This window comes from Paraburkholderia rhynchosiae, from assembly GCF_002879865.1.
Lineage (GTDB): Bacteria > Pseudomonadota > Gammaproteobacteria > Burkholderiales > Burkholderiaceae > Paraburkholderia > Paraburkholderia rhynchosiae.
Map to the genome: position 1 here is coordinate 1 of NZ_PNXY01000021.1, position 56,600 is coordinate 56,600.

Here is a 56,600-nt window from a genome sequence, read left to right on the forward strand (position 1 = left end):
CTGCCGAGCCACGCCCACAGCCAACGCCACCTCGGCGCAGCCCTTGCCCGCCAGCAGCAGCCGACCCGCCTTCAATCGCTTCTTTGCTGCTTCGCTCAATCGCCTTTGCGCCATGCCAACTTGTCTCCGAGATCGCCCTGGAGACATAACGCTTGAGACGCTCAACGGTTGTCATGATTTACGGAAATATCAATATAAGCCGTCCGTGGCGCTCTCCGAGCTCGTGCGCCTGGGGAAACTGTGATGTCCGGCGCCGCGCCGTTCGGTCCTGACAACGTCGTCCGCGATGGCGGTCGGCCGGTGTCGATGGTGACCCTGACCAAACAGGCCGCGAAAGAAATCCGCGTGGCGGCGCCAGAGCTGATTCGCCTGGCGATAGCCAAGGCACTGGCCGGTGATTCTGCGGCGCTCGTCGCACTGCTCGGCTTAATGCACAACCAAGCGCCGCAGGTCGCAAAGCGCAAAACGCCGGCGCCACTCATCGGCTCGAAAGATTGACTCCGTGCCGCGCTGACTCGCGCGGCTTTAAACCCTCGGCGCCCGTCGTCGAGGGTCTTTTTCGAGAAGGACATGACTTCAAAAGACGTACGTAAAGCGCGCCAATCGCACGGCCGCAATGCCCTGAATCCAGCGCTGCCGATGAGCGCGGCGCTCCAGGCGCTGGGCAGTCACCTGCGCGACGCGCGGCGCGCACCCAGCTCGAGGCGCCCGCAAAACCGCGCGGCGCAGGCAATCACCAAAGGTAAATGAATCATGGCTGAAAATTTTTCGAAGTTGCTCGACGAGCTGGACGCTATGCCCCATCCGATCACGGGCGAGTACTCGCCGCTCAGGGGCCGTCGCGTCGACAAGACGTCGCCGGCCGGTAAGGCAGTCCGCGTGCGTCCGGCCACGCTCGGCAAGTCCCGCATCGTCGACTGGAATACTGCGCTGCTGAAGGCTCAGGCCGATGGCTCGTTGAAGACAGTCGCGGTGAAGCTTGGCAAGAAGAAAGTCGTCAAGCCCGCGAAGACTGCGCCGGTCGATCGCCCCGAGCCCCGCGAGCACACCGCGCTGCGCGTCGCGCGATTGATCGGAGAGATGAAGCAGCACGCGCAGGGGCGTGACTTGAACGGACCGGTGACTCCTGACCAGCTCGCAGCCTGCCAAGCCCTGGCGCGCGCGGGTGAGATGACGCCAGACGAGGTCGCCGACGTCGAAAAGGCACTTTCCGATCAGCGTGCCCTGCCGCTGTACCTTATCAAGAAACTCGGCTCGGGCAACACGTGATGAGCGGCCGGCGTGTCATCTTTCGCAGCAAGAGCGCCGCGCCGGCGGCGGCACCTGCGGCCCTGGCTTCGATGCGCATGGCGACGGCGTCGGTGCTGTTCGTGAAGGCGATCACGCCTGCGCCGGCGCTCGAGCCCGACGAATTTAACATCAGTCACCCGGCCACGTCGCACATGTTCGACTTGGTCGTTAAAGCGTTGCACGACGGACGCGTCACGGCGCGCGATGCTTCCCGCGCCTCGGATGCGTACATGTGCGGCCGGCCGCTACCCCCTGACCTGATCGCGTGCGTGGTTTCGGCGGCGTCGGAGGAGGGGTGAGCGACGATCGTGCGGGCTACTTGCGAGCTATCTTCGATTAGCCTTTGCCGCACCTACTCGAGCAGCATGCGTCTGGCGAGAAGCCGTGCCAGTGGTCCGAGATCGATCGGGTGATCACCGCGTTTATGCGTGGGCAAATATCATGCGATGACGTCCTGCGTGCGACGGTGGCTTACCGGCGCGGCCGAGCTCTTCATCCGGATCTGCTCGAAGCGGTGCGCTCGGCTGGGTAGGATTTTCTGGTGGTGCCTGCTGCCGGGCCTGAAGGCGTGCGCCGATTAGATTGCATCCAACGTAAAGCGCTTTGCGCAGGGGTTTTCATGGCTAATCCTGTCATCCGCACGCGCATTCTCGAGATGCTCCGGAGCGCCGACTTCACTGTGGTGGCACTCGCCGATCGTCTCGCCGTGTCGTACAACTCCGCCGCTAAAGCGATCGCCCGCGCGCGCGAGGAGGGTGAAGTGCACGTGTGCGGATACGGGGCGTACACGGCGGCGATCTACAGGCTGGGTGCGGGCGACGACGTAACACGCCCGGCGCCGGATCCGGTTGCGCCCGACGATGAGCAATACGATGCGGCCAACACGCGCGACGCCACTGTGCACCGTGTGGATCTGCCGTTGTACTTCGAGCTCGACGGCGGATTATTGCCAGGTGTTCGCCACTTCGCGTGCGATCGCTTGAGGGCGACGATGTCGGTATCCTCGTGCGGCGCCCGTTGGGAGAAGGCGAATAGTACAGATGTCGACGCCGATCGCTTTCATACGTGCCGCCGTTGTTCTAGCGGCGCGGCGCACGCTGGTCGGGTAGATCATAATCCCTCGCAACTCCAGGGGATGACGATCTGTGGGCGCTGCCATACGGGCGTACCGCGTCTGATCGGCAAGCATCTGTGCATCAGCTGCTACAACCGTGCTCGAGAGCTCCGGATCGGCAAGAATTCTAAGGGCACAGCACCGCGTAAGTTGGCACGCCTCGATCAGCGCGCCATCACATATCGGGCCGGCGGCGTCGTCAAGACTCGCGCACTCTCTGAAACCGTCGATACGGTTGAGTTGATCGTGGCTGTGCTGCGAGATGAGGAGCGCACACCTCAATTCGGCTGGCACGCGCCGGCGGCGATGGACTGGCTACTCGACGATGATTTGTATGACCGGGCGATCGGCAACACGGTCGAAGTGGCGGATATTGCTGCCGTCGCCGACAGCGTGCAGGAACACACCGTCGTGCCGATCGTGGCGAGTCCTGCGGCGGATATGGTCGTGCCAGTGCCGGCGGCGATCGATGCTGTCCAGGGGCATCCGGCGGCAGATGTCGACCCGTTACAGGTACTACGCGATGCAGTCGCCCAGCTTGAGCACGACGCACAGGTGTGTGCGCCGACGACGTCGCGGCGTGCTCCGAAGGGCCAATGGCAACAGCAGCGTCGAGAGGTCCGCGTGGGTAGAGTCACTGCTGGGCTATTACGCGCGGTCGGTGCTCTGCCGCCGACTGCCGTTGTATCGGTTCCCATGACAACGCCTTTCTACATGGCTGACCTGTTCGCGGACTAGACGGCGTTGACTCATGATTCGGACTCTGCAGGCGTTAAGCCAAGATGGGCGCCGTCGACGGCAGTGTGCAAACCGATATAGCGGCGAAGGGCCGACTTCGCCAGCTCGAGGCGCTCAAAGGAAATCGCAATCGGTTATTCGTCGCGAGAGGTGGACGGTCGGTGCGACGGCGCACTCGTGTGGCATCATCCCAAGCTGCTCTGTAGCGTGATGAAAAAAATGGAAACGTTGCCTGCGACCGAACACCCTTACCAATCATGCCCCTTGCTTGGTTTCTCGATCTATTCGGTCATGCAAGTACGGTTGCTCCGAAAATTGGGAGACCAGTTTGTACAGTCGGCCAATCAGCTTATGTCGAAGGAACCCGAGCGTCTTTTCGACGGCGAGGATCACTTAGATACGTACGGCCAGTTTTGGCTATGGGTTTTAGGGACCTATGAGGTCACCCGCACAATGAAGGAGGCTAGGTCTTGCTTCTCTAGCGGAGTCTCGGCTCGCATCGCGGCATTCAATCAGCGGCTATCAAAAGTACGAATGCCATTCGCAAAACAGCAGCATCGTGGAAAAAAATCTATGGTGGGTGGTGAACCGGCTGTGAACACGTTTGACTTCAACAGACGAGATCTCGTATTCAGGATCGAAAATGCCGATTTCTATGCCAAGGATCTTGTACGGGAGTTCGATGAGTTGATCGACGGCATCGAGGCCGAGGATGTGATTCGACCCATCCATGCAGCTTTCCCTTAGCGTGTTTCGGGCGACGTATACTCACCGCTAGCAGTCGGCCGCACTGCTGTCTTGCGACCCCCGACCATCTCGATCCCGATAGCTTCGCGACTCGATAGCTCGATCAGCGGGGCGAGAAATAAACTCGAAAGAACGTTTGCGTCTTCGTCTCGAGCATACCGAAATCACGGTTTTCGAAATGCCACTTCAATGTCGGCCTCGCCGGCTGTAGCAAAGGTTGGCCGCCAGCCCCCTTGTTGTCGCTGTAGAGGCGCTCGACGAAGGCGCGATCGTCGAGGCGAGAGTCGGTTTGCATCATCGTTTCGTTGCAGTGATCGGCGTACACAACCAATTCCAATGATGACCCGATGAGACGGTCGGAAAAGCCATGTACGCCGCTCCAGCCGGTAGCTGACTTTGGATGTACCGGTTGCTGATTCTGAATAACCGTGTCCATTCGGCTGATCCAATGCTGAAAGCGGCATGGCCAGAGATCGCGATGATTTTGAACTCGTCATCGCTAACATCGGCGAACACAAGTCGTCCGCTGCGGCCCCGTGGGTTGGCGCCTGTTTCTGCCCCGACATGAAAGTGATGCAAGCCCGTCTTAGTCAGTACATGGTCTTTTTCGCGGCGACGTTTCTCAGCCGATACCTCGGGCATCGCGAAGCCCAAGGTGTTGACGAGGCCGGATAGGTGCGGCGTCAAGTCCTGACCGCGTTCGACCTTGCCGACGAGAGGCCGGACCTGTGATCTGATTGCCGCGAAATGATGGGAATCAACTCCGCCGGACCAAACCACCACTTTGCGGGGCTTGGCGGGCACGAAGCGCATCCTCCACGCGAGGTAGATCAACATCAGGTGATTCGTGGCTAAGGTGCCCATGTGCGCCGCCGTTGCCTTAGTGTTGGGCACCTTAGGAATCGATTTGATCAGTTCAGTGCGGAGCGCAACGACGCGGGGTGGATAGTTTGGTGGCATGGGCATCGATGTGTCGTAGGTTTCATCCTTGTCCAGCAAGGGCGTCCGTGGCGCTCCAGAGGGTTGCATGTACCCGGGATGCGCGTCGCGCGGGAAGGGGAGATTCAACTCCGCTCCAGTAAGATCAGGTCTTCGCGGCGTCGCGCAGGAATGCAGCCAGGCTGTTCTCGGCATAGACGGGCAGCGGCTCATTGCGAAGCGCACCGTTCTTTTCGCGCGTCTGACGCACGAATGCCTCCAGTGCGTCGCGCCAAAGCACAGGGCCGATCGAGACGCCGCGTATGACGGTCCAGTACTGGCGGCCGAAGACGCGCGGATAGCTAAGGATCGTGCCGATCTGCGCCTCGAGGTCATCGTCGTCGGACTCTACCGCACTAAATGCACGACGCGCCTCGAGCGCGGTCACCTGTTTCCGCCTGCGCCTGCGCACAATGATCATCTTGGCCGCGATCGCGGTGCGCTCCGGGCTGTGAAGGATGCCTTCCTTGGCGTAGACGGTGCTCACGCGGACGTCCTGCAGAACAGATACTTAGCGGCGATCGAGGCGATGAAAAGACAGGCCGAAAACTCGACGATACCTGCGGCGGTCACGCCGGATTGATAGATGGTTGACGACTGCATAACGTAAAGCGCGTCGATGAAAGTGGCGATGGCGGCTGCAAAAATCAGTTTCGGGATGTGCTTCATGGTCTGGTCTCCGTGGTGTGGTTCTGGTTCCGTCGGCGCGGTGCGTTACCTGGATGCCTTGCTGATCGTCGTGTGCGACACGCCGTATTCCTTCGCCAATCCGCGCGATGTTCCGCCGGCGGCTATCTTCGCCCGGATCTCGGCGCGCAGCTCGTCGAGCGTGACCCTGCGCTTCTTGGCGATCCCCTCGAGCACGTCCTTACGTCCACCTACCCGGCCTTCTGCGCGAGCGCGCGCGAGGCCTGCATACGTGCGCTCGCGCAGAACGTCGCGCTCGAACTGTGCGACGGCCGCCAGAATCGTGAGATGAAGCTTGCCAGCTGAGCTGGCGAGATCGACACCTTCAAGCGCCAGGCAATGCAGTTTCGCGCCGATCGCGGCAATGCGCTTGATGGTCTCGAGCACGTCGGCTGTGTCGCGACCCAATCTATCCAGCTTAGTCACAACGAGCTCGGCGTCGTCGTCGAGCTTGTCGAGCAACTTCGAGAACAGAGGGCGATCGGCGGCCGGCGTGGATCCGGAGATAGTCTCCTCGATCACGCGCTTAGGGTGGATATCGAAACCGGCTTTCTTGATCTCGAGCACCTGGTTCGCGGTGGCCTGCTCGGCGGTCGAGACGCGGCAGTATGCGAATACACGGGGCATCTCTGCGCTTCCTCTGTAAATCTAACGTGGACATGAATCTATCTGTAAATGATTCGGCCCGCAACGGTTTATTTACACAGTTTCTGGACTGTTTTCGCTGGAGGCGTAACGCTCGTTTGTTGGCCGGCGAGCGTCGCCGCTGCACAACGCCGTGCGCCGGCGTTTTAGTCGTGATCGCAAAGTGGGTCTGTGCCATTACCAAGGGCTAGACCCATGAGCAGCACCTTGTTGCGCCTTCGCGGCCTCCTTTCCCAAGACTTCGTCAACGCTGCCGACACCGGCGTATATCTCGACGGCGCCGGCCTGTGGCTGGTCATCACCGAACGCGGCCGGCGCTATGAATTGCGTGACGGCGCCGATCCCCAATACGTCGGCGAAGCGGGAACGATGACGCTCGATCACGCGCGACGCACGGCGCTCGAGATGCGCGAAGCCCGCGAGCTCGGCGCGAATCGCATGCCGTATCGCAACGCGCTGCGGCCAGTGGACCTGCATCGCTTCGTCAATGAGTGGACTCGGAACTCTCTCGCGGCGGCGGCTGAATGAGGGCCGGTATGCTGACGCTAGCTCTGGTCGATATCGCTAGCCCTAGCGAGTACTGCGATGGCGACGCGCCTCACTGATCGTAAGCGCTGCGGCAAGCGTCGCCGGCATCGCCTGCGTTCGTGCCCGCCCGGGGCCGCATGTCGGGGAGCGGGCAGGCACCCCGAGCATGTACAGCCTGAAGATGGCGCGCGCCAACGCGGCGAGGATGATGGCCGAACGGTGTTCCGGCGAGAATCCGGAAGCGATCGCGCACAAACGCGCTCAGGCGACGGCGGCCGGCGCCGCGTTCTCTGCTGACGAAGTGCACACAGCAACACCACTTCGGAAACTGGTGATCGTCGCGAACCGACCCAAAACCGACGGTGAGCATCGGGTGTTCGTACGGCCGCTACCGGATGTGCGGGTACAGCTGAGTGTACCTTGGATATGCCGTAGCAGTGAGCTGCAACCGGAAGTCCGCGGGTTTGATGTCGCTACCGTTCGATGATGCTGATCGCAGCGATTTCACAACCGAGCTTGATCAGCCTAGACTCGAAAAATTCGCTTTCGTCAGCGCTCGATCTAGGAGCTTACGGTGAAAAAGCACATCGGTGATCCGAAGCGGACTGTGTTTGTAAACGATGGCGAGCTATGCGAGCCAGGTCCGGAAGACATAGCGGCCCGAACGGTAATATTTAATGCCTATCGCACCGAAATCGATAAACGCCATCTTTCAAACGCTGAGAGCTTCGATAAGGCGATCCTGACGTACGCAAACGCGGGCTTGGGTCTTTCGATCACCATTTTTAAAGAAGCGCTTACTCGCACCGACTTCACAGGACGGCTACTGCTTCAGAGTTCGTGGGGAGGTTTTACTCTGTCGATCTTGTTAGTGATCGCGTCATTCTTGCTCTCACAGCGAGCTCTATTCGACCAGATAGCTCTCGCCGAAAGGTACCTCCTTCGCTTTGATGAGAAGTGCAATCGACCGAGCGGTTGGCAGCGGCTTTCCGACGGAGTGACGCTTTGCGCTGCGGCGGCCTTTTGCCTTGGCGTCATAGGAACCGTCTCGTTCGCATTGTTCGCAGCGCGAACTCACTGATCGACGCAGGAGGGCCCGACGGCCAGCAACTCAGATCGGTACCACAATGATGACGGCGCTATTTTTTGGGGCAGCACTTAGGTACACCCGTGATCGGCATCCCTGTCACTTGCGGGCCTTCCTTTCCCCAAAGTGCGCCCAAGTCCCGTTCCGTACCGGGTATGACGCTATCGATGGCTCTCGCGACGTCGCCGTCGACGGGATTTCCCATCTGTGAATTCGCCTTATCTACCTCGTCCGCGACTGTGCGATCCTGTTTTACAATGTCTGCCAAAAAACCTGCTCCGAACGAAGAGCCGGAATACGCGAAGCAGATGCACATGGCCACCAAGATCTTTGCCATAACCCCTCCCACTCTTCTTCTCTCAGTTAAGCATGGGAAAGCAGCTAATGAAAGAACGGCTGAACGGCTGCTATCAAATCGCTTGATCGCAGGCGGAACGGCCTTAGTCGACGAGCCTTTAGCGATCTGCGGATATCGGCAAACCTCCGAGAGACCGTATATGGCCGATTTGCGACGGCGCCGCCAACATGGGCCACGCCGCAGTTCATCGATCTAGCGAAATGCCCTTGACGGGGGTAAACCCCGTACGCTACAGTGCGATCACGGTGCTGAACACACCAATCCGCAAGCGGCCATCCACGTCCGATATCCGTGGTTTTTTTACGTCCATAGGTTTCTCGTCTATGGCCGGGTAGCGCGCAGCGATACAAGACCCTTCGGGGGAAAGTTGCGGGCGGTCTTGCGGCCGTGTTCAAGTACCTGGCCGCCCCTCTGAACAAGGGGCGAATTGAACGAACCGCAAGGAGGGCAACATGCCCGCTCAACGTCTCGCCGTCGTCATCCCATTTCCCTCTATCAATCGACCGTATGTGCTACGTTTTCGCGCGCAGGACGGTACCCGCGCAGTCGTCCCATTCGCTGATTGCGATGAACGTGATGAGCGCGGCGCGCAACTTCTGCCTTTTGGGTCCACCGTAACGCTGGCGACTGTGCAGGGTGCCGCATGAGCTCAACCCTCTATGTCTCCTCTGCGATCGTGCACAACTCGGTCGCCACGATCATCCGCGCGAAAACGATCATCCTGCGCCAAAGAAAACGTCTCGCGATTACCGCTGACCATGCCCGCGCCGCGTGGACGGCGTTCGAATCGGACGACAGCGACATGGAGGCCCAGATCGGGACGGTCCTTTCCTACCCGGTAGTGTTTAACGGCGAGTATTGGAATGTGATCGACGGCTGCGTTGTCGGCGGTGACAAGCTGTGGAAAACGGCGTTGATCGAGTTCGTCGAGGAGGTTCGTGACGAGTTCGGGATGCTGCATGGCGAGCCGTGGCCTCCTGTCGAACCGAACGGCTTGGCCTTCTTCCTGCGGCGGCAGGCCTGCTGATGAAGGCACGCACACTATTCGCCGTCGCGCGCGCCGACTGGAGCCCCCACAAGGGGCGCGCGTTCGCACAGATCGGCCCACACCATGTGCTGTGCTGCGAGCCGGGCGCCGACATCTCGAGCGATGCAAAGGACGCCGCCGAGCTCGCGCGACGCTGGAATGCATTCCCGATACTCGTGGCCGCGCTCGAGCGCATCGCGGCCACGCGCGACGCGCGCCATGCAGTTGACGCCCTGTCCAAAACCAGCAAAGTAGCAGCGTGAACTCTCCGGTCGTCAGGGCGGCTCGCTTTCCGCTTTACTCCACTGGCTTCACAACAAGATGCATCCCGAGATGCCGCAGCGCCTCCATGAATTGCCGCAGGCCGTGATTTCCGAAAGGCGCTAGGTCAGGGTAGGGAAACACGTCGTCGGCCAGAGGATCATGAATGGTCTTGGGGACTTGGCAGTCCTTGGCTTGATCGAAGACGACGGCGGCCGCCATTACTGAATCGCCAGCCGACAATGCGAGATTGATCTGCGCCGCTTTTCCGTCGACGGTATCCGGGGTGTGGCCGAAGGCGTTCATGACCGCAGTCAGGATGTCGGCATCGGTAGGTTCGTTTGTCATTGCTGGGTTATCGGCTTGATTCGTAAAATCTTGACACGGGTTGCTGGGCTGGCCGTCCCGATCTTGGCGTTTTGCATGCTCAATCTGTCCATGATCATGCCCGCGTTCTTGATCCGCGCGAAAGCGATCCCAAGGAACACGGCCAACGATGATCCACGTCCGGTGATTCATGGGATGGGCTCGGTGTCATCCGCGGTCATCGCGTTCATTGCCGATCTCACCGCCGAGGAGCATCGCACGAAGGCCATGGCGATGGTCGGTGGCAGCATCGGCATTTCGTTCGCGGTGGCGATTGTGGGCGCACCGATCGTGTTCCATTGGGTGGGCATGAGCGGCCTGTTCACGCTGGTGGGCATCTTCTCGATCGTGGCTGTCGGCGTCGTGCTGTGGGTGGTGCCCGATGCACCGAAGCCCGTGCATGTGCGTGCGCCGTTTGCCGAAGTGCTGCACAACGTCGAGCTGCTGCGCCTGAACTTCGGCGTGCTCGTGCTGCACGCTACTCAGACCGCGTTGTTCCTCGTCGTGCCGCGCATTCTGGAAGCCGGCGGTCTGCCGGTCGCGTCGCACTGGAAGGTGTATTTGCCGGTCATGGGGCTGTCGTTCGTGATGATGGTGCCCGCGATCATCGCCGCCGAAAAGCGCGGAAAAATGAAAATCGTGCTGCTCTCCGCCATTGCTCTTATCCTGATCGGACAGTTGTTATTGGGCGTCGCTCCGCATACGATTCTGAGTGTGGCGGCGATCCTGTTTGTCTACTTTCTCGGCTTCAATATTCTGGAGGCGTCGCAGCGTTCGCTGTTGTCGAAACTGGCGCCGGGCACCCGCAAGGGCGCGGCCGCCGGCGTCTACAACACCACGCAGTCCATCGGTCTTGCGCTGGGCGGCATGATCGGCGGCTGGCTGCTGAAGTGGATGGCCAGAGCGCGGTCTTTTTCACTTGCTCGGGGCTCGTCTTATGCTGGCTTATAATCGCCGCAAAGATGAAACAGCCGCCGCGCAAAGCGTATGGGAACAATAGTTCAAACGGGCGTGCTGCTGCGCTACTTGCAATAGAGTGAAGAGAAACTCATGGTATCCGTGAACAAGGTCATTCTCGTCGGCAATCTCGGAGCCGATCTGGAAGTCCGTTATCTTCCGAGCGGCGACGCAGTGGCGAATATCCGCCTTGCAACGACGGACCGGTACAAGGACAAAGCGTCCGGTGAAATGAAGGAAGCCACCGAATGGCACCGCGTGTCGTTCTTCGGCCGCCTCGCGGAGATCGTGTCCGAATATCTGAAGAAGGCCTCGTCGGTGCATACCGTGGGTCGCGATCTTAGCGAACTTGTGACTGAAAGTGGAGTTGCCGTCAGCATCTTATGATCCGGTCTGCGTGCGTCAGCAGCCGGATTGCGGCTGACGTGCGCTGCCACTTTCAAAATGAGGGTTGAAAACAGGTAAGCTGGCTATTGAGCATGGTTGGAGCTCAAAAGGAAACGGCGCCGTCGTTAGCGCCGTTTCGAATGGGGAAGGGACTTCGCCCACGTCCGTGGAAAGATTCGGGCGGGCCCCTTCGAATCACGTACCCACTTTTTATGGAGGGCACATGACTGCTGCAAACTTATACTGGCTTCTCGCAGGCCACTATTTGTGCATCGGCTCACTGTACGTCTTCGTGGCAATGAGTCACTGAAGCATTCAGTATCGGTCCGTCGTCAGACCGATTGACTACTATTAGCTGTAGGTTAGCATATCCTGTCCAGCGACATAAAGCTGGGCCGGGACAGATGGCCCCTCGCCGGGGCCATCTGTCGTTTCTGGACCGAAAGTGCGCTCGTTATCGCATTGACCGCTCCTTGACACCGTTGAGTGACAGGTCGGCCGTGCGGCGCTCGATGAAACTGACCCGTACCTCGGATTCCGTGCGTTGACGGCTGGGGCGAAATAGAGGTCTCAGACGCCGATCGAGGTGTTTGGAAGTGGTATGTCGCCGGATAAGTCCAAATCCTCGGCCGCATTCCATGCGCCTGTGCGGCGGTCAATCCGCAGCATGCGCGTATTGCCGTGCTTGGCTATCAAAAGCAGGTCGATCGTGTCGTCGGGGTTGTTGGTTAGGTCGAAACCCTTTCGGAAAACGACGATCTTGCTGAACGTGTCGGCGACGAGTTGTCTGGCCTGAGTGCGCGCCTCGTAGTCGAGTTCTTCTACACCTTGCACGAGGTCCGCCCAAGCCTCCGCTGCGGCCGGCGTGGTGTTATTAGCGCTCGCTGCCAGCTCGTGCTCAAGCGCCTCAATCTCCTTCTGCTTGGCGGCGAGCAGCGCCTCAAGCTCTCTTGCCTTCTTCGCGAACGCTACGGGGGGAGCGTCGCTGTCTGCCAACATGGCGTCCGTGATGCGTGTAATCTGCGCCTCGAGATCTTTGACGCTCTGTCGGCCTTGCGCCAAGCGGCCGGCCAACGCGGTCGACCCGTCGTCGCCCTCGAGCAGGCGGGTCAGATTCATCTGATCGGCACAGAAGTTCATAACTGCACGCTCGACCGGAACCACGCTGCAGCTTCCGCCGACCTTGCATCCCTGATTGTGGCTGTAGCCTACGCAGATCAGGCGCCGATGGCCGTCTTGGGGGTGTCCGTTCTCCTTTCGCTTCCGGGTCATCAGGTTCTGGCCGATGACGGCCGTGCCGCAGTAGCCACAGTATGTAATGCCCAGGCCGGTGACGATACCCGGGATCTCGCCCTTACCCTTGCGGCGGCCGCGCTGTTCGGCCAAGTGCTGCAGTTCGGCGAATTCGTTCTCGCTGAGAAGCGGCGGATAGTAGCCTTCGAGCCGGTAGGCTTCGCCGTCCACCTCGAGCGTTTTCTCACCCAGAAGCGCGCGGTTCCGGATGATCTTGTAGATGTGCTGGGACTGGTTCCCGCCGTTTGTGATGGAGAGATTGCGATTCGTCAGTTCCCGGATGGTCTGGACCGCTCCGTGCCCTTGTTTGAACATGTCGATCATCGTGCGGACGGCGACGGCGCGCTCCGGCACGAGTTCGAACCGGTTATTCTCGGCGAGACGCGTCCAATGTGGATCCTTGCCATTTCGGACGGCGCCGCGCCATGTGCCGGCGATCCAGCCTTGGCACTGTCGCCGGATGGCGGCCTTCACCCGTTTGCTTTTAGTGTCGGACTCCTCGTGCGCGCGGATCATGACGAGCAGGCTGTAGACTAGGTCCATCGGCTGAGCCTTCAGCCGTTCCCGGTTGTACTCCCGTCCGTCGCTGGCGGTCACAACCGTGATGCCGGCGTTGACGATCTGCGCGAGCTGGGCCTGCGCCTGGATCGGTTCGGCGCGGCTCAGTCGGTCCAGACCCTCGACGACCAGTACTGAGCCCGGCAGAATTCGGCCCTCGTCGACCGCGAGCAAGAATACGCCTAAGGCCCCTTGCTTTACGTGCTTCTGGTGGTAGGCTGACAGCCCCTCGTCGCGGAGAGAGAGGGTCTCGTCGAGTTGCATCCCGCGCTCAGCCGCCCAGCGGTTCGCATACTCCATTTGGCGGTCCGCGCTGCTCCCGGCCGCTTGTTTTGGGTCCGAAAAGCGTAAATAGCTGTAAACTCTCGGCTTTGTTGTCATTCCAAGAAGCCCCACATGTCAAAGTTGCAAGCCGTTAGTAAGCCGGATTCGCCGCGTATAGGTATAGTATCCCTCGGGTGCCCAAAAGCCCTGGTCGACTCCGAGCAGATCATTACCCAACTGCGCGCCGAAGGCTACGAGATTTCCGGCACGTATGACGGTGCGGACCTCGTGGTCGTCAACACCTGCGGCTTCATCGATGAAGCGGTGCAGGAAAGCCTCGACGCAATCGGCGAGGCGCTCAACGAAAACGGCAAGGTGATCGTCACCGGCTGCCTCGGCGCGAAGAAGAGCGCGAGCGGTTCCGGCCTCATCGAAGAAGTGCATCCCAAAGTGCTGGCTGTCACCGGTCCTCACGCATTGGGCGAAGTGATGCAGCACGTGCACACGCATCTGCCGAAGCCGCACGATCCGTTCGTCGACCTCGTGCCGGCCGCGGGCGTGAAGCTCACGCCGCGTCACTACGCGTACCTGAAAATTTCAGAAGGTTGCAATCACCGCTGCACGTTTTGCATCATCCCGTCCATGCGCGGCGATCTCGTGTCGCGTCCGGTCGCGGAAGTCATGCTCGAAGCGGAAAATCTCTTCAAGTCCGGCGTCAAGGAACTGCTCGTCATTTCGCAGGACACGAGCGCCTACGGCGTCGACGTCAAATACCGCACGGGCTTCTGGAACGGCAAGCCGATCAAGACACGCATGACCGATCTGGTCGGCGCGCTCGGCGAACTGGCCGCGCAATATGGCGCATGGGTGCGTCTGCATTACGTGTATCCGTACCCGAGCGTCGACGAAGTCATCCCGATGATGGCCGCCGGTCCCTACAAAGGCCACGTGCTCCCGTATCTCGATGTGCCGTTCCAGCACGCGCATCCCGAAGTGTTGAAGCGCATGAAGCGCCCAGCCAACGCGGAGAAAGTGTTGGAGCGCGTGAAGGCCTGGCGCGAGATGTGCCCCGACCTGACGATCCGCAGCACATTTATCGCGGGCTTCCCCGGTGAGACCGAGGAACAGTTCCAGACGTTGCTCGACTTCATCCGCGAGGCCGAGCTGGACCGCGTCGGCTGCTTTGCGTACTCGCCGGTCGAAGGCGCAACGGCGAACGAGCTCGACGGCGCGTTGCCCGACGAAGTGCGCGAAGAACGTCGCGCGCGCTTCATGGAAGTCGCCGAGGAAGTGTCGGCGAAACGGATCGCGAAGAAGGTCGGCAAGACGCTGAAGGTGCTGGTCGACGAGATCAACGCGGATGGCGGCATTGGCCGCACGGCCGCGGATGCGCCCGAGATCGACGGCGTCGTGTATGTCGCGCCCGCCGCGAAGGCGTCGAAGCGTTACAAGGTCGGCGATTTCGTGTCGGTGAAGATCACCGGCGCGGACGGTCACGACCTGTGGGGCGAGGTCTGAACGATGACGGAAAGCAGATCCGCTGATCCGGAAATCCTCGCGCTTGGCGAGGCGATGATCGAGTTCAACCAGTCGGCGAAGGACCAGCCGAACTATTTGCAGGGCTTCGGCGGCGACACGTCGAACTTCTGCATCGCGGCGGCGCGGCAAGGCGCGCGGACTGGCTTCGTGTCAGCCGTCGGCGCCGATCATTTCGGGCGGCTCCTGATCGACCTGTGGGAACGCGAGCAAGTGGATACGGCGCTGGTGCGCATCGATCCGCAGGCGTCCACGGGCGTGTATTTCGTGTCGCACGGTCCGGACGGTCATGCGTTCGACTATCTGCGCGCCGGTTCCGCCGCGAGCCGGTACGCGCCGCACGACCTGCCGCTCGATGCGATCGCCGCCGCCAAGGTCGTGCATCTGTCCGGTATCAGCCTGGCGATCAGTCTCTGCGCGTGCGACGCGGCGCTCGAAGCCATCGCGTATGCCCGCGCCAATGGTGTGCGCGTGAGCTTCGACACCAATCTGCGTCTGAAGCTGTGGCCGTTGAACCGGGCGCGCGCAGTGATGCTGGAAGCCATCCGTCAGACTGACATCTGCTTGCCGAGCTGGGATGATGTCACCGAACTCACCGGTTTGACGGGCCGCGACGAGATCGTCGATTTTCTGCTGTCCCACGGCCCGCGCGTCGTCGCGCTGAAGCTGGGCAAGGAAGGCTCATATATCGCGACGCCTGACGAACGGCGCGTCGTGCCGGGCCACGCGGTCAATGCGCTCGATGCAACGGGCGCGGGCGACTGCTTCGGCGGCGCGTTTATCGCGCGCATGGTTGCGGGCGACGATCCATTCGAAGCGGCGCGTTATGCGAACGTCGCCGCGGCGCTGTCCACGCAAGGCTACGGCGCGGTCGCGCCGATTCCTTCACGGGCGATGGTCGAACAGATTCTGGCGGGCTGAGCGCCGCGCATTTCGCGCGCTGCGAGACACGGTCTAGCCGAAACCAATCATCTTGACAGACAGAAGAGGAGCGAGCGATGCAACGAGACGTAGTGGTGGTCAGCGGTGTGCGCACGGCAATCGGCGGTTTTGGCGGCAGTCTGAAGGATCTTCCGCCGACCGAACTCGGCGCACGCGTCGTGCGTGAAGCGCTCGCGCGCGCCAATGTGTCCGGCGACGAAGTCGGCCACGTGGTGTTGGGCAACGTCGTGCACACCGAACCGAAAGACATGTATCTCGCGCGCGTGGCCGCGATCAACGGCGGGGTCGCGCAGCACACGCCCGCGTTGACCGTGAACCGCCTGTGCGGCTCGGGTTTGCAGGCGATTATCTCCGCCGCGCAAAGCGTGCTCCTCGGCGACGCGGACATCGCGATCGGCGGCGGCGCGGAAAACATGAGCCGCGCGCCTTACTCGATGCCCGCCGCGCGCTTCGGTCAGCGCATGGGCGACGCACGCCTCGTCGACATGATGGTCGGCGCGCTGAACGATCCGTTCCAGTCGATCCACATGGGCGTGACCGCCGAGAACGTCGCGCGCCAATACGACATCTCGCGTGAAGCGCAAGACGCGCTCGCGCTCGAATCGCATCGTCGCGCGGCCAACGCAATCACGAGCGGCTATTTCAAGGAACAGATTCTGCCGATCACGATCGCGTCGAAGAAGGGCGACGTCGTGTTCGACACCGACGAGCACGCGCGCATGAACGCATCGGCGGAAGATTTCTCCAAGCTCAAGCCCGTATTCGCGAAGGAAAACGGCACGGTCACGGCGGGCAACGCCTCGGGCATCAACGACGCGGCCGCGGCGGTCGTGCTGATGGAGCGCGGCATCGCCGAGCAGCGCGGCATCAAGCCGTTGGCGCGGCTCGTGTCATACGCGCATGCAGGCGTCGATCCGGCCTACATGGGCATCGGCCCCGTGCCGGCCAGCCGCAAGGCGCTGGAGCGCGCCGGTCTGACGGTCGCGGACCTCGACGTGATCGAGGCCAACGAAGCGTTCGCCGCGCAGGCCTGCGCGGTCAGCAAGGAACTGGGCTTCGATCCGGCCAAGGTCAATCCGAACGGCTCGGGCATTTCGCTCGGCCACCCGATCGGCGCGACCGGCGCGCTGATCACCGTGAAGGCGCTGTACGAATTGGAGCGCATCGGCGGGCGTTATGCGCTGGTCACGATGTGCATTGGCGGCGGGCAGGGCATCGCGGCGATCTTCGAACGGATTTGAATGGCCTGAAGGGCGCGGCAAGCGGTATCCAGCAATGAGGAAGGAACGGATGCGGGAATCGAAATCGGTGAAGGGCGCAGTGCGTGGGCGCAGCGTAAAAGTGGTGAGCGTTGCCGCGTTGCTGTGTGTGAGCGCGGCGGCTTCGCTACCCGTGCAGGCGTGGGCGCAAAGCGATGCCGTCAAGGAACTGGCGGCGCCGCCGCCGATTCAGCTGCCGCTCAAGCCAAGCCGCGAATTCGCAAAATTCCCGCGCTACAGCGGCAAACTCGGCTCGCGTCAGATCGTGCTGCGGCTCGGCCCGAAGACGGACGATTCGTCCGGCGTTCATGGCGAGTATCAGTTCACGGACACTGGCGAAGTGATCCTGATCGCCGGCGACCGTGACGGCGATACGCTGGAAGTCGAGGAATCGAACGACGGCACGCACATCACCGGGAACTGGGTCGGCAAATTCGCGGCCGATGGTTCGGTAGCCGGCGACCGGATGAACGTCGACGATTCCGACCCGCAGCCGTTCGATCTCAAGCCCCTGGCCGCGGGGCAAGCGGTGCCGGCGGCGGGCGCACCGGCGGCAGCGGCCGGGAAGGCTGGCAAAACCGCTGCTGACGGCGCGGCCCAGGCGACTGCACCTGCCGCGATCTCAGCCGCACCCGCACCCGTAGCCGCCGCAGCCGCAAAGCGCGGAGGCCAGCCCGTCGGCGGCGTCAGCAATCTGCAAACCGGCGAGTGAGCCTGCGCGCGGCGCGAGCCTCACGGTTCTTGCGCGCCGCCAGGCGAAATTTCGCGGACTCGTCTACTCTTGGCTGACCGGCGCCGCCTTTCGCGCGCGCCGCTCCGTCCGCTTTTCATCGAATTCATCATGACGCAATCCAAACTCAAACGCGCTCTGCAAACACGAATCGTGCACGCGGAGGACAAGCTCACGCCGGGCTTCGAGTCTTTTTCGATGCCGGTCACGCGCGCGTCGACGGTCGTGTTCCCCGACCTCGCGACGATGCGCGCGCTCGACTGGAAAAACGACGCGCAGTGGCGCTACGGCCTGCATGCCACGCCGACGGCGCTTGCGTTAGCGCAGCGCCTCGCCGCCATCGAGGGCGGCAATCATGCGCTGTTGCAGCCGTCGGGCCTGTCGTCGATCTCGAACGTGTATTTCGGGCTCGTCAAGGCAGGCGACGACGTGCTGATTCCCGACAACGTCTACTCGCCGAACCGCGATCACGGCGACTGGCTGGCGCGCGATTTCGGCGTGACGGCGCGTTACTACGATCCGATGATCGGCGCGGGCATCGCCGATCTGATCCGGCCGAACACGCGCCTCATCTGGCTCGAAGCGCCCGGCTCGGTGACGATGGAAGTCGCCGACGTGCCCGCGATCACCGCAGCCGCCAGGGCGCGCAACGTGGCGACGGCGATCGATAACACGTGGTCCGCCGGCCTCGGTTTCCGGCCGTTCGATCACGGCGTCGACATCTCGGTTCAGGCGCTGACCAAGTATCAGTCAGGCGGCGCAGACGTGCTGATGGGCGCGACCATCACCGTCGATCGCGAACTGCATCTGAAGTTGAAATCGGCGCGCATGCGCATGGGCATCGGCGTGTCGTCGGATGACTGTTCGCTGATCTTGCGCAGCCTGCCGACCATGCAGGTGCGCTTCCAGCAGCATGACCGCTCGGCGCTTGCGCTGGCGCAGTGGTTGAAGATGCGGCCGGAGATCGCCGCGGTGTTGCATCCGGCGCTTGCCGACTGTCCCGGTCATGAGTTTTTCAAGCGCGACTTCACGGCAGCAGGCGGATTATTTTCCGTCGTGTTCGACGGCCGCTACAGCGCCGCGCAAATCGACACATTCTGCGAGTCGCTCGAGCTGTTTGCTATCGGCTGGAGTTGGGGCGGCGCGCACAGCCTCGTGATGCCGTACGACATCGCGTCGATGCGCACGGAAGGTCAGTGGCCGCATCGCGGCACGCTGGTCCGGTTCTACATTGGCCTCGAAGAAGAGGCCGATTTGCGTGCGGATATCGAGCAGTGCCTCGCGGCCCTGGCGTGAACGTCTGACTCCGGCTGGGGCGTAGGAAAAAAAAGCCCACGCGGGATGCGTTCCCGGTGGGCTTCTTTGTGAATAGATAAATCTGGATGAGGGCTGCGCCGGCCTTGCAGCTCTGAGTCAGGCCTCAGTCAACTGTCAGTCAGCTCTCCGTCAGCTCTCCGTCAGCCCTCAGCTGGACCTCAAAACAACCGCAACAACCCATCGAGGCCCACGTAGTTGAATGCCACGTTGGCCGCTTCGCGCACGACCGGCTTCGCCCGGAACGCGACGGAAAGTCCCGCCTCGGCCATCATTTTCAGATCGTTGGAACCGTCGCCCATCGCAATCGCCCGGAATGGTTCAATGTGCAGTTGCGCGCAAGTCTCGCGCAACGTGCGCGCCTTCACATCGGCGTTGACGATTTCGCCGAGCACCTTGCCCGTCAGTTTGCCGTCCACAATCTCGAGCATATTCGCGCGCGTGAAGTCGAGGCCGAGCCGCGCCTTCAGTTTTTCGGTGAAGAAATTGAATCCGCCGGACACGAGCAGCGTTTTCAGTCCGGCTTCTTTCGCGCCCGCCAGCATCCGCTCGGCGCCCGGCGAGAGTTGCAGGCGCTCTTCGTAGACCCGTTCCAGCGCGCTCGCGTCGAGGCCCTTGAGCAACGCGACACGGCGCGTCAGGCTTTCATTGAAGTCCTTGATCTCGCCGCGCATCGCGGCCTCGGTGATCGCGGCGACTTCCGCTTTCAGGCCGCAGAAATCAGCGATTTCATCAATACATTCGATCGTGATCAGCGTCGAATCCATGTCCATGGCGACGAGGCCGAACTCATGCAACTGGCGGCCCGCTTCAACAAAAGCGTAGTCCAGCCGATGCGTGCCGCAATAGACGTCGAGGTCGGGGCGCTGCGCGACGTCGGCGTCGGCGATGCGAATCGCGGTCGCGTCGACGACGGTGGCGTGCGAACCGCGGGCAAGCGCGACGAGCGTTTTGTGGTGATCGACGGAAAGGGGCGCAGGGCTTTGGATGACGAGGTTCATGAGCGACGCATTGACGCAGGAAAGGGCGCGCGCGCGGCTCGCGCGGAAAATCCCGCTATTGTAGCGGTTCGCAACGGTTCGACGGCGCGGGCGGTCGCGAACATGAGGCGCGGGCTGACGACAGTGCAAACCGTCGACGCCCGGTTCATACTGACAAATCAAACGACGCCCGCGGCTCATTGCATTCGCGCCTTCAAGGCGCTGCGCGAACTTCAGTAACGCGACGCAAGGAAAGCACAAGCAAAGCCCACGCATTGCCAGAGCAAAGAGCAATAGCAAAGAGCAAGCGCTACACGGCGCACCACATGGAGACAACGCATGCCCACGGCGACCGCCGGCGACGCAGCCACCATCGCGCGCGACTTCGATCTGCGCCATCTGAGCCGCGAGTTTTACGCGGACCCATACCCGGCTTACCACGCGCTGCGCACGCATGAGCCGGTCAAGCGCATGCCGGACGGGTCCCTCTTCCTCACACGTTTTCGCGACGTGCAGGCCGTGTACCGCGATCCGAAAACCTTCAGTTCCGACAAGACCGTCGAATTCAGGCCGAAGTACGGCGACTCGCCGCTCTATGCACATCACACAACGAGCCTCGTGTTCAACGATCCGCCTCGCCATACACGGGTGCGCAAGCTGATCGCCGGGGCGTTGACCGCGCGCGCGATCGCGGCGATGGAGCCGGGCCTCGTTCGTCTCGTTGACGGCTTGCTGGATGCCGCGGCTGAACGCGGACGCATCGATCTGATCGGTGAATTCGCGTCGGCGATTCCGGTGGAGATCATCGGCAATCTGCTCGACGTGCCGCATGCCGAGCGCGCGCCGTTGCGCGAGTGGTCGCTCGCTATCCTGGGCGCGCTGGAACCGTCGCTCACCGAGGCGCAATTGGAGCGCGGCAATCGCGCGGTGAGCGAATTCGTCGATTATTTGCGCGGTCTGGTCGCACGGCGCCGGCGTGAGCCGGGCGACCCCCAGCATGATGTCCTTACGCGTCTGATCCAAGGCGAGCGTGGCGAAAGCGGCGAGCGCGGCGGCGAGCAATTGTCCGAAGAAGAACTGCTGCAAAACTGCATTTTCATTCTGAACGCGGGCCACGAGACGACAACGAACCTGATCGGCAACGGCCTCGTCACGCTGACCGAATGGCCTGAGCAGCGCGCCGCGTTGCTGAGCGAGCCGTCGTTGATCGAATCGGCAGTCGAAGAATGTTTGCGCTTCGAGAGTTCCAACCAGCTCGGCAATCGCTTGACGACCGTCGATACGGAAATTGGCGGCTTCCCCGTTGCGCGCCGCACGCCCATCACGCTGTGCATCGGCGCAGCCAATCGCGACCCGGAGCAGTTCCCCGTGCCTGACCGCTTCGACATCCGCCGCGCGCCGAACCGGCACCTCGCTTTCGGCTTCGGCATCCATCAATGCGCGGGCGTCTCGCTCGCGCGGCTCGAAGCCCGCATTGCAATCGGCCGTTTCGTTCAGCGCTTTCCTTCATATCGACTCGACGGCGAGCCGACGCGTGGTGGACGCGTGCGCTTTCGCGGCTTCGCCAGCGTGCCATTGCAGTGTCTATAGCACTCGAATTGGCAATGCGCGGGACTCCGTAGTTTTTGCCGCCATCATGCAAGACTTACAGCGACGCGCGCCACGATAACGACGACCCGCACCGCGCGGCGGCGCAAAACCGTGGCACGCTTGCTGCTTCACCATGGGTCTTAGGCCCAGGGGAGCGCACGATGGCACACATGATCTGGAAAGGCGCGATCAGCTTCGGCCTCGTTCACGTACCGGTGCAGTTGTATCCGGCCACGAAGTCGGAGAAAGTGGGCTTCAATCTGCTCGACAAGCGCACGATCGACCCGGTCGGTTACAAGCAGATCAACAAGCGCACGGGCAAGGACGTGACGCGCGATAACATCGTGCGCGGCTTCGAGTACGAGAAGGACAAGTACGTGGTTCTGACCGACGAGGAGATTCGCGCGGCGAACCCCGAATCCACGCAGACGGTCGACATTCTTGCGTTCGTCGACGCGCCCGACATCTCGTTCCTCTATCTCGACACGCCGTACTTCCTCACGCCGGACCGCAAGGGCGAGAAGGTCTATGCGCTGCTACGCGAGGCGATGAAATCGTCGGGCAAGGTCGGGGTGGCGAGTGTCGTGTTGCATAACAAACAGCATCTGGCCGCACTGATTCCGGTCGGTCCGGTGCTCGCTCTGAATACGCTGCGCTGGGCCAACGAGGTACGCGATTTCGACGAATTCAAGCTGCCCGCCGAAGGCACGAAGGCGGCGGGCGTCAGCGCGCGCGAACTCGATATGGCGAAAAAACTGATCGACGACATGAGCGACGCGTGGGATCCGTCGAATTATCACGATACGTTCCGCGACGACATCATGGCGCTCGTCGATCGCAAGGTCCGCGAGGGCAAGACCGAGGAAATCACCGAGATTGAAGCCCCGCGCGAAGCGCGTCAATCGGCCGACATTCTGGATCTGTCCGACCTGCTCAAACGCAGTTTGGGGCGCGGCAAGAACAAGCCGGCGACAGGCGCGCGCAAGCGTGCCGCGGACGACGCGGCTGCCGACGAAGAGACGGATGCCGACGAGGAAAGCGGCTCGACGGCATCGCGTAAAAAGCCACGCGCCACGCGCTCGACACGCGCGCCGCGCGGCAGCGGCAGCAGCAGCGGTGGCCGTTCAGCCGCGAAGTCGACGACGGCGGCGCGCAAACGCCGCGCGGCGGCTTGATGGAATGATAAGTGGGCCGCAGTCCTCGCCATGAACGACAGACTCGATCTCTACAACCGCAAGCGCCGCTTCGATGAAACGCCGGAGCCCGCGGGCACGCGTGCGACTCGCAAGCGAGGTAGCCGCAAGGCGGCACCGCGCGGAGCGGACGAGGGGCTGTCGTACGTCATTCAGGAGCACCACGCGCGGCGTCTGCATTACGACTTCCGGCTCGAACTGAACGGCACGCTGCTGTCGTGGGCCGTGCCGAAAGGGCCGTGCCTCGATCCATCGGTGAAGCGCCTCGCCGTGCATGTGGAAGACCATCCAGTCGAATACGGTTCGTTCGAAGGCGAGATTCCTCCCGGCAATTACGGCGCGGGCACGGTGATCGTCTGGGATCGCGGCACGTGGGAGCCAGTCGGCGGCGTGGCCGAGGCCGAGCGCACCTATCGCGCCGGCAAGCTCAAATTCCGGCTGCACGGCGACAAGCTGCACGGCGGCTGGACGCTCGTGCGCAGTCACATGCGCGGCAACGCGGACAAGGAGCAATGGCTGCTGATCAAGGAGCGCGACGAAGCGTCTCGCGACGACAGCGAATACGACATCCTGACCGAACGGCCTGGCAGCGTGCTCGGCGGCGCGGCTGCGCCGGCGAGCGGTGGAAAAGCAACGAAACAGGCGGGCAATCAGGTCGCCGCCAAGAAGGGCAAGACGGCATCGGTGCGCGGCGATCCAAAGCGCCCGGACATCGTCGCGACGCGCAGCAGCGAGTCGCTGCGCGAACTCGCCGCATCGCCCGCGATAGAAGGCGCGGTCGAGGCCAAACTGCCCGCAACGCTCAAGCCTCAGTTGGCGACGCTCGTCGACGCAACGCCGCCCGGCGACGACTGGTCGTACGAAATCAAGTTCGACGGCTATCGCGTGCTCGCCCGCATCGACGCAAGTGCGAAAGGACACGCCGTGCAGGTCTTCACGCGAGCGGGCAACGACTGGAGCGCCAAGTTCAGCAAGCAGGTGAAGGCGTTCCAACACCTGGGCATCGAAAGCGGGTGGCTCGACGGCGAAGCAGTCGTGCTCGACGAGAACGGCGTGCCGAGCTTCCAGGCGCTGCAAAACGCGTTTGACTCGAACCGTCCACAAGACATCGTCATTTATCTGTTCGACGTGCCGTTCCTCAACGGCTACGACCTGCGCGGCGTGCCGCTCCAGCAGCGCCGCGCGATTCTCCGCGCGCTGCTCGAACCGATCGACGACAGCGTGCTGCGTTTTTCAAACGACTTCGAGTTCAGCGCCGACGATCTGCTAAAGAGCGCATGCGACATGGCGCTCGAAGGCATCATCGGCAAGCGGCGCGACAGCGGCTATATGTCCGGCCGCTCGGCCACGTGGATCAAGCTGAAATGCCGCCGGCGCCAGGAGTTCGTGATCGGCGGCTACTCGGAACCGTCGGGCAGCCGCGCGGCGTTCGGTGCGTTGCTGCTGGGCGTGCATGACAGCAAGGGCAAATTGCAATACGCCGGCCGCGTCGGCACGGGCTTCGATGCCGCATTGCTGCGCTCGGTGAAAAAGGAACTCGACGCGCATGAAACGAAGCGCATGCCGTTCGCGAGCCCGCCGCGCGAGCGCAGCCGCACGCCGGTGCATTGGGTCGAACCGGTGCTCGTCGCGGAATGCAATTTCGCGGAGTGGACGAGCGACGGCATCGTGCGCCAGGCGTCGTTCGTGAGTCTGCGCAACGACAAGCCGGCGCGCCAGATCGTCAAGGAAGCACCGCGCAAAGGAGACGACGTGCAACAGCAAACCGATATCGAAGCCGGGACCGCGCCGAAGAAACGTTCGGCGCGCGATGGGGCCGCGAGCGCCGATAGCGAGGCAGAAACCGCGACCTCGACTGCGAAGAAGAAGGGCGCTGCTAAAACGGAGGAGAAAGACACATCAAGAGAGACGGCAAAAAGGACAAGGAAAGCGACAACGAAAATAAGCGCACCGACGGAAGAAACGTCCGACGCAAAGGCTACAAGCAAAACCGCCAGGACCGCCAGCGAAACACTCGCAACCCGATCGAAAAAATCGTCGCCGCCGGCCGAAGTTGCCGGCGTTCGCATCTCGCATCCCGACCGCGTGATCGACAAGAGCACCGGCGCGCGCAAGATCGACCTCGTGCAGTACTACGAATCGGTCGCGCAATGGATGTTGCCGCACCTCGTCGACCGGCCCGTGTCGCTGGTGCGCGCGCCCGAGGACATCGGCGGCGAGCTGTTTTTTCAGAAGCACACCCAGAAGCTGTCGATCCCGAACATCACGCAGCATCCCGGGCTCGATCCCGGTCATCCGCCGCTCCTTACCGTCGACAGCGCCAAGGCGCTGGTCGGCGCCGCGCAAATGGGCACCATCGAATTTCACACGTGGAACGGCGTGGCGTCGAATATCGAAAAGCCCGACCGCGTCGTGTTCGACCTCGACCCGGACGCGTCGCTCGGCTGGGAGCGGATGATCGAGGCCGCTCAACTGACGCGCTCGCTGCTCGAAGAACTCGGCCTCGCGGCCTTTTGCAAGACGAGCGGCGGCAAGGGCCTGCATGTCGTGGTGCCGCTCGCGAAACACGCGGGCTGGGATGAAGTAAAGGAATTCTCGCAGGCCGTCGCGCAACACATGGCGAGCACGCTGCCGAAGTACTTCAGCGCAAAGATGGGTGCGCAAAATCGCAAGCAGAAGATCTTCGTCGACTATCTGCGCAATAACCGCGGCTCGAGCACGGTCGCCGCGTTTTCGGTGCGCGCGCGGCCGGGCCTGGGCGTTTCGGTGCCGCTCGCGTGGGACGAAGTCGCGACAACCACCGGCGGCGATCAGTGGAACATCCAGAACCTGCACGAGCGTCTCGCGGACCTCACGAGCGACCCGTGGGCCGACTATCCGAAAACGCGCCAGCGCATTACCGCGGCAATGAGAAAGCGCCTGAACGGAGGCTAGCCGCGCGCATTGCGCCGCCACATTCAATACATGCAAGGAGCACGCTATGAAGAGCACACCGCAATCGTCGGACGGCGACAAGCAGGCCGATCCGCATGCACAAAAGCACCCGCGCTCATTGGAGGATGCAGCCGCGCCGCTGCCGCATGAGAACGACCAGAACGCGGAGTCGCAGAACGACGAGGATCCGCGGGGTATCGGCAAGCAGGCGCATAGCGACGTCGAGCGCGGTCTGCAAGACACCGACCGCCGCGGTGGCGGCGAGTATCAGGAAAAGACGCAGAACGACGCGCACACCGACGTCAATTCCGACGGCAGCTCGGACAACAACTCGCCTGGCACGGGAAGCGGCAAACGCTGACTTGCGGCGCGAGCAGCTCCTGACAAAACCCATCTGCGCAAGCGGGGTAACACCCGATATCAGGAAAGCACGCGCGGCATCGCTTGGCGGTAGACTGGTGGAGCATCATGCCAAAACGGTTGCGTGTCCCGCGTCCGCTGCCGCCCTTCGGCACGCTTCACGCGGATCATGCGCGGGCAGTCGCGCTAACGGGGCACGCAGCGACACAACAACGAGGTGACAGTATGAGCTCCAGCTTCAAACTTTCCGCCGTTTCAGTTGTCGCTTCTCTCGCGTGTGCGCTTGCTGCGGGTCTGCTCACGCCGGCCGCTCATGCGGCCACGCCGATCACGGTAACGTCGGAATCCGCCCTCGACGGTCCGATTCGTTACACGGTCCGCGTCACATCGAAACAGTTCGGCAACTCTCAGGAAACGCGCACGATCCGCTCCGGCCAGTCCGACGACTTCACGTGGAAGACCGTGCCGCCCGGCGGCGCGGTTGCCGCCACCGATGCGTGCCCGAACTACGCGTCGCTGCCGCTCGATGCCAACGGCGCGATGATCCGCCAGACGCAGATCCGTCTCGCGCCGGTCGTCGCCGACGACGGCACGGCGACCGTGCAATTGAGCTTCCAGGCACACAAGCCGGATGGCGTCAAAACGGTCACGGCCAGTGGGAAATCAATCAAGTGTCCGAACGATGTCAGCATGAGCCAGGTCCTGCGTTTTACGATGCCGGTGAACGGCAGCACCAAAACGCTGACGCTCAGCGACGGCAGCACAGTGGCGATCAGCGCGAAGCGCTGAGGCACGTCGGGCGCGCGGCGGTTCAGCGCCGCGCCGCAGTCCGCTCGATCAAGCGGGCGGACAGAAACCGGTGTTCCGCCGAAAACAGGCGCCGGTATGTGAGTAGCACCGCGCCCACTGTTCCGAGCGCCGATGAGGCGGCGATCAGAAACATGATGACGATCTGATAGCGCACCGCCTGCAACGGCGACTGGCCAGCCAGCACCTGGCCGGTCATCATGCCGGGCAGGCTCACCACGCCGACCACGGCCATCTGGTTGAGCGTCGGCATCATGCCGGCGCGCACCGCCTGACGCGCGGGCGCCTGCGCGGCTTCCCAGCGGCTCGCGCCGAGCGCGAGCGCCATGTCGACGCGGTCGCGCCGCGCGGTGAGTTCTTCCGTCATCCGCTCGATGCCGAGCGATACGCCCGTGAGCGTATTGCCGAGGATCATGCCGAGAATCGGAATCGCATACTGCGGCTCGTACCAAGGGTGAATGCGGATCACGACGAAGAGGCCGACTGCGGCCACCAGCCATGAACTGGCCCAGATCGACAGCACGCTGTCCGCGAGCTGTCCGACGTAAGTGCGGCTGCCGCGTTGCGCGCCCGCGAAACCGGCGATCAGCGTCATCAAGATCATCAACGGCAGTACGACGAACCAGTGGTCGTAACGGAACACCCAACCCAGCACATAGCCGATCGCAAGCAACTGCACGACGGTGCGTACCGCGGCCCACGCGAGCTTGCGTTCGAGGTCGAGCTTGAGCGCGACCGATACCACGCCGTTCACGACGATCAGTAGCGCGGCAATCGCGACGTCCCAGAGACTCAGGTTTTGGAGTGTCATCGAGTGGTTTCTCCGTGAGCGGGCGTGAGCGCGGACTCGTCGAGCGCGCCCGCCCGCATCGTCAGATGGCGCTCGCTCATTCGCGCGGCCTGCGCCGCATCGTGAGACACCCAGATCGAAGCACGAGCGCGAGGCTCGGCCTCGAACCATGCGCGCACGAGTTCCTCGATGGCATGCGACGACTCGGGGTCGAGCGAGGCCGTCGGTTCGTCCAGCAGCAGCACTTGCGGCGCGAGCTGCAGCACGCGGATCAGCGCGGTGATTTGCGCTTCGCCGCCTGACAGTTCGCTTGCGCGCTTGTCGAGGAAATCGCCGCCGCGGCCCGCTTGCGCGACGAGGCTTGCCGCTTGCCCGCGGTTAAAGCGCACGTCGCGATACGCGCGCAGTTCGAACGGGTAACGCAGATTGTCTTCCACGCTGCCGTCGAGCAGTGCGGGCCGCTGCCGGATATAGGCGACGTTGCGCCGGTAGCGTGGAATCGCGGCGCGGGCGACCGGCGCGCCATGCCAGACGATGCATCCGGCGTCGAGCGGATCGAGCAGCGCGAGCGAGCGCAGGAACACGCTCTTGCCGGAACCCGACGGGCCTGTGACCGCGACGCGGTCGCCCGCGTGGAGCGCGAACGTGGTCGGCTGAAGGAGCGTCTGGCCGCGCGACGCATCGCGCCTGACGATACCGTCGGCGAGGACGAGGGGGACGTCGGTCATTGAAAGGGTCGGTCCGGGAGAAGCGTGATGAGCGTTGCAGCATCATAAAGGCACAGCAGCACAGGCAGGAACAAGCGGCCGCAAACAGCGGGAATACCCGCCGACGACCGATGCCCGCCATGCTCAGCGGGCACAATATCTGCTGATCAAACACAACGAAGAAAAGCGCGGGAGCCTTTTAATGGCAGCGTCGAGCACAATCGGAAGACGGATTGGAAAAATCGTCGCGTGGATACTGGCGATTGTCGTCATTCTCGTTGTTGCGCTCACGGTTTTCATTCTGACCTTCGACTGGAACCGCGCCCGGCCGTATGTAGACGACAAGGTCACGCAGGCTATCGGCCGTCAGTTCACGATCAACGGGGATCTGAAGGTGCGCTTCCGGCATGCGGTCGGCGAAACCGGTTGGCGAAGCTGGGTGCCCTGGCCGCTTTTCTCGGCGTCCAACATCACGATAGCGAATCCCGACTGGGCGAAGCGGCCGCAGTTCGCAACGCTGGACGAGATCCATTTCCAGGTCAAGTTGCTGCCGCTCGTCACCCACGACATCGTGATTCCGGCGATCAACCTCGTCAATCCTTCTGTCGATCTCGAACGCATGCTCGATGGGCGCAACAACTGGACCTTCCAGTTACCGTCATCGAAGACGCCGTCGCAATGGAAGCTTCAGTTGCATGACATTGTGTTCACGAAGGGCAACATCGCTTTGTCGGATCAGCAGAAGAAAGTCGACGCGCAGTTGGTCGTCGATACCCTCGGTCAGCCGATTCCGCTCGGCGAAGCGTTGAAGCAGCAGGAACAGGCGTCGCGCAACGCATCAGCCGAAGCGATCGGCAAGGGTGGCGCAAAAAAATTGAGCGCTCAGGCCGATGCACAGGCGGCATCGGCGGCTTCCGCTGCATCGGCTGCCGCCGCATCGGGCGCTTCGGCGACAGACATCCACGCATCGGGCACGACAGCGGCCACGGGTGCCTCGGGCGGGCTCGTCGCGGGCGGATCGAAGGGCGCGAGCAGAGCAGCGGCGAGCGGCGCCAGCGCTCGCGCGAGCGGTGCAACCGCCGCGTCTGCATCGGGCGTGAGCGGCGCAACGGTGACATCGGCATCGGGCGCGAGCGGCGCCGCCGGCACGAATCCCGCGCGCGGCGCACAGGGCGACATCCCGCCGTACGCGATCGGCTGGACCCTGAAAGGCACCTACAACAAGACGCCCGTGTCGGGCAGCGGCAAAGTAGGCGGCGTGCTGGCGCTGCAGGACGCGAACCGGCCCTTTCCGGTGCAGGCGGATGTGAAGGCCGGCGATCTCCGCGTCGGCCTCGTCGGCACGGTCACGGACCCGGCGCATCTTGCCGCCGTGGACCTGCGCCTATGGGTACAGGGCAGCAGCATGGCGAAGCTTTATTCGCTGACGGGCGTGACCTTGCCTGAGACGCCGCCTTACGCAACCGAAGGACGTCTCGTCGGTCAGTTCAAGTCCACCGGCAACGTCTTCAAGTATGAAAACTTTACGGGCCGCGTAGGCGGCAGCGATTTGAATGGCTCGCTGATTTACACGGCGCGCCAGCCGCGCCCGCTGTTGCAGGGCGAACTCGTGTCACACTTGCTGCAGTTCTCCGACCTTGCGCCGGTGATCGGCGCCGACTCGAACGCGAGCAAAGCCAAACGCGGCACCGCAGCAAAGCAGCCGGGCAACAAGGCCTTGCCTGTCGAGGAATTCCGCACCGACCGCTGGAAGGCAATCGACGCCGACGTGAAGTTCACCGGCCGACGCATCATCAAGAACGTCAATTTGCCGATCACCGATCTGTACACGCATATCGTGATGACGAACGGCGTGCTGTCGCTCGAGCCTTTGAAGTTCGGGGTGGCCGGCGGCACGCTCGCGTCGGACATTCATCTGGACGGCAGCGGGACGCCGCTCAAGGGACGCTTTGCGACTTCCGCGCGGCATGTGAGGCTCAAGCAGTTGTTCCCGAACTTCAAGACGATGCAAAACGCGCTCGGCGAAATCAATGGCGATGCCGCGCTCACCGCGACGGGCAATTCGCCCGCGGCGCTCGCGGCGACGTCGAATGGCGAGGTGAAGGCGCTTGTCACCGAAGGCACGGTGAGCCGCTTGCTGATGGAAGCCGCCGGCTTGAATGTCGCGAACGTGGTGTACGAAAAGCTGTTCGGCAATCGCGACGTGAAGATCAACTGTGCGGCCGCCGATTTCGTCGCGACCAACGGCGTGCTGGAGTCGCGTGTGTTCGCGCTCGATACCGACGACGCCGTGATCGACATCGACGGCAATCTGAATATGCGGGACGAAACGATGGATCTCGGCGTGCATCCGCATACCAAGGGTTTTCGCGTCTTTTCGCTGCGCTCGCCGCTGTATGCGAAGGGCACCTTCAAGAATCCGCATGTCGGCGTGAACGCGGGCGCGCTGGCGTTGCGCGGCGGCGCGGCAATCGGGCTCGGTCTCATCAATCCGTTTGCGGCGTTGCTGCCGTTGCTCGCGCCAAGCAACAACAAGCCGTTGCCGTGCGCTCAACTGCTGTCGCAGGTTCGTCAGGCGCCGGCGGCTCCGCCGCCCGGCAGCAAGCAGCAGCCGAAGCCCGCGATTTCACTCGAAGGTGCGCCGGTCAACAAGCGATCGGCGGGCGCGGCTTCGGCGGCTTCGGCGCCGGCTGCGACCGGGCGCAAGCCCGCGGTCGTCGCGCCGGCGAGTGCCGCTGAGTACAAGGGGAGCTGATGACTTGCGTTCTTACCGCGGACTGGTGGAGCTGGACGCTCGGCGGCAGCCTTTCTTTTATCTTTCTGTGGCTGATCAGCGTGCCCTCGACATAGCGGCCGCGTCGCAACCATAAAAGCTTATCGTAACGAACGCGGCGTAGCGTCGCCCGCCGCGTCTTGCCGCCGGACTCCGCGACGCGCACCGACGCGTGTCGCGCCGAACTCTGTCAGGATCTTGCCGCGAGCGCGGCTTGCAAATACCAGGAATCCGAAGCCATCGGCTTCATACCAGTAACCGCCGTTCTCAAGACCGTCGAGCGGTTGTTCCAGTGCATTCGTGATGGATTCGATACAGCGCCGCCGCAATTCCACCGCTGCCGGATAGGGCGGTTGCGCGCCGCGCACGCTGCATAGAAGTACGTCGAGGCCAGGCAGCACATGTGCATAAAGGACCGGCTCGTCTTGCGCCCGAGCGCGCGCAATTTTGGTGTCGAGCTGACCGAAGGGCTTGAAATGCCGCAGTACCGCGAGGAACGACTCATCGCCGTCCACCTTCGCGCGTCTACGCTTTTTCGGGAAGGACATAAAAATTCGCCTGAAAAAGAATTGCAAGAAACGCAGCGTCCTCATGCGACAACTCCCGGCTTCGCGCGCCGCACGTCGATCTTTTATAGCATACGACAAGGCCGGATTCACGATGATTCGACGACTCCGCCGCCTCACCGCCTCCCGCACGAATCATGCCGAACCGCCTCGCCGCGCGCCTTCGCATTCCACCACATCTGACTCCATCATAGACGCACGACGCGCGGAAAAAACATCTTGCACCAATAAAAAAGTCATTTTTATGTGAGCCGGCGCATCCTGGACTCACGTTGAAATATTGCCGATTCACGTCGATAATGGCCCGTCCGGCTGGCGGGTTCCCGCAAGCCGCCGCGGCGTGAACGACCCTTCGGGCGAACATGAAATTATTCACCAAGGGTCTGCTGCTGATCGCAGTGCCCAGCCTGGTCGAGCTGGCGCTTCTCGGCGTCGTCTTCGATACCCAGGAGCAAACGGCGCAGGCCGCGCAGTGGGTCACCAATAGCAAGCAGATCCTTTATCAGTCATCGGCGATTATCGATCCGCTATTGCGCCAGGCCGCGCGCGTTCGCACCGGCATGGTGATCGGCGATCCGTCGTTGATCGACCGGCATACGGTGTGGATCGACGTAAGCGACCGTCTGTCGAAGCTCGATACGCTGGTGGCGGATACGCCGCAGCAAGTCGGGCGGGTGCATAACATGAGGCGCGCGATCGACGCCTATCGCGCGCAGACCGTAGCCGTTTCGCAGACGCTGCATGAAGGGCGCAGCGCGAAGTCGTTCGCCGCGCTAGAGAGCAGCGCGCTGCCGCAGCCCATCGCCGTGTTTCGCGACGAACTCGCGGCATTCGGCGAAGAGGCGTCGCGTCTGGATTCACAGCGCTCGGCGGCGCTCGCGCGGCGTCGTGCGCGTCAACAATATGCGTTGATCGCGGCGGTGCTCGGATCGATGTTGATCTGGGCGGCCACGGCGGTGGTATTTGCGCGCAACATCGGCCGGCGGCTGGAGGTGTTGACCGATAACGCCGAGCGTCTGGGCAACGGCCGGCCGCTTGCCGCGCGCCTGTCCGGTAACGACGAAATCGCGGCACTAGACGCCGTGCTCCATGAGACCGGCGCGCGTCTGCGTGAGGCGGAAGCCGAACAGGCGTCGCTCAAGGCGCGCCTCGAAGCGCGCGCGCAGGAACTGGCCGGCGTCAATGAGGAACTGCGCCAGGAGACACAAGACAATGAAATGTTTATCTACAGCGTATCGCACGACTTGCGCTCGCCGCTCGTGAATCTGCAAGGATTCTCGAAGGAATTGCAGGTCTCGTGCGACGAGCTGGACAGCATCGTCGTTGAAGCCCGCCTGCCGGATGATGAACATAAACGTATGACGCATATTCTCGACGGTGATGTGCGCGAATCCTTGCACTACTTGCGCAGTGCGGTCACGCGGGCGGCGGCGATCATCGAAGCGCTGTTGCGGATTTCGCGTGCCGGCCGGCTCGAATATCAGTGGCAACGCGTGAGCGTGGGGCGCGTGGTGGCGCGCGTGGTCGATACGCTGCAGGGCGCCATCGGGCAGCACGAGGCAGTCGTCACCGTGCGCGACCTGCCGCCCGCGTGGGGCGATCCGGGCGCGATTGAACAGATATTCAGTAACCTGATCGGCAATGCGTTGAATTACCTCGACCCGGCGCGCACTGGACGCGTCGAGATCGGCGCGCTCGAGCCCGGACCCGTCGACGAGAACGGGCCGCGCGCGGTGCGCATGCGCACTTACTACGTGCGCGATAACGGCTTGGGGATTCCGGCTGCCTATATGTCGAAAGTGTTCCGCGCGTTTCAGCGTCTGCATGGCGAGGTGGCGAACGGCGACGGGGTGGGCCTCGCGGTAGTGCGGCGTGCCGTGGAACGGCATGGCGGGCGCGTATGGGTCGAATCGGCGGAGGGCGCGGGGTCGACTTTTTTCGTCGTATTGCCCGAACAGCCCATGCGGCTTTAATGTGGATGGCCGCAGTAAAGAACTGCACCGGATGACCAGTTGGGCAACGCAAAGACCGGCTCGACGGGCCGGCAGCGCCGCATCGACACGAACGAGGCATGAACCAGAGCCGAATCAGAGCCTACCCAGGCACGAACCGATAAAGCGGGAGGGAGGGGATATGAGTCACGGGGAAACGGTCAGCATTGTTCTGATCGAAGACGACGACGGCCATGCCACGCTCGTCGAACGCAATCTGCGCCGTGCCGGTGTTTCGAACGGTTTCGTGCGCTTTCGCGATGGTCAGCAAGCGCTCGATTATTTTTTCGGTGCCGACCCGGCTGACGCAGGCGATGCTCGCGCAACTCGCGCGCATCCCGACCCCGAAGATCTGAAGAACTTCGTCGTGCTGCTGGATCTGAAGATGCCGCGCGTGGACGGCTTCGAGGTATTGCGGCGCCTGAAGGAATCGCCGCAGACCGCCCCCATGCCCGTGATCGTGCTGACCACCACAGACGATCCCCGCGAAATCGAGCGATGCTATGAACTCGGCTGCAACGTCTATATTACGAAGCCGGTCGAATACGATGCATTTATCGAAGCAGTGCGACGTCTCGGGTTTTTCCTGCAGGTGGTGAAGCTGCCGTCCGGGCATCGCGTCGCCCCGTCATGACCACCGTCACAAGTGGCGAGTGACAAGTGACAAGTGACCGGACAACGCACGGACTCCACAGACCTACTCCACGAAGATTGCGCATGACCGAAGAAGTATCCCCGCCCCCGCAGCCTGCCGCATGCATTCTCGTCGTCGATGACGACGAGGGCATCTTGCGGCTCGCGCGCAAGTCGCTTGAGCGCGCCGGCTGCCGGGTCGCGGTGTGCGCCACTGTGGAGGCGGCCCGCGAGCGGCTCGCCGGCGCTGGCCTTGATCTGCTGGTGCTCGACTATCAGTTGAGCGGACCGGAAACCGGACTCGACTTCTTTCGCCGTCTGCGCGCGGAAGGCGTGCGGATTCCCGCCATCCTCGTGACCGGCTTTACCGATGAATCGCGCGTGATCGAAGCGCTGCGCGCAGGCGTGTCCGATGTGGTGCCGAAGTCCGGCGATTACCTCGATTACCTGCCCGAAGCGGTGGAACGGGTTCTATCGCAAGTGCGCTTGCAGCGCGCGTCGGATGAAGCCTTGCTGCTGCGCGATCGCGAGCAGCATTACCGCAATCTCTCCGAGGCACTGCCGCACCTCGTGCTCACCTGCAATCGCGCGGGAGACTGCGATTTCCTGTCGAAGCAGTGGTACGACTACACCGGCCTTGCCGAAAACAGCTCGCATGGTCTTGCGTGGCTCGATGCGGTGCATCCCGACGATCGCGAGGAAGTCCGCCGTAGCTGGCTCAAGGCGGTGGCGAGCAACGCGGGCACCTATCGGCACGAGTTGCGGATTCGTCGCCACGACGGCGAATACCGCTGGTTCAACACGCGCATGGTCGCCACGCGCGACACCGACGGCAAGATCAGCAAATGGTTCGGCAGTTGCACAGACGTCCATTCCGAGCGCGAAGCAATGGAGGAGCGCGAGCGGCTTCTTGCTTCTGAACAGGCCGCACGCCAGATCGCCGAAGAGGCAAACCGCGCGAAAGACCGCTTTCTCGCGATGCTCTCGCACGAATTGCGCACGCCGCTCACGCCAGTGCTGGCGGGCGCGAGCGTCCTCGAGATGATTCCCGATCTGCCGGATCAGGCGCGGGCAAGCGTGCGCATGATCCGCCGCAACGTCGAACTGGAAGCCCGGCTGATCGACGATCTGCTAGACCTCACGCGCGTGGCGAACGGCAAACTGCGTTTGTCGCTGGAAACGGTCGACGTGCATGACGTGATGGACAGTGTGCTCGACCTGTTCCGCAGCGAGATTCAGGTCAAGCAGCAGGACGTGCATGTGCACAAGGATGCCAAGAACCATTACGTGCTCGCCGATCGCGCGCGCCTTCAACAGATGCTGTGGAATCTGATTCGCAACGCCGCGAAGTTCACGCCGGACGGCGGACATATCTATGTGCGCACGCGCGATGAACGCATGCACGTGCAGATATCCGTGGAAGATACGGGCATCGGTATCGAGCCGGAACAGATCGGCAAACTGTTCAATGCTTTCGAGCAGGGCGATCAGAACATGACGCGGCAGTTCGGCGGACTGGGCTTGGGGCTCGCGATCACGAAGGCGCTCACAGACGTGCATGGCGGCACGGTCACTGCACAAAGCCCCGGGCCGCATTGCGGGGCCACTTTCACCATCACGCTGCCGACCGCGGCGGAACCGGCGCAAACGTCGCTCGTCGTGATGCCCGATCACGTGCATTCGGCCGGTGTGCTTAACATTTTGCTGATCGAGGATCACGTCGATACGGCCGAAGTCATGGCGCAACTGATTCGCACGCTCGGCCACGATGTCACGACCGTGAGTCGCGTGGACGACGCACTCGCCGCCACGCAGTTGCAGACCTTCGATCTGGTCATTAGCGACGTGGGCTTGCCCGACGGCACGGGCCTCGACTTCATCAAGGCATATCGGGAACATTCGAATGCGCCGGCGGTTGCGTTGACCGGTTTCGGCACCGACGAAGACGTGCGCCGTTGCCTCGCCGCCGGCTTCACTTCGCATTTGACGAAGCCGGTGAACTTCGCTCAGCTGGAGACGATGATCGAGAAGGCCATCAATATGAAGGCGCAAAAGAACGTGTAACGCGAAACGCCGATTGAATGCCGCGAGCGCCTGTGCGCACGAAGCAAAAGGGCTGTTGCGAGTGTATTCGCAACAGCCCTTTTTGCTTCGATCAAGCACGCAAGCTTAGCGTGGCGAGTTCTTCAACGAGTCGCGGATTTCACGCAACAGCAGCACGTCTTCCGGCGGTGGCGGCGGTTCCGACGGCGCCGCGTCGGCCGGTTTGCGCAGATTATTGATGAACTTGACCATCAGAAAAATGATGAACGCGAGAATCAGGAAGTTGATGAGCACGGTGATGAACGAGCCGTAGCCGATCATCGCAACGCCCGCCGTTTGCAAGTCTTTATACGATTCGGGGTTGCCTTTGAAGCTCGCCGGAATCGCGCCGAGGCGAATGAACTTGTTCGAGAAATCTAGGCCGCCGGCGGCAACGCCGACAACCGGCATGATCAGGTCTTTCACAACTGAATTGACGATGGTGGAGAACGCGCCGCCGATAATCACACCGACCGCGAGATCCATCACGTTGCCTTTAAGGGCGAATTCCTTGAATTCCTTGACCATGCTCATAGAGTTTCCTCCCGGATATCGATGACGAGATCATACCAACCTCAAACCGATAGACTAGTCCTTTGACCGGAAAACTGGGAGACGCGAGGATTGTTTTTTATTCAGGAAGCTGTGACACGCCATGGCGCGCCCGTTCGATATGCGCAGCAAAAGTGACCGGATCGGTATTGGTGCCGCATAGCAGTACGCCCACCCGTTTGCCTTGCAGCTTCTCGCGCAGCGGTCCGAGCAGCGCCGCGGTGGCAGCCGCACAAGCGGGCTCCACGGCCAGCTTCAGTTGTCCGAACAGGATCAGCATGGCCGCGCGCAGTTGATCGTCCGATACGGTGACGAGTTCGTCGATATGACGGCGGCACAACTCATAACTGTATTCCTCGGTGTGCGGCGCCATCAGTGAATCGGCGATACCGTGCATGTGGCCCATCTTCACGGTGTGGTTCGCCGCGAAACTCCTGCCCATTGCATCGGCGCCTTCGGGCTCGACACCGAACACGTGCACACCAGGATTCGCGAGCCGCATGGCCGTGGCGACACCGGCCGCGAGACCGCCGCCGCCAATCGGCACGATCACGGCTTCCAGGTCGGGCGTTTGCGTCGTCCATTCATAGCCGAGCGTGGCCGAGCCGAGCACCGTGCGATAACCGTTGAACGGATGCACGAAATAGCGGCCTTCTTCGGCCTCGATGCGACGTACGAGCTCGAACGCTTCGGCGATGTTTTCGGCGAACACGATCTCCGCCCGATATTGGCGGCATAGCGCGACACGCGCCGGATTGGCAGCGCGAAACAGCACGACCTTCGCGCTGATGCCGAGCCGCATCGCCGCATACGCAACCGCCACCGCATGATTGCCGCCCGACACGCACGTCACGCCGGCGCTGCGTTGCGCTTCGTCGAGCGCGAGCAGATTCGTGAACGCGCCGCGCGCCTTGAAACTGCCGCCCGCTTGCAGCAGCTCGAATTTGAAGTTGACCACCGTGCCTTCGAGCGACGCGAAGTCGAGCCTGTCGAACACCGGCGTTCGGGCCACCCACGGCGTCAACGCAAAGTGCTGCGCGGCGATATCGTCGAGCGTGGGGATCGGCTCGCCGTCGATCGTATGGTCGGTATGCTGCGGCGTGGCAGTTGACATGGGCGTGGGCGCGAGTTTGTCGATAGGAGAGTGGACGCTTTGCTTATAGGTCGGTTTCAGTGCGCGTGCGCATCCACCGACATGCTGTGAATGAACTTGTGCAGGAAGCGCTCGCACTCCGCGAGTTGATCCAAAGCGACGAATTCGTTTGCCTTGTGCGCCTGCTGGATGTCGCCGGGGCCGCACACGATGCTCGGAATGCCTGCCAGCGAAAACAGCCCGGCCTCCGTGCCGTAGGCGACCTTGCGCTTGTCCTGGTCGGCGGTGAGCGCCCGCACGAGTTGCGTGATGGCTGCCTGCTCAGACGAATCGAGTCCGGGCGCCGCAGCGATCTTCGTGATCTCGATTGCCGCGGACGGATGCTCGCGCAACATTTTTGGCAGCAACGTTTCGCGCGCGTACTGGTCGATGCGCGCGAAGATGGGCTCGGGATCGAGCGTAGGCAGATTGCGGAATTCGAACTGGAATTTGCACTCGGCCGGCACCGTATTGATCGCATTGCCGCCGACGATCGTGCTCGTTTGCGCGGTGGTGAAGGGCACGTCGTACAGTTCGTCGAACGGGCCTTGCTCGCGGAACTGATCGGCCATGTCGCGGATATAGCAAATGAGGCGCGCTGCGTATTCGATCGCGTTCAAGCCCTGTGGCGTGAGCGACGAATGCGCCGCCTGGCCGCGCACGCAGCACTGGTAAGCGTTGATGCCTTTATGCGCCACGATGGGCCGCATGCTGGTCGGCTCGCCTACGATGCAGCCGTCCGGCTTCACGCCGCGTTTCATCAGATCGGCGATTAGCAGCGGTGCGCCCGCGCAGCCCACTTCCTCGTCGAATGAGAGCGCGAAGTGAATCGGCTTGGCCAACTTCGTGCGCTGCATGTCGGGCACAAGGGTAAGCGCCGCGCCGATGAAACCTTTCATGTCGCAAGTGCCGCGGCCATACAGTTTGTCGCCGCGAATTTCCGGCTTGAACGGATCGCTGTCCCATTGCTGACCGTCCACGGGCACCACGTCGGTATGACCCGACAGCACGACGCCACCGTTCGTTTCGCCGTCGTGCGCCGGGATGGTCGCGAACAGGTTGGCCCATTTGCCGCTTTCATCGTGCGTGAGCGTGGCTTGAATGCCGAGGCCGCGCAGCTCGTCGCGCACGGTTTCGATCAGACCCAGATTGGGATTGCGGCTGACCGTATCCATCGACACGAGGCGGGTGACCCAAGGGAGCGAGGCCGGCGAAGCAGCGGCGGATGTTTGCGAGGACTGCGCTGAATCAGCGACGTGAGACATGACAAGACTCCGGCATTTGAGTCTTTCGATCATACCCAAAAAATGCCGGCCCGTATGCCGCAGTGCACGTTTTGCGCAGCGCAGCATTGCGGAAAAACGCTAGACGTATGGCGTCTTTCGCGCAGCCGCGCTGCGTGCCGTCAGCAACGTGCGACGCGAAACCTCATCGCGCGGCAGCTGCTGCCGCCGTGCCGCGGCTCGGCGACCCCAACGCCCGCAAGGTCTCCTTGACCGTCGCGACACGCACCGCGAGGTCGGGACTGCGCGTTTCGATACGCAGCTTGTCCTGGCCCGCGAGCTTGATGTGCTTGTGCTTCTGCACCATCTCGATGATACGCATTGCGTCGATCGGCGGATTGGGGATGAACTGCAAGCCGATCACGGCTTCGCCGGCGTCGATCTTCGAAATGCCCAATGGCTTCGCCGCAAGCCGCAGGCGATGCGTCTCAACGAGCGCATGCGCTTGCGGCGGCAGCTTGCCGAAGCGGTCGATCAACTCTTCCTGTATGCCGTCGATCGAATCGTTGTGCTCGCAATTCGCGAGCCGTTTGTACAGCGACAGACGTTCCTGCACGTCGCCGCAATAGTCGGCGGGAAGGATTGCCGGCGCGTGCAGATTGATCTCGGTGGTCGCGGCAAGCGGCGCGGTCAGGTCGGGCTCCTTGCCTTCCTTGAGCGCCTTCACCGCGTCGTTGAGCATGTCGGTGTAAAGCTGGAAACCGATTTCGTGAATTTCGCCCGACTGCTTGTCGCCGAGCACTTCACCCGTGCCGCGAATCTCGAGGTCGTGCATCGCCAGATAGAAGCCCGAGCCGAGCTCTTCCATCTGCTGGATCGCTTCGAGACGGCGTTGTGCCTGCTTGGTCAGCCCTTGCGGATCATGCACGAGCAGATAGGCATACGCCTGGTGATGCGAGCGTCCCACGCGTCCACGCAATTGATGTAATTGCGCGAGGCCGAACTTGTCCGAGCGATGAATCAGAATCGTGTTGGCGCTCGGCACGTCGATGCCGGTTTCGATAATCGTCGTGCAAAGCAGGACGTTTGCACGTTGCGCGACGAAGTCACGCATCACGCGTTCGAGCTCGCGTTCATGCATCTGCCCATGCGCGACCGCGATGCGTGCTTCGGGCACGAGCGCTTCGAGCATCTGCCGGCGGTTCTCGATCGTCTCGACTTCGTTGTGCAAAAAGTAGACCTGGCCGCCGCGCTTCAATTCGCGCAACATCGCTTCGCGAATCACGCTTTCTTCCTCGCGACGCACGAAGGTCTTGATTGCAAGGCGCTTTTGCGGTGCGGTCGCGATCACGGAGAAATCGCGCAGCCCTTCGAGCGCCATGCCGAGCGTACGCGGGATAGGCGTGGCGGTGAGCGTGAGCACATCCACTTCCGCGCGCAACGCCTTCAACGCCTCTTTCTGACGCACGCCGAAGCGATGTTCCTCGTCGATGATCACGAGCCCGAGCCGCTTGAACTGCACATCCGACGACAGCAGCTTGTGCGTGCCGATCACGATATCGACGCTGCCTTCGTTGATCTGCTGGATCGACGCGTTGACTTCCTTCGTCGACTTGAAGCGCGACAGCTCGGCGATTCGCACGGGCCAGTCGGAGAAGCGGTCGGTGAAGGTTTGCGTGTGCTGTTCGGCAAGCAGCGTGGTGGGCGAGAGCAGCGCGACCTGCTTGCCGCCCATCACCGCGATAAACGCGGCGCGCAGTGCGACTTCGGTCTTGCCGAAACCCACGTCGCCGCACACGAGGCGGTCCATCGGCTTGCCGCTCGTCATGTCGCCGATCACAGCCGCGATTGCCGCGGCCTGGTCGGGCGTTTCCTCGAAGCCGAAGCTCTCGGCGAACTTCACATAGTCTTTCGGTTCGAGCGGGAACGCGTGGCCCGAACGCGCGGCGCGGCGTGCGTAAAGGTTCAGCAGTTCGGCAGCGGTGTCGCGAATCTGCTGCGCGGCCTTGCGTTTGGCCTTTTCCCATTGACCCGACCCGAGCGAGTGCAACGGCGCGCTTTCGGGGTCGGCGCCGCTGTAGCGCGAGATCACGTGCAATTGGGCGACTGGCACGTAGAGCTTGCTGTCGCCGGCGTATTCGAGGTGCAGGAATTCGGTCTCGCCTTCACCGAGGTCCATCGTGACCAGACCCATATAGCGGCCGATGCCGTGCTGCGAATGCACAACCGGATCGCCGACTTTAAGCTCGGACAGGTCGCGCACCATCGAATCGACGTTGCTCGCCTGTTCCTGGCGGCGTCGCCCGGCGCGTCGCGCGAGCGGCCCGTAAAGCTCGGTCTCGGTGATGATCGCAATGCCGTCGACGGGCACGGCAAAGCCGTTCGCGAGCGGCGCGACGCCGAGCGAAAAGACCGCGTCGCCTGTGAGCCAATCCTGGAAGCTGTCGCTCGACGCCGGCCTCAGGTGGTTGTCCGCGAGCAACTGCAACAGCGTTTCACGCCGGCCCGCCGATTCGGCGAGGAACAGCACGCGATTCGGCGTGGCGTCGAGATACGCGCGCAAGCCCGACACGGGATCGTCCGCGTGACGGTCGATCGCGAGGTTCGGCAGCGGTGTGGACCAGCCGCCGCCCGCGTTGGCCGGCAGCAGGAGCCGTGCGAACGGCTTGGCGAGCGTGAAGAAATCTTCGTCCGACAGGAACAGGCGCTGCGGCTCGAGGATGGGCCGGTCGCGATCGTGCGACAGGAAGTTGTAGCGCTGCTTCGTGTCATTACTGAAGCGCCGGATCGCCGCGTCCAGATCGCCGATGAACGCGAGTTGCGCGCCTTCCGGCAGATAGTGGAACAGCGTCGCCGTTTCCTCGAAGAAGAGCGGCAGATAATATTCGATGCCCGCGGACGGCACGCCGTTGCCGATGTCCTTATAGATCGAAGCGCGGCTCGGATCGCCTTCGAACGTCTCGCGCCAGCGGCTGCGAAAAGCGGTGCGCGCGGCTTCGTCGAAGGGAAACTCGCGGCCTGGCAACAGACGCACGTCTTTCACCGGATACAGGCTGCGCTGGGTGTCGGGATCGAACGCGCGGATGGAGTCGACCTGGTCGTCGAACAGATCGATCCGGTAGGGCAAGGGCGAGCCCATCGGATAAAGGTCGAGCAGCGAACCGCGCACGCAGTATTCGCCCGGACGCACCACCTGGCTCACGTGTTCGTAACCGGCGAGCGTCAACTGCGCCTTGAGCTTTGCTTCGTCGAGCCGTTCGCCTTGGGAAAACGAAAACGTGTAGGCCGCGAGAAACGACGCGGGCGGCATCCGATACAACGCGGTCGTGGCAGGCACCAGCAGGATGTCGCAGCGGCCTTCGCCGAGATCGTGCAGCGTCGCAAGACGCTCAGAGACGAGATCCTGGTGCGGCGAAAAGGTGTCGTAAGGCAGCGTTTCCCAGTCGGGCAACAGCCGCACGCGCGCCTCCGGCGCGAAAAAGCCGATTTCCTGCGACAGACGCTGTGCATCGACGGCGCTCTCGCACACGACCGCCAGAAGCGGCACCTTCTCCCGATAGGCGAGATGGTAGCGGGCAATCAGCAGCGCGTCGGACGAGCCGTGCGTGCCGTCGAAGGCGAAACGCTGGCCGGGCTTGACGAGCGCGACGGGCGGGGAGTACTGCGATGATGCGGCGATGTCTGGCATAGAAGAGAAAAGGCGGCCTCGGGCTCACACGGACGCCAAGTTTACGCGCGTCCGGGCGTAGATGCGAAGGACCTATTATAAAATCCGTCCTTTACTTTGACTTCGCGGCATCCGCACTCGTGACTTCCCGTCTATTTGCCCTGATTCCGTGCGCAGGCACCGGCAGCCGTTCCGGCGCCGCGATGCCCAAACAATATCGCACTGTCGCCGGCCGCGACATGTTGCATTATTCGCTCGCTGCGTTCGACGCCTGCAGCGAGTTTGCGCAAACGCTCGTCGTGATCGCGCCGGACGACCAGCACTTCGACGCGCGCCGCTTCGGCGGCTTGCGGTTTGCCGTGCGCCGCTGCGGCGGGCCGTCGCGCCAGGCGTCGGTGTTGAACGGCTTGCATGCGCTCACCGAATTCAACGCGCGCGACGACGACTGGGTGCTCGTGCACGACGCGGCCCGGCCGGGCATTACACCTGGCTTGATTCGCACGCTGACGCTCGCGCTCAGGGACGACGCCGTGGGCGGCATCATGGCGTTGCCGGTCGCGGACACGCTAAAGCGCATCGACGCGGCATCGGCGGATGGACGCATTGCCTCCACGGAATCGCGCGACGGCCTGTGGCAGGCGCAGACCCCGCAGATGTTCCGCATCGGCATGTTGCGCGAAGCCATCTTGCACGCGCAGGCCGACGGTCACGATCTGACCGACGAAGCCAGCGCGATCGAATGGGCCGGGCATGCGCCGAAACTGGTGCAAGGCAGCTTGCGAAATTTCAAGGTGACGTATCCGGAAGACTTCGACCTCGCCGAGGCGATTCTGTCGCGTGCTTCGGCATCGTGACAGGCAGTTTCATCTTTAGTTATCGGACTTGAGGACTTGACGCAGATGGATTTCAGAATTGGGCAAGGGTATGACGTGCATGCGCTGGTGCCGGGACGTCCGTTGATCATCGGCGGCGTGACGATTCCGTACGAGCGTGGGCTGCTCGGCCATTCGGATGCCGACGTGCTGCTGCACGCGATCACCGACGCGCTGTTCGGCGCGGCCGCGATGGGCGATATCGGCCGCCATTTCTCCGATACGGATGCGAAGTTCGCCGGCGCCGACAGCCGTGTGCTGCTGCGCGAGTGCGTGAGCCGCGTGAAGGCGGCGGGTTTTTCGATCGCTAACGTGGACAGTAGCGTGGTGGCTCAGGCGCCTAAGCTGGCGCCGCATATCGAAGGCATGCGCGCGAACATCGCCGCCGATCTCGGCCTGCCGACGGAAAAAGTCAATGTCAAAGCCAAGACCAATGAGAAACTCGGTTATCTCGGTAGAGGCGAGGGCATCGAAGCGCAGGCCGTCGTGTTGCTGATCAAGGATTGATGCACATTTGCCTGCAAGGGGAAACAGCGGGCGTGCGGCGGCGAGACGTCTCGCCGCGCCCGATCGCGCGCAACCCTCGCGCAAATTGAATCAATAACTATTCGGCTGCGATGCACTGCGCGGCCGCGTTGATCACCGCCGCAATGCGGCCCACGTCGCGCAACTGGGTCGAGCTCATACCTTCGGCAATCAATGTATCGAAGTGCGACTTCACGCAGAAGTGACACTTGCCGATGATCGAGGCAGCCAGCGCATACATCTCGAAGCGCCGTTTATCCACGCCGCCGTGCGACGCGTAGGCGTTCATCCGTAACTGTGCCGGTTGCGATTTTAGATCCGCGTTGTCTGCCATCTCGATGTACGGATACCAGACGTTGTTCATGCCCATCAACGCGGCGGCGGTAAGCGCGCCGTTCGTCTCCTCGGGAGAGAGCACGCCTGCATTGCGAATCGCGTTGACGATCACGGTGCTTTTGGCGGCGAAGGCCGCTGCCAGCGCCACGCCGACCGCATCATTGCCTTCTAGCGACGAGCGCGCGATCGTGCCGTCGAGATTCAGGCGGATGTCTTTCGCGTAGTCGGGCACGAGCGCCTTAATGGAAGTCAAGAATTCCATTGTTATCTCCTATCGGGTTGTCGATAAAAAAGCCCGCTGCTTTTTCAAGCGTGGCGGGCTTGGGCCGGCACGGCTTACAGCGTTGCGCCGCCGACTGCGCGGTTGCACGGACAGAGTTCGTCCGTTTGCAGGCCGTCGAGAATACGCAGCACTTCCTCAGGATTGCGGCCGACGTTCAGGTTATTCACCGAAACGTGCTGGATCGTATTGTCCGGATCGACGATAAACGTGGCGCGCAGGGCCACGCCTGCTTCCTTGTCGCGCACGCCGAGCTGGTCGATCAACTCGCCCTTAACGTCGCCGAATGAATAGTGGTTCAGCTTGCTCAGGTCCTTGTGCTCGCGGCGCCAGGCGAGTTTAACGAATTCGTTGTCGACGCTGCCGCCTAGCAGTACCGCGTCGCGCTCTTCGAAGTCTTTCACGAGCTTGCCGAACTCGACGATCTCGGTCGGGCACACGAACGTAAAGTCTTTCGGATAGAAGTAGATGATTTTCCACTTGCCGGGGAACGACTGCTCCGTGATCTCTTCGAACGCCGAGGCGCCGTTTTCCTCATGATTGTTGAAGCCAGGCTTGGCAGCGGTGACGGTGAACGCTTCGAGTTTGTCGCCAACGGTTTTCATGCGAGTGCTCCTTCGTGTGTTGGAAAAAACAGCATGTTGAGGCTACCAGCTCGTGATCACGAGCACGTTACGGGCTTTTAACTATAGCTCTATTGAACTATCGGTTCAATAGTTTTTTCCTAACGAACCGGATAGTTATTATTCAACGGGGCTGGCACCTGGAGTGCGTGCAGACTGCTTGTCGCTTAGATGCCCCTGGCCAGCGGAAACTCGATGGTGACTTCCAGACCGGGGCCGGGCGTCCGATTGCGTAGCCGCAGTGCGCCCCGGTAGCGGCCGACGAGACGTTGAACGATCGCCATGCCGAGGCCCGTGCCGTTCGCCTGGGTACGCGCGGAATTCACACGATAGAACGGCCGTGTGACAAGCGACAGTTGGTCTTCCGGAATGCCGGGGCCTTCGTCGACGACCGACAGTTCGACCCGCGAATGCGACACGCGCGTCTCCAGAATCACATGCGGAATGCCGTCGCCGTCGCTCAAACCGTACTTGCGCGCGTTCTCGAGCAGATTGCCGACCACGCGGCGCATATCGGTTTCGTCGGCCTCGATCACCGCCGACGGCGCGAGCCGCGTAATCAGCCGCATGCTGTCCTCGCTTTGCATCCGCGCCGCGAGTTCTCCTGCGATCACCGAGAGGTCGACAGGTTCCGGTACGCGTTGCACCGGGCGCGCGTAATCGAGGAACCGGCCGATGATCATGTCCATCTGCTCGATGTCGTCGACCATCGCGTCCTTGGTGCTTTGGTCGGACGGGCTCATTTCGGTTTCGAGCCGTAGCCGCGCGAGGGGCGTGCGCAGGTCGTGGGAAATGCCGGCGAGCATCAGCGCGCGGTCGGCCTCGAGCTGTTCGAGGTCCTGCACCATCTGGTTAAAACTGCGATTGGTTTCGGCGGCCACGCCCATGCCGCGCTCGGGCAGAGGTTCGGGCGATTGCCCGGAGCCGACCTTGCGTGCGGCCATCGCGAGACGGGCGAACGGCCGGTTCACGAGACTCGTGATGAACGCGGCGCCGAACAGCGACAGCGCAAGCGCGAACACACCCCAGCCGGCCCATTGCAAGCCGGTCGCGTTGTCGAGCTGATCACGGTCGAGCGCGACCCAGTAGTCGTCGTCGTCGATCTTGAAGCTGATCCAGACGCCGGGGATGTCGTTGACGCTCTGCGCGATCACGGTGTCGTCGCCGAGACGGCCACGAATGTCATGTTCGATCAGCCGGTTCAGCGATTCGTCGGGCTGGAGTTTGTACTTGTCGGTGGTTTCGCGCGGATACACGCGCACCCCTTCATTACTTTCCAGATCTTGCAGCAACGCGCGCCGCAGATCGGGATCGGAATAGAGGAGTGCGGTGCGAGTGAGCTTCACGATCGCGACGAGCTGCAACGCCACGCGCTGCGCGCGCGGCTCGCGTTCGATCACCCGGAAGCTCTGGAACCACGCGGCGAGACTGACTGCGATCAACAGCGCGATCAACAGAAAGGTCCGCCAGAAAAGGCCGCCGAACGCGAGCGTCAGGAGGCGCCGGTCGATCCGCATGGGCCCTTCTTATCTGAAAACAAAAGCAGGAGGTGTCAACAAACTCAGCAAACTCAGGCTGCGCCGTCGGGGATGAACACGTAGCCCAGACCCCACACGGTCTGGATAAAACGCGGGCTGCCCGGATCAGGTTCGATCAGCTTGCGAAGACGCGAGATCTGCACGTCGAGGCTGCGGTCGAACACTTCGTACTCGCGGCCGCGAGCCAGCTCCATGAGCTTTTCACGCGACAACGGCTGGCGCGGATGACGCGCAAACACCTTGAGCACCGAAAATTCGCCCGTGGTCAGCGGAATTTCCTGGCCGGCCTTGGTGAGCGTGCGGGTGGCGAGATTCAGCGCGAACTCGCCGAACTCGAAGACCTCGGTGGTTTCGGACGGTGCGCCCGGCAGCTCCGATGGCGACTGACGGCGCAACACGGCGTGAATCCGTGCGACGAGCTCGCGCGGATTGAATGGCTTCGGAAGATAGTCGTCGGCGCCCATTTCGAGGCCGACGATGCGGTCGACGTCTTCACCCTTGGCCGTCAGCATGATGATCGGCGTGCGGTCGTTGCTGCCCCGCAGACGCCGGCAGATGGACAGGCCGTCTTCGCCTGGCAGCATGAGGTCGAGCACCAGCAGATCGAACCGCTCACGCACCCATAGCTTGTTCATGGATGGCGCATTTTCGGCGACATAGACATTGAAGCCTTGTTCGCCGAGGTAGCGCCGCAGCAGATCGCGCAGGCGCGGATCGTCGTCGACGACGAGGATTTTCGAAGGGTTTTTGGTTTCCATGGTCGGCATCTTAGCGCGATTAGAAAGGGGTGCGCGTTTGCATCATTTATCGAGTTACAGTCAGTTACAAAATTTACCCGCCCTGTGGCACGACGTAAAGCGGCGGCGGTTAGACTCCTTTACTGAATGCGGCTCTTCGGTGGATACTTCACTCGACTAAAACCCACGCGCCCGGCTCGTTACCGGGTTTGTCATACGCATTTGAGGTAGCCGGTTGCCGCGCCACGAAGGGAACAACATGAAGGGAGGGGTTTGGCCGAATGTGCGCCTGAGCGTGATAGCACTGGCGGTTGCCGGTACGTTTGCAGGCACACTAGGACCCACGCTCGCCCACGCCCAGCCTTCCGCCGACAGAGCTGCGAGTGAGCGCGCGCCCAGGCTCGGCAACCCGAAGGCAAACCACCATAGTGCCAACAGTGAGCGCCCTGCATCAGACGTGATGTTGCGCACCGCAGTTCCCCCCGATCTCGATCAACGCCGCCGTGACGGACATATGACGCCGGACGAACGGCGTTTGTTACGGCAGCATATCGAAGACGCTGTGCGCGAGCTTTATAAGCGGTAGGCGCCTGGTGGCGTCGTTTTGCCTGGTTGCTGAAGCGAGCCATTTAAGACGCAACCAACTGAGCACACGATGAAACGACGCCGCTTTCTCTCGATGAGTGCCGCTGCCGGCGCGGCGCTCTGGTTGCCCGGCACCGTTGGCGCGCATTTGGCAGCGCAGCCGGCAGCGCGCACGGCAACGCACATCCCCGCGCTGCGTCGCTATTACGGCAACTTGCTGATTCTGATCGAGCTGAAAGGCGGCAACGACGGTTTGAACACCGTCATCCCATTTGCCGATCCCGCGTACTACCGGCTTCGCAAGAACATTGGCATCAAGAGCGAGCAGGCGATCCAACTTGACGAGCGCACTGCGCTGCATCCGTCACTGGAGCCGCTAATGCCGCTGTGGCAAAGCCGGCAACTGGCAATTGTCCAGGGCGTGGGCTATCCGCAGCCCAATCTCTCGCATTTTCGGTCGATCGAGATTTGGGACACTGCCTCGCGTTCCGATCAGTATCTGCGCGACGGCTGGCTCACTCGCGCGTTTACAGAGGCGCGGGCGCGTACGGGTTTCGGTTTCGCCGCTGAGGGCGTCGTGATAGGCAGCGCTGAAATGGGACCGCTCGCCAATGGCGATCGCGCGATGGCGTTAGTCAGTCACGCGCCAATTTTCGACGTCATCGACGTAGGCATGGCTCAACAAGCTGGGCGTCCGCATCCCATTGAGGGCCCGCTGCGATTCAAGACCGTGTTTCCCTATGGCGCATTCGGCGCGTCCATCGAAACGGCGATGCGGATACTAGCGGCCGGCGCTACGCCGCAAGCAAAGGCGGAAAGAAACGACGGCTTCGCGGCGATCCGCTTGACGCTGAACGGCTTCGACACGCATCGCAACCAGCCGGATCGGCACCACTCGCTATTGAAACAACTCGCGGACGGCTTGGCGGCGATGAGATCGGCGCTGATCGAGCTCGGCCGTTGGAACGACACGCTCGTGATGACGTACGGGGAGTTCGGGCGCCATCCGCGTGAGAACGACAGCCACGGCACGGACCACGGCACCGTGGCGCCGCATTTCATGATGGGCGGACGCGTGCGCGGCGGCTTGCACGGTGTGCCGCCCGAGCTGGGACGGCTCGACGGCAATGGCAACTTGCCGATGGCCGTCGATTTCCGCCAGCTTTACGCGACCGTGCTAGCGCCATGGTGGGGGCTCGACGCGTCGGCGATTTTGCGGCAGCGGTTTGAACCATTGCCGTTGCTGCGGGTTTGAAGCCCGGCGTTTGAGCCTAGGCGCTCGATGCCGAGCTGCACGATGCTGCCGCGCTTACCTCGCGCGCCAGGCGATCCACAGTTTGCGGATCGGCGTCAACGCGATACGTTGATGGAGAACGTGATAGCCGTCGCGCTCGATCTCATCCAGTAGCGCGGACGCCAGCGCGGCCTGCGCCAGCAAGGTGCGCTGCGCGCGCCGCTCATTCCTGGGCATCGCGGCGAGCGCGCTCTGCAATGCATCGCGGGCACGCTTCGTCTGAAAACGCATGAGCTCCGTGAATGCGTCCGTATATTTTCGATTGATCAGGTCCGCGGCTGTCACATTGAAGCGCTGCATTTCGTCAACGGGGATATAGATGCGGCCATGGCGCGCATCATTGCCCGTTTCGACCACGAACTGAGCAAGCAGCAGCGCTTCGCCTAGCGGCGCGGACCAGGGCGGGGCTTGCGTTCCGGCCTTGGCGCCGTCTGTGAACGTGTCTTTGTTCGCCGCGCGCGCCACCAGCGAGGCAAACGTGCCGCCCACTGCCTGCACATAGCGCCGCAAGTTCGGATAGTCGAGGTAGCGCGCCTGGTCCAGGTCCATTTCAAAGCCGGTGAGCAATGCTTGCAACGCGGGATACTCGGCTTTTACATCGGGCGACGAGGCCGCCAGCGCCTTCGAAACCGGATGCGACGGCGAGCCCGAAGCCAATGCGCCAAGCTCGTTTTGCCACCACGCGAGTTTGGTGCGGCTAATGGCTGGATCGCTGACCTCTTTGACCGTTTCCTCGAACTCGCGGCGCAGCGCAAACAGCGCGGTCAACCGCGGCTGACTGGCTGCGGGAGCCCGGCGAAGCGCGTAGTAAGTGCTCGATCCAGGCGGCGCCGCTTTTTGCTGGCAATATTCGTCGAAATTCACGGAATTGGTGTGTGGGAAAGGGGCAGGCGAAGAGCGCACGGCATGCGTACATGAAGCCGAAAATTGTAGCATCGGCGGCACGCACGCAGATGCGCGGCAGTTGCAGACAAGTGCGAACCAATGCGTTAGAATCTCGCGCTTACGCTTTTGGGCGTGTTCATCTGAACGCGGCACAAAGCGTGCAGGACATCGGACAAGACGCTCAACGCTTGTCCGGCTGCGAGGGTGGCGAAATTGGTAGACGCACCAGGTTTAGGTCCTGACGCCCGCAAGGGTGTAGGGGTTCGAGTCCCCTCCCTCGCACCACTTATCTTTAGCGAAACACCCCGTCAAGTCGTTGGACTGACGGGGTTTTTTGTTTTCGAGCCGCTTAGGCGCCCGGCGTTTCGGGCGGCGCCTGTGTGCCGGGCAACTCGGCCTGCACGGCGCCTTCGAGAAAGCGGCGAGTCGATTCGAATGCCTGCAGCATCGGATCGGGCCAAGGCGTTTGCAGCATGACCGCCTGATGATTCTCGAATGCCGACGACAACAGTTTCGCCAGTTCCGGCGAGCGCAGATGACGCAGCAGCACACTGACAGCAATCGCAGTCGCCTGGCTGGCCCCAGCCGTCTGGAGTTCCGAGGCGGTGAGCGCTGCGACCTGTTTGTTGATGTCCACTGAAACTTCCCTGAATAAATTGGATGGCTGGATTTGCACGACCGCGTGCATGATGAGGCACGCCGGCCGATCCGGAATTTTGACACGGTTGGCGGGTAGCCGCGAAGACAGCGGCGTAGGCGTGGTTCGCTGCTGCCGGAGAATCGCATCCGCTTTTTGCGCCGTTACTGATCTGCCGATAATGCTTGCTGTCGGCCGATAATCCGGCACGTGGGTCGGTGGATTAATCAACCAGTATCAGTCGCATAATGTTCGTTGAAAATTCAGCGAGTGTTGCCGGAGATCTCTCACGCTTCCGTTTCAATTGACCTCGTTGCGGCTCGTTACGAAGTCCGAGCGGATCGCCGGTTGAAAAGCCGGATTTACATGTTATTCTGCGCGCCGATTTTCGGTGGTTTGCTGATCCAGTACTGGCCAACTGATCCGTGCGACCAGGCCTTGCAATTGAACGGAAATCGCTGCACAAGACAATAAAAGAGGGGTGCGATGAGCGTGATATTTGTGGTGCTGGGCGCTGTCGTCGGCATCCTGGCTTCGTTGTCGAACCATCTTCCAGTCGGCTACGGCGCATTCCTTGGCGCGGTGGCGGGTTTCGCGCTGGCGCGTTTGCGCAGCAAAGATCCCGCGGATGCCGCACATGAGCCGTTGCGGTCTTCCGCGGCAACGGATGCGCCGGGTGCGCCTCACGAGCTGGCTGCCCGTGTCGAGCGGCTGGAACGCGAAATCGTCTCGCTGCGCGGCGAAGTTCGACAGTTGCGTGGAGGCGAGGGCATTGCAACGGACGACGCGCAGGCACAGGCACAAGCGCAGACACGACCACAAGCGCATCCCATAGCACAACGCGAGGCGGCGACTCCCGAGGCGGTTTCGCCGCGCGCCACGGAACATCGCTACGCGATCCCGCCACAGGCGCCGGTGACGCTGACGGCACGAATGGCGGCGGCACAAGCATCGGCCAGCGAGAAGGCTGTCGCGTCAGTCGATCAACAGGCAGCGATCTCGCCCGTTGTGCCCACCACCGCGCCAGCGCAAGCGGTCTCCACCGATCATCCCGAAGCCCGGACTCCACCGGCGCCTCCGCGCGGCCCCGGCGTCGTCGAGCGTCTGTTCAAAGCGGGCCGCGACTGGCTCTTCGGCGGCAACACGGTGGTGCGTGTCGGCATCGTTGTGCTGTTCTTCGGCATTGCGTTCCTGCTCAAATACGCCGCCGACAACAGTCTGCTGCCGATCGAATTCCGCCTCGCCGGGGTCGCGCTCACCGCGATGGCCTTGCTCGTACTCGGCTGGCGCATTGGCGACACGCGCGGCGCGTACGGGCTCGTCCTGCAGGGCGGCGGTGTCGGCGCACTGTACCTGACGGTGTTCGCCGCGACGCGCCTCTACCATCTGCTGCCCGCCGCCGCAGCGTTGCCGCTGATGATCGCCATCTGCGCGCTGAGCGCGTTTCTCGCGGTACGGCAGAACGCTTCGTCGCTGGCGTTCATGGGTAGCGCCGGCGGTTTTCTCGCGCCGCTGTTGCTGTCGACCGGCGGGGGCAATCATGTGATGCTGTTCAGCTACTACGCGTTGCTCAACGCGGGCATCTTCGCGATCGCATGGTTCAAGGCATGGCGTCCGCTGAATCTTCTCGGCTTCGTCTTTACGTTTTCGATCGGCGCGGTGTGGGGCGTGACCGCGTATCGTCCGGAACTGCTCGGCAGCACCGAGCCATTTCTGATTCTGTTCTTCGTGATGTATGTTGGCATCGCGCTGCTTTACGCGGTGCGCCGCGAGTTGACGCTCAAGCACTACGTCGACGGCACGCTTGTGTTCGGCACGCCGCTCGTCGCAATGGGCTTGCAAGCCGCGTTGATGAAAGGCACCGAGTTCGGACTCGCGTGGAGCGCCGTGGCGCTCGCCGTGTTCTACCTCGCGATCGCGGGCTGGCTCTCGCGGCGCAGGGGGCGCCTCGGCATGCTGTTCGATGCGATGTTCGCGCTCGCGGTGATCTTCGCCACGCTCGCCGTGCCGCTTGCTTTCACCGGACCGACCACGAGCGCAACATGGGCCATCGAAGGCGCCGCCGTCACATGGCTTGCCGTGCGGCAACGACGCCTCGTCGCGTTCGCTTTCGGCATGCTGATGCAACTGGCCGCTGCGGGCGCATTCGTCGTCGGCAGCATGGCGCCATCGATCCATGTTTTGCCGGTTCTGAACGGCGCCTATCTGGCGACCGCGCTGATCGCACTTGCGGGCATCTTCACGGGATGGCGTTTGCATGGCCGCAGTGAAGCCCGTGAGTGGCACGCGTGGATGCCGCAGCCTGGGATCGTCGCTAGCGTGTGGGGACTATCGTGGTGGATCTTCGGCGGCCTGACGGAAATCCAGACGTTCGTGCACGATTATGTATCCGCCGATTTCCACCGCGTCGGTACCGCGCTCTTCGCTCTCTTCGCCGTGCTCACTGCGTGGCTCGCTTACGGCGCGCGCCGCAGGCTGCGCTGGCCGCTCGCCGGATTGCCCGCGCTTGCGCTGGTGCCGGTCCTCGCGGTGCTGACTGTGGGTCTCTTCACGTTGAACCGGACGCCTGTGAGCGGCTATGGCTGGCTGGTTTGCGCGCTTGTCGCCGTCTGCACATATGTGCTGTTGTGGCGTCAGCAGCGCGATGTCGGCGACCGCGTTCTCGCGCCACTGCACACATTGATGTTCTGGACCGCCGGCGCACTCGCCGCGCTCGAAGGCTATTGGGCGTTACGCGTTTACGTGCCCGAAGGCGCGTGGAGCTGGAGCGCGTGGGCGTATGGCTTCGGCACGCTGCTGCTGCTGCTGGCCGGCGCGGCGCACCGTTTGCGCTGGCCGGTCGCGCGCTTCACGCAGGCGTATCAGGTGTGGGCCGCGGCGCCGCTCGCCGCATTGCTGTGGGCGTGGAGCATCGCAAGCGTGAGGAGCGACGGCAGCGCCGCGCCGCTTTTCTGGCTGCCGATCGTGAATCCGCTCGACGTGGCTCAGATACTCGTGTTCGTCGCCTGCGCCGTATGGCTGCGACGGCTGCGCGCATTGGGCGTGCAGTGGCATCCGCGCGCTTTCGATTACGCCGTGCTCGCCACGCTGTTCCTGTGGTTCAACGCGTTGCTTCTCCGTACACTGCATCATCATTTCCGCGCGACGTACGATATCGATGCGGTGCTGACGTCGTTCACGTTGCAGCAGGTGCTTCTGGTCGGCTGGAGCGCCTTCGCGTTTGCGGGCTTGTGGCTCGCACGGCGCGACAGCATCGTGCGTCTGTGCGCGATCGCGTCGACGCCGCTTGTGCTCGTGATGTGGCTATGGACCTTCTATGCGAACCTCACGCAGGACGGCGGCGCGTGGGCGCGCCTGCCGTTGTTCAATCCGCTCGATCTGGTGCAGGCCGTGATCTTCGCGCTCGCGGTGCTATGGCTCGTACGGGTTCATCGCCTCGGTGTGCGGCTCGGCGACTATCGACTGCCCTTGCAAGTCGCGGCCGGCGCGACCGGCTTCATCTGGTTGAACGCAATGCTGTTGCGTACGCTGCACCATTGGACCGGCGTGCCCTACGAGTTCGCGCAGATGTCGCAGTCGATGCTCGTGCAGGCGTCGGTATCGGTATTCTGGACGGTGTGCGCGCTCGCGACGATGGTCTGGGCGACGCGAGGGGCGAGCCGCATCGTCTGGTTCATCGGCGGCGCGTTGCTCGGCGGGACCGTCGTCAAGCTGTTCCTGTTCGACCTGTCGCATGTGACCGGTATCGAGCGGATCGTATCGTTTATCGGTATCGGTTTGATGTTGTTGCTGATCGGCTACTTCTCGCCGTTGCCGCCCAAGCTCGTAGTCGGGGAAACTGAATAATGAAGCACGTTCTCAAAGTGACCGGCTGGTGTCTCGCGATCGTGTCGGCGTGGGCAGCGGTGCCCGCTTGCGCCGAAGATTTCGCGCGACACTTTGCGCTTCAGCTCGAAGACGGCGCCGCGTATTACAGCGTGACGCTGCCGGCCGCGGTCTACGCGGCCAGTCAGCGTAACGACCTCGGCGACGTGCGCGTTTTCAACGGCGCGGGCGAGCCGGTGCCGTATTCTCTCGAGGCGCCGCGTGAGTTGGCCCGCACGCCGCCCGAACTGCGGCCGGTCAGATGGTTTCCGCTTCGGCCTATGTCCGCTGGCCCGTCCGGTGCGCCGCTTGGCGTCACGATCGCGGCCGACGGCTCGCTGCGCGCGACCGCCGCCCCGCCTGGCCGCGCGCAACACGACATGGATCTGATCGATGCGGGCCAAGCGTCGCGTGAGGGCCGCGCGAGCGCGTTGCTTATTCATCTGCGCGACGACAATTACCAGGGACGTGTGTCTGCCGAGTCGAGCGACGATCTTCGCAACTGGCAGCCGGCCGGCGACGCGCAACTGCTCAAGGTCAGCTACAACGGCAGCACGCTGAGCCAGGACCGCATCGAACTGAACGGCGCCCGCGCGCGTTATCTGCGCTTGCGCTGGCTCGACGGCGCGCCGTATGTCGAGTCGATGGACATGGAAGTGCAGGCGGCCGGCGCCGGGCGCGCGCAACTCGCCGACAAACAGCGCGAGTGGCGTGAAGGGATCGTCGCTCAAGCGGGCCTGAAGGCCGGCGAATATTTTTTCTCCACCGGCGGACCGTATCCCGTCGACCGTTTGCGGCTCAATCTGCCGCAGCCGAATACGGTGGCGCCCGCCGTCGTCTATTCGCGCGGCGAACTCGGCGCGGCCTGGCGCGCGGTGTCGAGCGCGACGCTGTTCCGCTTGCACAACGGCGAAGTCGAGCAGCACAACCCTTCGCTGCAATTGACGCCTGACACGGACCGCCACTGGCGAGTGGTCGTCGACACGCGCAACGGCGGGCTTGGAAGCGGCACATTGACCATCGCGGCGGGCTGGCATCCGGCGACGCTGACTTTCGTCGCCCGCGGGTCGGCGCCTTTTACGCTCGGCGTGGGCAATGCCGCCGCGGTCTCGACGGCGGTCAGCCGGGACGAACTGCTGATGGGCGCATCGTCGGTTCCGGCAACGGCGCGGGTCGGCGAAGCACTGACGGTCGCGCAAAGTGCGAACGCCCGATCGGCAGCGAATGCCGATGCATACCGTCGCTACCTGCTGTGGGGGGCGCTGCTTCTGGCCGTCGGCTCGCTGGCGGCGATTGCCTGGCGCTTGGCTCGCAGCGTTCAGCACCAGATGCCGACGGGCGATGTCGCGGCTGCCGTGCCGGGGAGCGTTGCGAGCGG

General features: G+C 62.6%; 52 protein-coding genes, 1 tRNA gene and 3 pseudogenes (1 of these 56 running past the window's edge). 34 read left to right on the forward strand and 22 right to left on the reverse strand.

Annotation, left to right across the window (positions count from 1 at the left end; genetic code table 11):
* A pseudogene (locus C0Z16_RS38965) lies at nucleotides 1-114 on the reverse strand (IS630-like element ISCARN39 family transposase); the annotation flags it as partial.
* Nucleotides 115-243: 129 nt separating this feature from the next.
* Between C0Z16_RS38965 and C0Z16_RS25075 the strand changes: the two are divergent.
* The 6 genes from C0Z16_RS25075 (at nucleotide 244) to C0Z16_RS25100 (ending at nucleotide 3,889) form a co-directional block, all read left to right on the forward strand.
* Entirely contained in the window at nucleotides 244-498 is a 255-nt protein-coding gene (locus C0Z16_RS25075; protein WP_102634764.1) for a hypothetical protein, read from the forward strand.
* Between the two features lie 72 nt (nucleotides 499-570).
* Complete coding sequence (locus tag C0Z16_RS38410) at nucleotides 571-750, forward strand: hypothetical protein (protein WP_102634765.1); 180 nt, start codon at nucleotides 571-573, stop codon at nucleotides 748-750.
* 24 nt (nucleotides 751-774) lie between these two features.
* Complete coding sequence (locus C0Z16_RS25085) at nucleotides 775-1,269, forward strand: hypothetical protein (RefSeq protein WP_146014344.1); 495 nt, start codon at nucleotides 775-777, stop codon at nucleotides 1,267-1,269.
* Nucleotides 1,269-1,589 (forward strand): hypothetical protein, encoded by a 321-nt coding sequence (locus tag C0Z16_RS25090; protein ID WP_102634767.1) that lies wholly within the window; start codon nucleotides 1,269-1,271, stop codon nucleotides 1,587-1,589. The genes C0Z16_RS25085 and C0Z16_RS25090 overlap by 1 nt, the downstream gene beginning before the upstream one ends.
* A gap of 242 nt (nucleotides 1,590-1,831) precedes the next feature.
* A complete protein-coding gene (locus C0Z16_RS25095; protein WP_146014346.1) occupies nucleotides 1,832-3,142 on the forward strand; it encodes a winged helix-turn-helix domain-containing protein in 1,311 nt (436 codons plus the stop codon).
* Between the two features lie 177 nt (nucleotides 3,143-3,319).
* Nucleotides 3,320-3,889, forward strand: coding sequence for a hypothetical protein (locus C0Z16_RS25100; RefSeq protein ID WP_146014347.1), 570 nt, complete (start codon nucleotides 3,320-3,322; stop codon nucleotides 3,887-3,889).
* A gap of 103 nt (nucleotides 3,890-3,992) precedes the next feature.
* Here the strand turns inward: C0Z16_RS25100 and C0Z16_RS25105 are convergent, their stop codons facing one another.
* From C0Z16_RS25105 to C0Z16_RS25125, 5 genes are all read right to left on the reverse strand, one after another.
* On the reverse strand, nucleotides 3,993-4,187 hold the full coding sequence (locus C0Z16_RS25105) for a hypothetical protein (RefSeq protein ID WP_158244519.1): 195 nt from the start codon (nucleotides 4,185-4,187) through the stop codon (nucleotides 3,993-3,995).
* Nucleotides 4,184-4,888 (reverse strand): hypothetical protein, encoded by a 705-nt coding sequence (locus C0Z16_RS37485; RefSeq protein ID WP_146014349.1) that lies wholly within the window; start codon nucleotides 4,886-4,888, stop codon nucleotides 4,184-4,186. Before C0Z16_RS37485 ends, C0Z16_RS25105 begins: the two co-directional genes overlap by 4 nt.
* An 85-nt stretch (nucleotides 4,889-4,973) precedes the next feature.
* A complete protein-coding gene (locus C0Z16_RS25115) occupies nucleotides 4,974-5,354 on the reverse strand; it encodes a hypothetical protein (protein ID WP_102634772.1) in 381 nt (126 codons plus the stop codon).
* The gene (locus C0Z16_RS25120) at nucleotides 5,351-5,536 is read right to left on the reverse strand and encodes a hypothetical protein (protein WP_102634773.1); all 186 of its coding nucleotides are present in this window, start codon (nucleotides 5,534-5,536) and stop codon (nucleotides 5,351-5,353) included. The genes C0Z16_RS25115 and C0Z16_RS25120 overlap by 4 nt, the downstream gene beginning before the upstream one ends.
* Before the next feature lie 45 nt (nucleotides 5,537-5,581).
* Nucleotides 5,582-6,181, reverse strand: a complete 600-nt coding sequence (locus C0Z16_RS25125; protein ID WP_102634774.1) for a recombinase family protein — start codon at nucleotides 6,179-6,181, stop codon at nucleotides 5,582-5,584.
* A 213-nt stretch (nucleotides 6,182-6,394) separates the two neighbouring features.
* Between C0Z16_RS25125 and C0Z16_RS25130 the strand changes: the two genes are divergently transcribed.
* From C0Z16_RS25130 to C0Z16_RS25155, 5 genes are all read left to right on the forward strand, one after another.
* Nucleotides 6,395-6,727 carry an Arm DNA-binding domain-containing protein gene (locus C0Z16_RS25130; RefSeq protein ID WP_102634775.1) on the forward strand — a complete coding sequence of 111 codons (333 nt, stop codon included), beginning with the start codon at nucleotides 6,395-6,397 and terminating at the stop codon, nucleotides 6,725-6,727.
* A 166-nt stretch (nucleotides 6,728-6,893) separates the two neighbouring features.
* The gene (locus tag C0Z16_RS37490) at nucleotides 6,894-7,214 is read left to right on the forward strand and encodes a hypothetical protein (RefSeq protein WP_146014350.1); all 321 of its coding nucleotides are present in this window, start codon (nucleotides 6,894-6,896) and stop codon (nucleotides 7,212-7,214) included.
* A gap of 87 nt (nucleotides 7,215-7,301) precedes the next feature.
* The gene (locus tag C0Z16_RS25140) at nucleotides 7,302-7,808 is read left to right on the forward strand and encodes a hypothetical protein (protein WP_102634777.1); all 507 of its coding nucleotides are present in this window, start codon (nucleotides 7,302-7,304) and stop codon (nucleotides 7,806-7,808) included.
* Nucleotides 7,809-8,815: 1,007 nt separating this feature from the next.
* Entirely contained in the window at nucleotides 8,816-9,199 is a 384-nt protein-coding gene (locus C0Z16_RS25150; RefSeq protein WP_102634779.1) for a hypothetical protein, read from the forward strand.
* Entirely contained in the window at nucleotides 9,199-9,462 is a 264-nt protein-coding gene (locus C0Z16_RS25155) for a hypothetical protein (protein ID WP_102634780.1), read from the forward strand. Before C0Z16_RS25150 ends, C0Z16_RS25155 begins: the two co-directional genes overlap by 1 nt.
* Nucleotides 9,463-9,496: 34 nt before the next feature.
* On the opposite strand, the gene C0Z16_RS25160 is transcribed toward C0Z16_RS25155, so the two are convergent.
* The gene (locus tag C0Z16_RS25160; RefSeq protein ID WP_102634781.1) at nucleotides 9,497-9,808 is read right to left on the reverse strand and encodes a hypothetical protein; all 312 of its coding nucleotides are present in this window, start codon (nucleotides 9,806-9,808) and stop codon (nucleotides 9,497-9,499) included.
* Between C0Z16_RS25160 and C0Z16_RS25165 the strand changes: the two are divergent.
* Nucleotides 9,689-10,866 (forward strand): annotated as a pseudogene (locus tag C0Z16_RS25165) (MFS transporter). The gene C0Z16_RS25160 and the pseudogene C0Z16_RS25165 sit on opposite strands and share 120 nt — an antisense overlap.
* A gap of 10 nt (nucleotides 10,867-10,876) precedes the next feature.
* Nucleotides 10,877-11,119 (forward strand): annotated as a pseudogene (ssb, locus tag C0Z16_RS25170) (single-stranded DNA-binding protein); the annotation flags it as partial.
* Nucleotides 11,120-11,740: 621 nt separating this feature from the next.
* On the opposite strand, the gene C0Z16_RS25175 reads toward ssb, so the two are convergent.
* Entirely contained in the window at nucleotides 11,741-13,402 is a 1,662-nt protein-coding gene (locus C0Z16_RS25175) for a recombinase family protein (RefSeq protein WP_102634782.1), read from the reverse strand.
* Between the two features lie 15 nt (nucleotides 13,403-13,417).
* On the opposite strand from C0Z16_RS25175, the gene rimO reads away from it, so the two are divergent.
* From rimO to C0Z16_RS25200, 5 genes are all read left to right on the forward strand, one after another.
* Entirely contained in the window at nucleotides 13,418-14,803 is a 1,386-nt protein-coding gene (gene rimO / locus C0Z16_RS25180; protein ID WP_102634783.1) for a 30S ribosomal protein S12 methylthiotransferase RimO, read from the forward strand.
* A 3-nt stretch (nucleotides 14,804-14,806) separates the two neighbouring features.
* Entirely contained in the window at nucleotides 14,807-15,742 is a 936-nt protein-coding gene (locus tag C0Z16_RS25185; RefSeq protein ID WP_102634784.1) for a sugar kinase, read from the forward strand.
* 77 nt (nucleotides 15,743-15,819) lie between these two features.
* Nucleotides 15,820-17,004 (forward strand): beta-ketothiolase BktB, encoded by a 1,185-nt coding sequence (bktB, locus tag C0Z16_RS25190; RefSeq protein WP_102634785.1) that lies wholly within the window; start codon nucleotides 15,820-15,822, stop codon nucleotides 17,002-17,004.
* A gap of 49 nt (nucleotides 17,005-17,053) precedes the next feature.
* A complete protein-coding gene (locus tag C0Z16_RS25195; RefSeq protein WP_102634786.1) occupies nucleotides 17,054-17,734 on the forward strand; it encodes a hypothetical protein in 681 nt (226 codons plus the stop codon).
* 129 nt (nucleotides 17,735-17,863) lie between these two features.
* On the forward strand, nucleotides 17,864-19,048 hold the full coding sequence (locus tag C0Z16_RS25200; RefSeq protein ID WP_102634876.1) for a cystathionine beta-lyase: 1,185 nt from the start codon (nucleotides 17,864-17,866) through the stop codon (nucleotides 19,046-19,048).
* Nucleotides 19,049-19,227: 179 nt separating this feature from the next.
* Here the strand turns inward: C0Z16_RS25200 and serB are convergent, their stop codons facing one another.
* Nucleotides 19,228-20,067, reverse strand: coding sequence for a phosphoserine phosphatase SerB (gene serB, locus C0Z16_RS25205; RefSeq protein WP_102634787.1), 840 nt, complete (start codon nucleotides 20,065-20,067; stop codon nucleotides 19,228-19,230).
* Between the two features lie 318 nt (nucleotides 20,068-20,385).
* Between serB and C0Z16_RS25215 the strand changes: the two genes are divergently transcribed.
* The 5 genes from C0Z16_RS25215 to C0Z16_RS25235 all read left to right on the forward strand — a co-directional run bounded on the left by C0Z16_RS25215 (nucleotide 20,386) and on the right by C0Z16_RS25235 (nucleotide 26,912).
* Nucleotides 20,386-21,636: a cytochrome P450 gene (locus C0Z16_RS25215; protein ID WP_102634789.1), complete on the forward strand. Its 1,251-nt coding sequence runs from the start codon at nucleotides 20,386-20,388 to the stop codon at nucleotides 21,634-21,636.
* 161 nt (nucleotides 21,637-21,797) lie between these two features.
* Complete coding sequence (ku, locus tag C0Z16_RS25220) at nucleotides 21,798-22,811, forward strand: non-homologous end joining protein Ku (RefSeq protein ID WP_102634790.1); 1,014 nt, start codon at nucleotides 21,798-21,800, stop codon at nucleotides 22,809-22,811.
* 30 nt (nucleotides 22,812-22,841) lie between these two features.
* The gene (gene ligD, locus C0Z16_RS25225; protein ID WP_102634791.1) at nucleotides 22,842-25,763 is read left to right on the forward strand and encodes a DNA ligase D; all 2,922 of its coding nucleotides are present in this window, start codon (nucleotides 22,842-22,844) and stop codon (nucleotides 25,761-25,763) included.
* Between the two features lie 46 nt (nucleotides 25,764-25,809).
* Nucleotides 25,810-26,124 carry a hypothetical protein gene (locus C0Z16_RS25230; RefSeq protein WP_102634792.1) on the forward strand — a complete coding sequence of 105 codons (315 nt, stop codon included), beginning with the start codon at nucleotides 25,810-25,812 and terminating at the stop codon, nucleotides 26,122-26,124.
* Nucleotides 26,125-26,348: 224 nt separating this feature from the next.
* Nucleotides 26,349-26,912: a DUF6013 family protein gene (locus C0Z16_RS25235; RefSeq protein WP_102634793.1), complete on the forward strand. Its 564-nt coding sequence runs from the start codon at nucleotides 26,349-26,351 to the stop codon at nucleotides 26,910-26,912.
* 22 nt (nucleotides 26,913-26,934) lie between these two features.
* On the opposite strand, the gene C0Z16_RS25240 is transcribed toward C0Z16_RS25235, so the two are convergent.
* Nucleotides 26,935-27,741, reverse strand: coding sequence for an ABC transporter permease (locus tag C0Z16_RS25240; protein ID WP_102634794.1), 807 nt, complete (start codon nucleotides 27,739-27,741; stop codon nucleotides 26,935-26,937).
* Nucleotides 27,738-28,448 (reverse strand): ABC transporter ATP-binding protein, encoded by a 711-nt coding sequence (locus C0Z16_RS25245; protein ID WP_102634795.1) that lies wholly within the window; start codon nucleotides 28,446-28,448, stop codon nucleotides 27,738-27,740. Before C0Z16_RS25245 ends, C0Z16_RS25240 begins: the two co-directional genes overlap by 4 nt.
* Before the next feature lie 181 nt (nucleotides 28,449-28,629).
* Between C0Z16_RS25245 and C0Z16_RS25250 the strand changes: the two genes are divergently transcribed.
* The gene (locus C0Z16_RS25250; protein ID WP_102634796.1) at nucleotides 28,630-31,182 is read left to right on the forward strand and encodes an AsmA family protein; all 2,553 of its coding nucleotides are present in this window, start codon (nucleotides 28,630-28,632) and stop codon (nucleotides 31,180-31,182) included.
* Between the two features lie 119 nt (nucleotides 31,183-31,301).
* Here C0Z16_RS25250 and C0Z16_RS25255 read toward each other — a convergent pair whose 3' ends face one another.
* Nucleotides 31,302-31,793 carry a hypothetical protein gene (locus C0Z16_RS25255; RefSeq protein WP_102634797.1) on the reverse strand — a complete coding sequence of 164 codons (492 nt, stop codon included), beginning with the start codon at nucleotides 31,791-31,793 and terminating at the stop codon, nucleotides 31,302-31,304.
* A 335-nt stretch (nucleotides 31,794-32,128) separates the two neighbouring features.
* Between C0Z16_RS25255 and C0Z16_RS25260 the strand changes: the two genes are divergently transcribed.
* The 3 genes from C0Z16_RS25260 to C0Z16_RS25270 all read left to right on the forward strand — a co-directional run bounded on the left by C0Z16_RS25260 (nucleotide 32,129) and on the right by C0Z16_RS25270 (nucleotide 36,454).
* Entirely contained in the window at nucleotides 32,129-33,739 is a 1,611-nt protein-coding gene (locus C0Z16_RS25260) for a sensor histidine kinase (protein WP_102634798.1), read from the forward strand.
* A 160-nt stretch (nucleotides 33,740-33,899) separates the two neighbouring features.
* A complete protein-coding gene (locus C0Z16_RS25265; RefSeq protein WP_102634799.1) occupies nucleotides 33,900-34,391 on the forward strand; it encodes a response regulator in 492 nt (163 codons plus the stop codon).
* Nucleotides 34,392-34,474: 83 nt separating this feature from the next.
* Entirely contained in the window at nucleotides 34,475-36,454 is a 1,980-nt protein-coding gene (locus C0Z16_RS25270) for a hybrid sensor histidine kinase/response regulator (RefSeq protein ID WP_102634800.1), read from the forward strand.
* A 105-nt stretch (nucleotides 36,455-36,559) separates the two neighbouring features.
* Here C0Z16_RS25270 and mscL read toward each other — a convergent pair whose 3' ends face one another.
* The 4 genes from mscL to mfd all read right to left on the reverse strand — a co-directional run bounded on the left by mscL (nucleotide 36,560) and on the right by mfd (nucleotide 43,067).
* Nucleotides 36,560-37,006, reverse strand: a complete 447-nt coding sequence (gene mscL, locus C0Z16_RS25275; RefSeq protein ID WP_102634801.1) for a large conductance mechanosensitive channel protein MscL — start codon at nucleotides 37,004-37,006, stop codon at nucleotides 36,560-36,562.
* A 97-nt stretch (nucleotides 37,007-37,103) separates the two neighbouring features.
* A complete protein-coding gene (locus C0Z16_RS25280) occupies nucleotides 37,104-38,138 on the reverse strand; it encodes a threonine/serine dehydratase (protein WP_102634802.1) in 1,035 nt (344 codons plus the stop codon).
* 56 nt (nucleotides 38,139-38,194) lie between these two features.
* The gene (argE, locus tag C0Z16_RS25285) at nucleotides 38,195-39,421 is read right to left on the reverse strand and encodes an acetylornithine deacetylase (RefSeq protein WP_102634803.1); all 1,227 of its coding nucleotides are present in this window, start codon (nucleotides 39,419-39,421) and stop codon (nucleotides 38,195-38,197) included.
* A gap of 163 nt (nucleotides 39,422-39,584) precedes the next feature.
* A complete protein-coding gene (mfd, locus tag C0Z16_RS25290) occupies nucleotides 39,585-43,067 on the reverse strand; it encodes a transcription-repair coupling factor (protein ID WP_102634804.1) in 3,483 nt (1,160 codons plus the stop codon).
* A 119-nt stretch (nucleotides 43,068-43,186) separates the two neighbouring features.
* On the opposite strand from mfd, the gene ispD reads away from it, so the two are divergent.
* Both ispD and ispF read left to right on the forward strand, forming a co-directional pair.
* Nucleotides 43,187-43,900: a 2-C-methyl-D-erythritol 4-phosphate cytidylyltransferase gene (gene ispD / locus C0Z16_RS25295; protein WP_102634805.1), complete on the forward strand. Its 714-nt coding sequence runs from the start codon at nucleotides 43,187-43,189 to the stop codon at nucleotides 43,898-43,900.
* Between the two features lie 45 nt (nucleotides 43,901-43,945).
* Nucleotides 43,946-44,425 (forward strand): 2-C-methyl-D-erythritol 2,4-cyclodiphosphate synthase, encoded by a 480-nt coding sequence (ispF, locus tag C0Z16_RS25300; protein WP_102634806.1) that lies wholly within the window; start codon nucleotides 43,946-43,948, stop codon nucleotides 44,423-44,425.
* Nucleotides 44,426-44,522: 97 nt separating this feature from the next.
* Here the strand turns inward: ispF and C0Z16_RS25305 are convergent, their stop codons facing one another.
* The 4 genes from C0Z16_RS25305 to ompR form a co-directional block, all read right to left on the reverse strand.
* The gene (locus tag C0Z16_RS25305) at nucleotides 44,523-45,041 is read right to left on the reverse strand and encodes a carboxymuconolactone decarboxylase family protein (RefSeq protein ID WP_102634807.1); all 519 of its coding nucleotides are present in this window, start codon (nucleotides 45,039-45,041) and stop codon (nucleotides 44,523-44,525) included.
* 74 nt (nucleotides 45,042-45,115) lie between these two features.
* A complete protein-coding gene (locus tag C0Z16_RS25310; RefSeq protein WP_102634808.1) occupies nucleotides 45,116-45,664 on the reverse strand; it encodes a peroxiredoxin in 549 nt (182 codons plus the stop codon).
* 185 nt (nucleotides 45,665-45,849) lie between these two features.
* A complete protein-coding gene (locus C0Z16_RS25315) occupies nucleotides 45,850-47,199 on the reverse strand; it encodes an ATP-binding protein (RefSeq protein WP_102634809.1) in 1,350 nt (449 codons plus the stop codon).
* 53 nt (nucleotides 47,200-47,252) lie between these two features.
* On the reverse strand, nucleotides 47,253-47,987 hold the full coding sequence (gene ompR, locus C0Z16_RS25320) for an osmolarity response regulator transcription factor OmpR (protein WP_006048917.1): 735 nt from the start codon (nucleotides 47,985-47,987) through the stop codon (nucleotides 47,253-47,255).
* A 229-nt stretch (nucleotides 47,988-48,216) separates the two neighbouring features.
* Between ompR and C0Z16_RS38970 the strand changes: the two genes are divergently transcribed.
* The gene (locus C0Z16_RS38970) at nucleotides 48,217-48,543 is read left to right on the forward strand and encodes a hypothetical protein (protein WP_102634810.1); all 327 of its coding nucleotides are present in this window, start codon (nucleotides 48,217-48,219) and stop codon (nucleotides 48,541-48,543) included.
* Nucleotides 48,544-48,612: 69 nt separating this feature from the next.
* The gene (locus C0Z16_RS25330) at nucleotides 48,613-49,797 is read left to right on the forward strand and encodes a DUF1501 domain-containing protein (RefSeq protein ID WP_102634811.1); all 1,185 of its coding nucleotides are present in this window, start codon (nucleotides 48,613-48,615) and stop codon (nucleotides 49,795-49,797) included.
* A gap of 54 nt (nucleotides 49,798-49,851) precedes the next feature.
* On the opposite strand, the gene C0Z16_RS25335 is transcribed toward C0Z16_RS25330, so the two are convergent.
* Entirely contained in the window at nucleotides 49,852-50,700 is an 849-nt protein-coding gene (locus C0Z16_RS25335; RefSeq protein ID WP_102634812.1) for a squalene/phytoene synthase family protein, read from the reverse strand.
* Nucleotides 50,701-50,919: 219 nt separating this feature from the next.
* Between C0Z16_RS25335 and C0Z16_RS25340 the strand changes: the two genes are divergently transcribed.
* Nucleotides 50,920-51,006: transfer RNA gene (locus C0Z16_RS25340), tRNA-Leu, on the forward strand.
* Nucleotides 51,007-51,070: 64 nt separating this feature from the next.
* On the opposite strand, the gene C0Z16_RS25345 is transcribed toward C0Z16_RS25340, so the two are convergent.
* Nucleotides 51,071-51,358: a hypothetical protein gene (locus tag C0Z16_RS25345; protein ID WP_102634813.1), complete on the reverse strand. Its 288-nt coding sequence runs from the start codon at nucleotides 51,356-51,358 to the stop codon at nucleotides 51,071-51,073.
* A gap of 486 nt (nucleotides 51,359-51,844) precedes the next feature.
* Here C0Z16_RS25345 and C0Z16_RS25350 point away from each other — a divergent pair, with 486 nt between their 5' ends.
* Both C0Z16_RS25350 and C0Z16_RS25355 read left to right on the forward strand, forming a co-directional pair.
* On the forward strand, nucleotides 51,845-55,204 hold the full coding sequence (locus tag C0Z16_RS25350; RefSeq protein ID WP_102634814.1) for a DUF2339 domain-containing protein: 3,360 nt from the start codon (nucleotides 51,845-51,847) through the stop codon (nucleotides 55,202-55,204).
* Nucleotides 55,204-56,600, forward strand: partial view of a DUF3999 domain-containing protein gene (locus tag C0Z16_RS25355; protein ID WP_102634815.1) — the 5' portion only. The gene runs 136 nt beyond the window's last position; only the first 1,397 of its 1,533 coding nucleotides appear in the window; its start codon is at nucleotides 55,204-55,206; the stop codon falls past the right edge of the window. The genes C0Z16_RS25350 and C0Z16_RS25355 overlap by 1 nt, the downstream gene beginning before the upstream one ends.

Coding starts and splice junctions, on each gene's coding strand:
- C0Z16_RS25150 (WP_102634779.1), top strand. CDS start 8,816: ATGAGCTCAACCCTCTATGTCTCCTCTGCGATCGTGCACAACTCGGTC.
- C0Z16_RS25330 (WP_102634811.1), top strand. CDS start 48,613: ATGAAACGACGCCGCTTTCTCTCGATGAGTGCCGCTGCCGGCGCGGCG.
- C0Z16_RS25270 (WP_102634800.1), top strand. CDS start 34,475: ATGACCGAAGAAGTATCCCCGCCCCCGCAGCCTGCCGCATGCATTCTC.
- C0Z16_RS25185 (WP_102634784.1), top strand. CDS start 14,807: ATGACGGAAAGCAGATCCGCTGATCCGGAAATCCTCGCGCTTGGCGAG.
- C0Z16_RS25310 (WP_102634808.1), bottom strand. CDS start 45,664: ATGAAAACCGTTGGCGACAAACTCGAAGCGTTCACCGTCACCGCTGCC.
- C0Z16_RS25315 (WP_102634809.1), bottom strand. CDS start 47,199: ATGCGGATCGACCGGCGCCTCCTGACGCTCGCGTTCGGCGGCCTTTTC.
- C0Z16_RS38410 (WP_102634765.1), top strand. CDS start 571: ATGACTTCAAAAGACGTACGTAAAGCGCGCCAATCGCACGGCCGCAAT.
- C0Z16_RS25195 (WP_102634786.1), top strand. CDS start 17,054: ATGCGGGAATCGAAATCGGTGAAGGGCGCAGTGCGTGGGCGCAGCGTA.
- C0Z16_RS25160 (WP_102634781.1), bottom strand. CDS start 9,808: ATGACAAACGAACCTACCGATGCCGACATCCTGACTGCGGTCATGAAC.
- C0Z16_RS25155 (WP_102634780.1), top strand. CDS start 9,199: ATGAAGGCACGCACACTATTCGCCGTCGCGCGCGCCGACTGGAGCCCC.
- mscL (WP_102634801.1), bottom strand. CDS start 37,006: ATGAGCATGGTCAAGGAATTCAAGGAATTCGCCCTTAAAGGCAACGTG.
- C0Z16_RS25260 (WP_102634798.1), top strand. CDS start 32,129: ATGAAATTATTCACCAAGGGTCTGCTGCTGATCGCAGTGCCCAGCCTG.
- C0Z16_RS25305 (WP_102634807.1), bottom strand. CDS start 45,041: ATGGAATTCTTGACTTCCATTAAGGCGCTCGTGCCCGACTACGCGAAA.
- ligD (WP_102634791.1), top strand. CDS start 22,842: ATGAACGACAGACTCGATCTCTACAACCGCAAGCGCCGCTTCGATGAA.
- ompR (WP_006048917.1), bottom strand. CDS start 47,987: ATGCCGACCATGGAAACCAAAAACCCTTCGAAAATCCTCGTCGTCGAC.
- C0Z16_RS37490 (WP_146014350.1), top strand. CDS start 6,894: ATGTACAGCCTGAAGATGGCGCGCGCCAACGCGGCGAGGATGATGGCC.
- argE (WP_102634803.1), bottom strand. CDS start 39,421: ATGTCTCACGTCGCTGATTCAGCGCAGTCCTCGCAAACATCCGCCGCT.
- rimO (WP_102634783.1), top strand. CDS start 13,418: ATGTCAAAGTTGCAAGCCGTTAGTAAGCCGGATTCGCCGCGTATAGGT.
- C0Z16_RS25350 (WP_102634814.1), top strand. CDS start 51,845: ATGAGCGTGATATTTGTGGTGCTGGGCGCTGTCGTCGGCATCCTGGCT.
- C0Z16_RS25255 (WP_102634797.1), bottom strand. CDS start 31,793: ATGAGGACGCTGCGTTTCTTGCAATTCTTTTTCAGGCGAATTTTTATG.
- C0Z16_RS25280 (WP_102634802.1), bottom strand. CDS start 38,138: ATGTCAACTGCCACGCCGCAGCATACCGACCATACGATCGACGGCGAG.
- C0Z16_RS25090 (WP_102634767.1), top strand. CDS start 1,269: ATGAGCGGCCGGCGTGTCATCTTTCGCAGCAAGAGCGCCGCGCCGGCG.
- bktB (WP_102634785.1), top strand. CDS start 15,820: ATGCAACGAGACGTAGTGGTGGTCAGCGGTGTGCGCACGGCAATCGGC.
- C0Z16_RS25105 (WP_158244519.1), bottom strand. CDS start 4,187: ATGATGCAAACCGACTCTCGCCTCGACGATCGCGCCTTCGTCGAGCGC.
- C0Z16_RS25230 (WP_102634792.1), top strand. CDS start 25,810: ATGAAGAGCACACCGCAATCGTCGGACGGCGACAAGCAGGCCGATCCG.
- C0Z16_RS25175 (WP_102634782.1), bottom strand. CDS start 13,402: ATGACAACAAAGCCGAGAGTTTACAGCTATTTACGCTTTTCGGACCCA.
- mfd (WP_102634804.1), bottom strand. CDS start 43,067: ATGCCAGACATCGCCGCATCATCGCAGTACTCCCCGCCCGTCGCGCTC.
- C0Z16_RS25200 (WP_102634876.1), top strand. CDS start 17,864: ATGACGCAATCCAAACTCAAACGCGCTCTGCAAACACGAATCGTGCAC.
- ku (WP_102634790.1), top strand. CDS start 21,798: ATGGCACACATGATCTGGAAAGGCGCGATCAGCTTCGGCCTCGTTCAC.
- C0Z16_RS25075 (WP_102634764.1), top strand. CDS start 244: ATGTCCGGCGCCGCGCCGTTCGGTCCTGACAACGTCGTCCGCGATGGC.
- C0Z16_RS25120 (WP_102634773.1), bottom strand. CDS start 5,536: ATGAAGCACATCCCGAAACTGATTTTTGCAGCCGCCATCGCCACTTTC.
- serB (WP_102634787.1), bottom strand. CDS start 20,067: ATGAACCTCGTCATCCAAAGCCCTGCGCCCCTTTCCGTCGATCACCAC.
- C0Z16_RS25240 (WP_102634794.1), bottom strand. CDS start 27,741: ATGACACTCCAAAACCTGAGTCTCTGGGACGTCGCGATTGCCGCGCTA.
- ispF (WP_102634806.1), top strand. CDS start 43,946: ATGGATTTCAGAATTGGGCAAGGGTATGACGTGCATGCGCTGGTGCCG.
- C0Z16_RS25265 (WP_102634799.1), top strand. CDS start 33,900: ATGAGTCACGGGGAAACGGTCAGCATTGTTCTGATCGAAGACGACGAC.
- C0Z16_RS38970 (WP_102634810.1), top strand. CDS start 48,217: ATGAAGGGAGGGGTTTGGCCGAATGTGCGCCTGAGCGTGATAGCACTG.
- C0Z16_RS25215 (WP_102634789.1), top strand. CDS start 20,386: ATGCCCACGGCGACCGCCGGCGACGCAGCCACCATCGCGCGCGACTTC.
- C0Z16_RS25245 (WP_102634795.1), bottom strand. CDS start 28,448: ATGACCGACGTCCCCCTCGTCCTCGCCGACGGTATCGTCAGGCGCGAT.
- C0Z16_RS25235 (WP_102634793.1), top strand. CDS start 26,349: ATGAGCTCCAGCTTCAAACTTTCCGCCGTTTCAGTTGTCGCTTCTCTC.
- C0Z16_RS25250 (WP_102634796.1), top strand. CDS start 28,630: ATGGCAGCGTCGAGCACAATCGGAAGACGGATTGGAAAAATCGTCGCG.
- C0Z16_RS25130 (WP_102634775.1), top strand. CDS start 6,395: ATGAGCAGCACCTTGTTGCGCCTTCGCGGCCTCCTTTCCCAAGACTTC.
- C0Z16_RS25125 (WP_102634774.1), bottom strand. CDS start 6,181: ATGCCCCGTGTATTCGCATACTGCCGCGTCTCGACCGCCGAGCAGGCC.